The sequence below is a fragment of the Actinomycetota bacterium genome, assembly GCA_030774015.1.
Lineage (GTDB): Bacteria > Actinomycetota > UBA4738 > UBA4738 > JACQTL01 > JALYLZ01.
Genome location: JALYLZ010000031.1, coordinates 1 through 56,893, shown reverse-complemented (window position 1 = coordinate 56,893; position 56,893 = coordinate 1). Strand labels below are relative to the sequence as shown.

Genomic DNA, 56,893 nt, shown 5'->3' with positions numbered 1-56,893 from the left:
CCGGCGGCTCGGCGATCCGCTAGCTGGCCTGTCCCAGCTCGCCCTGGGCCTCTTCCCTCCGGCCGAGGGGCAGCACCAGGTCGATGTTCGCGTGCGGACGGGCGATGACGTGGCTGGCCACGATCTCGCCGACCTTCTCCGCGTTCTGGATCCCGGCCTGCACGGCCGCCTTCACCGCCGCGACGTCGCCGCGGACGATGGCCGTCACGTAGCCGCCGCCGGTCTCCTCGTAGCTCACCAGCTCGACCTTGGCCGCCTTCACCATCGCGTCGGCGGCCTCGACCACCGCGGCGAAGCTGCGGCCTTCGATCATGCCCAGGGCATCTGCCATCTCGCTCCTCCTCCTCTTCTGGCGTCCTCGCGCCTATGGCTTCGCGGCTCGACCTTCCAGCCCCTCGATGGCGGCGACCGCCGCCTGCCAACCCACGTCGATGTCCCGCTCCTCCCCCCCCAGGTAGATGCGGCCCATGGAGCCGAACGACCGCACCTCCAGGATGTTGATCTCGGCGGCCTTTTCCGCCTCGTTGGCGGCCAGCGCGGCGTAGGCAGCCGGCTCGCACTCGAGGACGTAGAGCGTCTGGCCTCCCAGGATCATCTGCCCGTGCCGCGTCCGGTTGATGAGCTGGGCGTGATGGTCGGTGATCCGGCGGACGATCTGGCTGGACAGGATGCGGGGCTTGATTCGGTCGCCCTCCTTGGCCCCGACCGCCTCCAGGATGGCCGCCCCGGCGGCCCGGGCGTCGGCCTGGTCCGGCGAGTGGACCTCGAGCATGCCGTAGTACCGCTCGATGATCTGCATCCCCGGCGTCACGTTGGTCTGCTTCAGCGCGACGTCCGTGAGCCGGTTGATCTCGATGCCGGGCGAGATCTCCACGTACAGCGATGCGTCGCCGGACAGGGGCAGGAACCCCTGCGCGACCGTCCCCAGGAACGCGGCGTACTGCGGCTGGAGGCTGTCCAGGAAGCAATACGCGCGGAGCTCAATACCGTTGGCCACCGGATGTCCCTCCCGTCAGGATCTGCACGCCCGCGGAGGCCCCGATGCGGGTGGCCCCCGCCGCGATCATGTCTCGCACGTCCTCGGCGGTCCGGATACCGCCCGCCGCCTTCACCCCGAGCCGGGGGCCCACGGTCTCCCGCATCAGCAGCACGTCGTGGACGGTCGCCCCGCCCGGCCCGTAGCCGGTGGACGTCTTCACGTAGTCGGCCCTGGCCTCCTTGGCCAGATGGGAGGCGATGACCTTCTCCTCGTCGGTCAGGTACGCCGCCTCGATGATGACCTTGTTCAATGCCCCCGCCTCGTGGCAGGCGTCGGACACCTTCTGGACGTCGGTGCGCACCAGGTCCAGGTCCCTGCTCTTCAGCGCGCCGATGTTGATGACCATGTCGATCTCGCGGGCGCCGTCGCGGATGGCCCGGCGCGCCTCCATGGCCTTGATCTCGGGCGTGCTGGCCCCGAACGGGAACGACGTCACCGACGCCACCCGGACGCTGGAGCCGCGCAGGTTCTCGGCGCACCGCCGGACCCACGTCGGGTTCACGCACACGGCGGCGAACCCGAACTCCCGGGCCTCGGCGCACAGCTTGTCGATGTCGGCGGCCGTGGCGTCCGGGCGGAGCAGCGTATGGTCGATGTAGCGCGCCAGGTCCGGGGGAACGTTCGCCCCGTCGCCCGAGTACGCGATGCGGCCCGCGCCGGTGGCCACCACGCTCCGCACCTTGTCCGAGCAGTGCGCCGCGCAGGACCCTCCGCAGTCGTGGCAGGCGTCCCCGCTCCCGGGAGTGAGCGCCGCCAGCACCTCCCTGGTCACCGCGTCGATGAGATCCGCTCTCGCCGCCATGGTCAGGTCCTCACGTAGTGGCGTTCGATCTCGGTGATCTTCGCCACGCGCCGGGCGTGGCGGTCGCCGCCCCACGGCGTGGACAGCCACGCCTGGACGATCTGCAGGGCCAGGGTGTCGCCGATCAGGCCCGCCCCCAAGGCCAGCACGTTGGCGTGGTTGTGCTCCCGGCTGTTCCGGGCCGAGGAGACGTCCCAGCACGTCGCGGCGCGGATCCCGGGGACCTTGTTTGCGGCCATGGCCGAGCCGATCCCGGCGCCGTCGACGACGATCCCCCACCGCGCGCCGCCCTGGGCCACCATCCGCGCCACGGCGTGCGCGAAGTCGGGGTAGTCCACGGAGTCGGTGCCGTCGGTGCCGCAGTCGTGGACCGTGAAGCCGTGCTCGCGGAGGTCCGCGGCGATCCGCTCCTTCAGCCGGAACCCTCCGTGGTCGGCACCGATGGCGATGTCGGCGAGCGGGACGGCCGATGGGACAGCGGCATCCGACGAGGGATCGTCGGCGCGCGACTCGTCCGGGGCGGACGGAGCCACCGCCGCCACGACGGCGGCGACCAGAGAGCGCACCTCCCCTTCCGTGGGGACGGCGGCGCTCACCTTCTTCCCTCCTGCGGCCGGAAAAGCTCCACCCGGTACTCGTACCGGTCCCCGGCGAACACCAGGTGCGTGGCCTCCACCGCCCGGTCCTCCGGGGTGAAGGTGACGCGGTTGATCAGCAGGACCGGGTTTCCCTCCGCGCATTCCAGCAGGCCCGCGGCCCTGGAGTCCGCGACCCCCGGCGAGATGCTCTCCATGGCCCGGTGGAGCTCCAGCCCGACGGGCGGGGCCTGGAGCACCGCGTACAGGGAACCCTGGTCCAGCCGGTCCCGCTCGAACAGCTCGTCGTGCGCTCCCACCAGGTCGTGGGGCAGCCATGTCTCGGCGAACCCGACGACCTTCCCGTCGGCCAGCATCAGGCGCCGGAGGAACCTGCATGTGGAGCCGGGCTCGACTCCCAGGTCGGCCGCCACGTCCGGCGGCGCCCCCACCATCACGGACTCCAGCACCCGGTGGGACGGTTCGAACCCCTGGCTGCTGACGAGCTCGGTGAACGAGGTCAGCAGGGGCACGTGCCGGATCTTCGGCTCGGCCACGAAGGTGCCGACGCCGTGCGCCGTCCGGATCACCCCCTCGATCGCCAGGTCCGCCAGCGCCTGCCGGATGGTCGAGCGCGACACCCCGTACCTGTGCTGGAGGACCGCCTCCGTGGGAAGCCGGTCGCCGGGCTTCAGCCCGCGGTCCTCGATGTCGTGGAGGATGGCCTCGCGGAGCTGGAAGTACAGGGGCCGGGGGTCCGCCCGGTCCAGGGCCCCCGAGGCCGACGAACGCCCGAGCACGGCGTGGTTCATGCCCATGGGCGTGCAGAGTTCATGTCGTCCGGACGACCGTACATTCGGACGTCATCCTCACTCTTCGGACGTGCCCTGTCAAGGGTGGAAGGAGTCCCAATGTCACTGGCCGGCGACCGTCGGGATTGCTACGCTCCGCCAGTCTCGTTCACCTACAGGGGGGTTCCGGATGAGGATGAGAAGGTCGCTGCTCGTGCCGTTGGCCGTGGTCACGCTGGCCGTGGCTGGTTGCAGCAAGTCCAGCTCCAGCACGTCCGCCGGCGGTCCGACGGGGAGCACCGGCGGCCCCACGGGGGCGTCCGGCACGCCGGCCAACTGCACCGACCTGTCGCAGGGGTCGGTGTTCAAGCTGACGCAGCAGAACTTCGCCTTCCACCCCGCGTGCGTGATCGCCCGCTCCGAGCAGAGCATCCTGATCGCGAACCAGGACAGCGTGCTCCACAACTTCACGATCACCGGCACACAGGTGGACGTGGACATCCAGCCGGGGACCACGTTCAACGGGGAATCGGCGGGGCTGGCCCCGGGGAGCTACGTGTTCTTCTGCAAGTACCACCAGTCGAGGGGGATGGTCGGGGCCATCGTCGTCAAGTGACGCCGCCCGCCGGCCGTCACCTGACGCCGGCCCGGCCGGCCACCCTCAGCTCACCCTGACGCTGCCCCGCATCCCGTAGGCGTAGTGCCCGAAGATGTGGCAGCCCAGCAGCACCGTGCCGGGTTGCCCGAACGTGTACGTCGTCTCCACGGTGGCCCCGGCCGGCACGGAGACCTGTCCGGGGACCGAGCCGTCGTGGTCCGGGTGCGAGGTCCGCTCGACGTAGTCCTGGACCGCCCGGCTGCCCAGGATGAACTCGTGGTCGATGGGATCGGTGTTGTGGACCACGAACCGCACCGTCGTCCCCGCCGCGTAGACGAAGTTGGCGGGATGGAACCTCGACCAGTGGATGGTCACGTGCTGCACGAGGACGTTCGGCGGTCCGGCCTCAGCCCGCGCCCCGCACCCCGCAAGCGCCAGCGGCAGCAGGGCCAGGAGCAGGAACGGCGCCAGCAATCGAATTCGCTTCATCTCGGCACGCGCCCTCTTCACGCGACCGGGCGCACCCGGCGGCGCTGGACCCACGCCAGGTCCAGCAGCGCCGCCATCAGCCCGATGGCCAGCCACAGGCCGAACAGCGACCCGCCCGGCGTCGGCAGCACGCGGTCCGTCGCGGTGAGCCCGGCGTCGATCGGAGAGGGCCGGTTCCGGCCGGAGGGGTCGATGGCCAGGTCGTAGCGGAGGTCGTGGGCCTTCGCGTCGAGCTGGAGGAAGGTCAGCCACATGTCCGAGCGGGGCAGCCAGTCCATGCCCCGGTCCGACCGCAGGTCCGTGAGCAGCTGGAGCGACGCGGGCTCGCTGCGCTCCAGCCGGAGCCCGGTGGCGATCGGCGAGAGGTCGCCGGAGCCCTCGGGTGCCGGCAGCAGGTCGGGCCTGCGGTCCGTGAGCAGGAACACGTCCGCCTCGATGGGCTGTAGGCCCTTCGCCCCCAACGCCAGGATCCGCAGGGGCACCCAGGGCCGCTTGGTCGGGATGACCAGGTGGATGGGGATGGCGTCTCCGATCGACTCGCCGCGAGCCTGGGCCCGCTTCGCGTTGAACTGCACCGCCATGAAGATGGGGCTCCGGGAGGCGTAGAAGTCGAGGACCTCGGGCGCGTCGGGGGTGAGCTGGAAGCCGTGGTCCTTGGCCCACGTCCCCACCGCGTAGCCGCCGCCCTTCAGGATGGTGATGTCGAGGGAGTCGATGGACTTCTGGAGGAGGACCTGCGCGCTTGGCGAGGGGGCCGGGGCGCTCGCGGCATCGAGGGCCACGCCCTTGGCCGGCGGGGCCACCTCCCGCTCCAGCCGCTGGAGGGTCCAGTCGCCTCCCCGGATCACCCGGGAGGGAACGCCCGGGAGCGGCACGATCGAGCCGAACTCCGCTCCCCCACCCACGAACTCGAACCCCGTGACGTAGTGCTCCACACCGTCGTGGTAGGCGGCCAGGGTGGTGGTGCGGACGAGCGCGATGGTGCCGTTCGGCGACACCAGCCCTCCACACGCGAGGGCCGGCCCGGCGGCCAGCACGACGACCAGGAGCGAAGCGGCGGCGACGACGAGCAGCCTGCGAGCCATCGAGAGTCCCCCTCTCGGGTCGAAGGGTCTGTGTCGAGGTCTGTGTCGACCTGCGAATGGGGGTTGGACGGCTCGCCGCGAGCGAGAGGTTCCCGGCCTCTGGCGGTGCTCAGAACCCCAGGCGGTCGAGCGCCCTCGGGTCGCGCTGCCATTCCTTCAGGACCTTGACCCGGAGGCCCAGGAACACCTTCGTCCCGAGGAGCAGCTCCAGCTCCGGGCGGGCCCTCGAGCCGATGGCCTTGAGCATCTGTCCTCCCCGTCCGATCACGATGCCCTTCTGCGAGTCCCGCTCCACCAGCACGATGGCCTCGATCCGGGTCAGGTCGCCCTCGCCCTCCATCTCCTCGACCTCGACGGCGATGGAATGCGGGACCTCCTCGCGGGTCAGCTCCAGGGCCTTCTCCCGCACGATCTCGGCGACGCGGAGCTCGATCGGCTGGTCGGTGGCCTCCCCTGGAGGGAACAGCGGCTCGCTCTCGGGAAGCCGGGCCACCAGGAGGTCCCGGAGCTCGTCAACGCCCTGACCGGTCCGTGCCGAGATGGGGACGATCTCGTCGAACTCCCCGAGCTCGGCGGCCGCGGCCAGTTGGGGGACCGCGTCGCGGTGTCCGATCGCGTCCACTTTGTTGACCGCGCAGAGCTTTGGCCCCTGGAACGGCGCCACCTGGCGCTCGTGCACGAACCGGTCGCCCCGCCCCACGCCCGACGCTGCGTCCACGACCTGGAGCACCACGTCCACCCCCTCCACGGACACCGCCACGGTGCGGTTCAGGCGGTGGCCGAGCTGCGTCCGGGGCTTGTGGAAGCCCGGCGTGTCCGTCAGCACCAGCTGGAAGTTCTCCGTCGTCAGGACGCCCCGGATGCCGTGGCGGGTGGTCTGGGGCTTGTCCGACACGATGGCCACCTTCTGGCCGACCAGCGCGTTGACCAGGGTGGACTTGCCGACGTTGGGGCGCCCCACCACGGCGACGAACCCGGCGCGGAACGAGCGCTTGGCTTCGCTCACTCCAGGAACGCCGGCCCGAACGCGTCGGGGAGGAGGTCGGCGATGCCCCATTCGGAGCGCCGGCCGTCATCGGCCTCCGCCACGACCAGGACGTCGGGCCCGAACTCGGAGATGAACTGGCGGCACCCGCCGCAGGGTGGCGTGGGCCGGTCGGCCGAGCCGACCACGGCGACCACCGAGATGTCCCGCTCCCCCGCCGTGACCGCGGCGCCGACGGCGATGCGTTCTGCGCACACGCCGATCGGGTACGCGGCGTTCTCCACGTTCACGCCGGTGAACACCCTGCCGCCGGCCAGGACCGCGGCTCCCACCCGGAAGTGGCTGTACGGCGCGTAGGCGTTGGCCCGCGCGGCGCGGGCCGCCGCCACGAGGTCCTCGATCGACGGGCTACCGTTCGCCAGCGCCGGCCTCCGTGTCGACGGTCTCGGGCTCCGGGGGAATCCGGCTGATCAGGACCTTGGCGATGCGCCGTCCCTGCACCTTCTCGGCCTTGAAGCTGAGGTTGTCGAACCGGACCTCCTGGCCCTCGGTGGGGATCGCGCCCAGGAGCCCCAGCATGAGCCCGGCCACGGTGTCCCATTCCTCGTGGGGAAGGTCCACCTCGAGCAGCTCGTTCAGCTCGTCGATCGGGAGGCGGCCGTTGACCCGGTAGATGTCGTCGCCGACCGGCTCCATCTGCGGCTCCTCGCGGTCGTACTCGTCGGTGATCTCGCCGACCAGCTCCTCCAGCAGGTCCTCCAGGGTCACCAGCCCCGACACGGAGCCGTGCTCGTCGGCGACCATCGCGATGTGGAACTTCTGCTGCTGCATCTCCCGCAGCAGCTCGGCGACTTTCTTCGACTCCGGGACGAAATGAGCCGGGCGGACGATCTGGGTGAGCGGCATGTCCTGCTTGGACTGGTGCATGGCCTTCAGGACGTCCTTCGCGTAGGCGATGCCCACGATGTCATCGAGGGCGTCACGGAACACCGGGATCCGCGAGTACCCGTGCTTCAGGACCAGGTCCTGGACGTCGCGCAGCGTCTTGTCCACCTCGATGGCCACGATGTCCGGACGCGGCACCATCACCTCACGGACGATGGTGTCCCCGAACTCGAAGATGGAATGGATGAGGTCGGCTTCCTCCTCCTCGATCTCGGATTCCTCCGACGCCACCTCGGCCATGGTGCGGATCTCCTGCTCGGTCACGTAGGGGCCCTGCGCGAGTCCCCGGCCCGGCATGACCACGTTCGCCACGCGCAGCAGGGTCTTCGCGACGGGCCCGAACAGCCGCGTCAGCCACACGACCAGCGGAGCCACCCGCAGGGCCACCCGGTCGGTCTGCTGGATGGCGAACGTCTTCGGCGTGACCTCGGCGAACACGAACAGCAGCAGCGTCATGGCCACGGTGGCGATGATCTCGCCGAGGCGGTGGATGCGACGCACCGCGAGCTGGGTCGCGAGCGTCGTCCCGCCAACCGTCGCCAGCATGGTCAGCAGGAGGACGACGTTCAGGAACGGCGGCGGGTTCTCCACGATCCGTTGGAGCGACGGCGCACCCCGGCGCTTCTCCTCGACCAGGCGGTAGGCCCGGACGCGGTTGGTCCTCGTGATGGCCGTCTCCGAGGCGGCCATCAGGGCGACCACTCCGATCAGCACGAACACCGCGCCCAGCTCCAGCCAGTCCGCGGAGGTCACGCCTTCACCCCGGAGTAGCGCTCCTGGCGGGCCCACATCTCCGCCCGCTCGGCGTCCTCCTCGTGGTCGTACCCCAGCAGGTGCAGGATCCCGTGGACCAGCAACAGGCGAAGCTCGGCCTCCAGATCCGGATTGTTCCGCGCCGCGTACTCCGGGCAGATCACCACGTCGCCGAGGATCCGCCGGCCGTCCAGCTCGTCGTCCAGTGGGAACGAGAGCACGTCGGTCGGCCCGTCCTCTTCCATGTATCGCACGTGGAGGTCGGTCATCTCATCGAGCCCCACGAACGACACCGACAGCTCGGCGTCGCCGACGCCCTCCGCGGTGAGCGTTCGAACGGCCAGCGCGCCGAGCGCCTCCTCGTCCACCGGCACGTCCTGCCGGTTGGAGAAGGCGACGTCGGGTTTGGCGGGGTCTGAGCCGGTCACGGAAATCACTCGCCCGCGCGGGCGCGGCCCTCGGAGAACAGGCGGTAGGCCTCCACGATGTCCTGGACGATCTTGTGCCGGACGACGTCGCGAGCCCCCAGGTGGATGAACTCGATGCCCTCGATGCCCTGGAGGATCTCCTCGACCACCGCGAGGCCGGAGCGCTGCCCCGCCGGGAGGTCCGTCTGGGTGACGTCGCCGTTCACGACGGCTTTCGACCCGAACCCGAGCCGAGTCAGGAACATCTTCATCTGCTCCGGCGAGGTGTTCTGCGCCTCGTCGAGGATGATGAACGAGTCGTTCAAAGTTCTGCCGCGCATGTACGCCAGCGGCGCCACCTCGATGGTTCCGCGCTCCATGAGGCGCTGGAGGGCGTCGGCGTCGAGCATCTCGTACAGCGCGTCGTACAGCGGCTTCATGTACGGGTCGATCTTCTCGTAGAGGGTTCCGGGCAGGAATCCCAGCCGCTCGCCGGCCTCTACGGCCGGCCGGGTCAGGATGATGCGGCGGACGTCCTGGTCCTGGAGCGCCTTCACGGCGGTGGCCACCGCCAGGTAGGTCTTCCCCGTGCCGGCCGGGCCGATGGCGAAGGTCACGGTGGACCGACGCAGCCCATCGACGTACCGCTTCTGCCCGAGGGTCTTCGGTCCGATGGAACGCCCCCGGCTGGTCAGCACGCGGTCGCCCAGCACCTCAGACGGGCGCTCGGAGGGGCGTTCGCCGTCCTCGCCCTTCATCAGCTGGATGGTCTGTCCCACCGACGACTCGGTGAGCACGTGGCCCCGCTCGAGCAGCATGAGGAGCTCCTCGAACAGCTGACCGACCACCTCGGCTTCGCCCTCCGGACCGGTCACCGTGATCTCGTTGCCACGAACGAGGATCTGCGAGTCGAACGCGGACTCCACCAGCTTGAGGAGCTCGTCGCGTTGGCCGAGGAGGGCGACCATCGGCTGGCTGCCCGGGACCAGGATCTTTACTTGCGTGGAGGCTTTCGCCAAGTTTCGTTCGTCGGAGCCTTCGCTCCGTCCCCTCCTGTTGCAACAAAGGGTCGCGCCATCGCGACCCCGAACATCCGCTGGATTATAGCCGCAGGATGTGGCCGCTCCCCTGCAAGGGCGGGTCTCCGGTTCATCCGGGGGGCCACCCCAGACGCCGTCCTCCCAGCAGGTGGAAGTGCAGATGGGGAACCGACTGGCCGGCGTACGCGCCGACGTTCGTGACCAGACGCCAGCCCTGCTGGTCGATTCCCTCGGCCCTGGCCAGGTGGGTGGCGGCCCGCATCAGCTCGAGCAGCATGGGGGCCTGGCGGTCGCCCAGCTCACGGACCGACGTCACGTGCTCCTTCGGGATCAGCAGGATGTGCACCGGAGCCTGCGGGTTGGTGTCCCGGAACGCCAGGACGTGGTCGGAGGAGTGCACGACGTCCGCGGAGGCCTCGCCTTCGACGATCAGACAGAAGGGGCAGTGGCCGGGCACCGTCAGGGCCTCTCCAATACAAGCACGGAGCGGATCGTACCCGCGCGCCGGCTTCCCTAGGCCTGGGCCTGTGGACGGCGCAACCGGGCCGTCGCCGGTCCCCGGCCGAGATCCTCACCGCGCAGCTCGGCCAGGCGCTCCAGCATCTCGCGCTCGGAGCGCTTCAGGTGCTCGGGGGTCTCCACCTGCACCGAGAGGAACAGGTCCCCCCGTCCCCGCCGGCCGAGGTGCGGGACGCCGTGGCCCTTCAGCCGGATCTCGGTTCCGGCCTGGGTGCCCGGATGCACGCGGACCCGCTCCGTTCCGTCGAGGGTGGGGACCTCGAACTCCGCGCCGAGCGCGGCCTGGGTCATGGCCACCTCGAGGATGGCGTGGAGGTCGTGGCCCCGGCGCTCGAACATCCCGTGCGGGGCCACGTGCACCGCGACGTACAGGTCGCCCGTGCCTCCGCCCAGGCGCCCGCTGTCGCCCGCCCCCGACACCCGGAGCTCCATGCCGTCGGAAACGCCCGCGGGGACGTCCGCCACGACCACCTGCCGCCGCGAGACCAATCCGTCGCCGTCGCAGTCCGTGCAGCGTTCGAGGATCTCCTGTCCCGTCCCCTCGCACGTGGCGCAGGTGCGGGCGGTCATGATCGTGCCGAAGATGCTCCGCTGGACGTCCTGGACCTCGCCGGCACCGCCGCACCGCGAGCACCGGGTGGGGTGCGTCCCCGGCTCGCACCCGGTGCCCTGGCATCGCGAGCACGTTTCCAGGGACGCGATGGAGAGCTCGCGCTGCACCCCGAACGCGGCCTCCTCCAGGGTGAGCGAGACCTCCGCGAAGACGTCGCCGCCCCGGCGAGCCCGGGTCCGGCGGGGACGAGCTCGTTGCCGGCCGCCGAAGCCGCCGCCGAAGAACACGTCGAAGATGTCCCCGAACGGGAACAGGTCGGGCGTCCCGCCGCTGCCGTACGTATCGTACTGGCGCCGCTTGGTGGGGTCGGACAGCACCTCGTAGGCCGCCGCCACCTGCTTGAAGCGCTCGGCGGCGTCGGGGTTCCGGTTCACGTCAGGATGGAGCTCGCGGGCGAGCTTACGGTACGCCCGCTTGATCTCTTCCTCCGACGCCTCCCGGGACACCCCGAGGACGCCGTACAGGTCCTGAACGTCCGCCATGTCCAAAAGTGTAGTGGCCGCGGTTCGGCTTCCCCGTCAGGCCGGGTGTCAGGCCGGGCGACGGATCAGGAGATGGGGCGCTCCAGGGCGGTGGCCAGCTCCGACAGGCGGCGGGCCACCGCGCGGACCGCCGACATCGTGCTCAGGTAGTCCATCCGGGTCGGCCCCATCACGCCGATCGTGCCGAGCGACGCGCCCTCCACGCCGTAGGGAGCGGCGACCACGGCCGCCTCCAGCATCTGCGTGGCCGGGTGCTCGGCGCCGATGGTGACGGCCACCTCCTCGGCCGGCGAGACCTCCAGGAGGAGCCGCAGCACGCGGGACTCCTGCTCCACGGCCTCGAACAGCCGCTGAAGCGTGTCGCGCCGCCACATGGCCACCTCGGCGGCCAGGTTCCCCATGCCGCCGACCACGATCTCCTCGGATTCCGAACGATGGGCCAGCTCCTCGAACGCCCCGGCCACCGCCGCGATCAGCCCACGGTGGTGCGCCGAGGCCTCCCGGGAGGCCAGGCTCCGGAGGCGCTCCGCGGCCTGGGCCAGGGTGAGGTCGTGGAGACCCGACAGCCGGTCCCCCGCCGCGGAGATCGTGTCCTCGGCCAGGTCGCCGCGGTCCAGCACCGCCTTGTACACGCGGCCGTGATGGCCCACCACCAGGATCAGCATCACCGAACCGAGCTGGATGAGCTCGGCCCGGGCGATGCGGTCCTCGAACGACGACGGCGGCACGGCCAGCCCGGCGTACTGCGTGAGCTGGGACAGCAGCCTGGTCGCGCCGATCAGGACCTCCTCCATGTCGTGCGCCGTCCGTTCGAAGAACTGGGCGATGGCCCGGCGCTGGGTTTCCCGAAGGCGAACCCGCGACCGCAGGGAGTCGACGTAGTGGCGGTAGCCGAGATCGGTGGGGGTCCGCCCGGCCGAGGTGTGCGGGTGGTGGAGATACCCGAGCTCCTCGAGCGCGGACATCTCGTTGCGGATGGTGGCCGGTGAGACGTTCAGGCTGTAGCGCTCGACGACCGTCTCGCTGCCGACCGGCTCCCCGGTGCGGATGTACTCCTCGACGACGGCCCGCAGCACCGCGGCCTTCCGGGCTCCCAGCTCGCTCGGCTGCGCCCTCGCCATGTCCACCTCATTTGTAGCACGTTTAGCACTCGCTGGGCGAGAGTGCTAGAAGGATTCGGCCAGCGCTCCGCGTTCCGGCTGCTGTGCCGGCGTGTCGGCCAGGGCCAGCGCGACGTCGTTGGCCAGGAACATGCCCCGGTCGGTCAGGACCAGATGGCCGTTCCGGCGGGTGAGGAGCCCCTCTTCCAGGAACGGGGCCGCGGCTGCCGGGGCGACCTCGCCGGCGGGGAGCCCTTCGGTGGTGCGGAGCCTCAGGAAGGTCGCCTCGAGGCGCACCTCCTCGGGGGTGAGGACCTCGTCGCCGCCCACCGGATGCTCGCCCCGCTCTACGGCCCCGATGTAGCCCGCCGGCGGGCGGAGGTTCCACCACCGGCGTCCCTCCCGATAGGAATGTGCCCCCGCCCCCAGCCCCAGGTAGGGACGGCCCTGCCAGTACCCCAGGTTGTGACGGCACTCGAACCCGGGCCGGGCCCAGTTGGACACCTCGTAGTGCCGGTAGCCGGTGGTGTTGAGCGCCTCGCAGGCCGCGTCGTACATCTCGGCCTGGAGATCGGCGTCGGGGGGCGGGACCGTGCCGGCCTTCACCTTCCATCCGAGCGGCGTGGCGGGCTCGATGGTCAGGGCGTAGCAGGACAGATGCTCGGGGCGCATGGCGACCGCCTCGTCCAACGTTCGCCGCCACGAGCCGAGCGTCTCGCCGTGGGCCCCGTAGATCAGATCGAGGTTGACGTTGGCGAACCCGGCCGCGCGGGCCGCCGCGTACGCCCGCCGGGCGGACTGGGGGCCGTGCACCCGCTCCAGCGCCGCGAGCACCGCGGGATCGAACGACTGCACCCCCATCGACAGCCGCGTGAACCCGGCCCCGAGCAACCCCTCCAACACGCGTTCGTCGACCGTGTCCGGGTTCGCCTCGGTGGTGATCTCCGCGTCCGGCGCCACGTCGAACACGCGTCGCAGATGCGCCAGCAGCGCCGCCAGGGCCTCAGGCCCAAGGGTGGTCGGCGTACCGCCGCCGAAGAAGACCGAGCCGATGCGGTGCGTCGACCACGCGGGCGCCGCCAGCTCCGCTTCCCGCTTCAACGCTTCCGCATACCGGGTCGCCAGGTGCCCGAGCCCCGCGTACGCGTTGAAGTCGCAGTACCCGCACCGGGTCAGGCAGAACGGAACGTGGACGTAGATCCCGGCGCATGTCGAAGGGCCGCCGGTCATGAGCGGCTGCTCCCTCGCTGGTCGACCCGGAGCGCGGCGATGAACGCCTCCTGCGGCACGTCCACTCGCCCGACCCGCCGCATGCGAGCCTTACCGGCCTTTTGCTTCTCGAGCAGCTTCCGCTTGCGCGTGATGTCGCCCCCGTAGCACTTCGCCAGGACGTCCTTCCGCTTCGCCTTCACCGTCTCCCGGGCGATGATCCGGCTCCCGATGGCGGCCTGGATGGCCACGTCGAACAGCTGCCGCGGGATCAGCTCGCGGAGCCGGTCCACCATGGCCTTGCCGTATGAGTACGACTTCTCCCGGTGGACCACCGAGGAGAACGCGTCCACCGGCTCGCCGTGCAGCAGGATGTCCACACGGACGAGGTCCGAGGGCTCGTAGCCCCAGTGCTCGTAGTCGAGCGATGCGTAGCCGCGTGTCCGCGATTTCAGCTGGTCGAAGAAGTCGAAGATGATCTCGGCGAGCGGGAGCAGGTAGTGCACCTCGACCCGCTCGGGCGACAGGTAGCGCATGTCGAGCAGGTTGCCCCGCCGGGCCTGGCAGAGATCCAGCACGGGCCCCAGGTACTCCGCGGGCGTCACCACCGTGGCGAACACGTACGGCTCCTCCACGCGGTCGTAGGTGCCGGGCGCGGGCATCTCGGACGGGTTGTGCACCGTCCACACCTCGTCCCCCTTGACCAGCCGGAACTCCACGTTGGGGGCCGTGGCGATGAGCTCGAGGCCGAACTCCCGCTCCAGGCGCTCCTTCACGATGTCCATGTGCAGCAGACCGAGGAAGCCGCACCGGAACCCGAACCCGAGCGCTTGCGACGACTCCGGCTCGAACACGAGCGCGGCGTCGGAGAGCTGGAGGCGCTCAAGCGCATCACGGAGCGCCGGATAGTCGCCTCCCTCGGCCGGGTACAGGCCGCTCCACACCATGGGCTTGGGCTCGCGGTAGCCGGGGAGGGCCTCCGGCGCGGGCCGCGCGGCCAGCGTGATGGTGTCGCCCACCTTGGCCTGGTGGACGTCCTTCAGACCGAGCACGACGTAGCCGACGTCGCCCGGCCCGAGCTCCTTCACGGGGGTGGGCCCGGGGGCGAACACACCGCATTCCTCGGTTTCCGTCTCCGCCCGCGTGGCCATCAGCCGGACCCGGGCCCGGGTTGGCAGTGTTCCGTCCTTGACCCGCACGTACGCGAGCACGCCGCGATAAGGGTCGTAGATGGAGTCGAAGATGAGAGCCCGCAGCGGATCGCCCGCCTCGCCCGCCGGGGGAGGAACCCGCTCGATCACCACCCGCATCAGCTCCTCCACTCCCTGGCCGGTCTTGGCGGAGACCCGGACCACGTCCTCCGGCGCCACCCCAACCAGCTCGGCCACCACCGCTGCCGTCCCCTCGGGATCGGCCTGGGGGAGGTCGACTTTGTTCAGGGCGGGGATCACCACGAGCCCGGCCTCCTGGGCCAGATGGAAGTTCGCCAGCGTCTGGGCCTCGACGCCCTGGGCCGCGTCCACCAGCAGCACCGCCCCCTCGCACGCGGCCAGGGACCGGGAGACCTCGTAGGTGAAATCGACGTGGCCGGGCGTGTCGATGAGGTTCATCACGTGGCTGGTGCCGTCGTGCTCGTACAACAGACGCACCGCGGCGGCCTTGATGGTGATGCCACGCTCGCGCTCGAGGTCCATCCGGTCCAGGAACTGCTCCCGCATCTCGCGGGCCGACACCGCGTGCGTGAGCTCGAGCAGCCGGTCGGCCAGCGTCGACTTGCCGTGGTCGATGTGGGCCACGATGCAGAAGTTCCGGATGTGGTCGGTCTCGGTCACTCGGTCTCCGGGACTGGGGCGCCGCCTGGGGCGACGACGGTCGGGGTCGGCCCCTATGGTACGGGCGCGAGCGCGTCGGAACGCCGCTGGTACACTGGCCCGCCGTGGCGAACATCAAGTCCCAGATCAAGCGGAACCGCCAGAACGAGCGCCGGCGCATGCGCAACAAGTCGGTTCGCACTGCGCTGAAGACCGCCGCCAAGAAGGTCCGCTCAGCCGCGGACGGCGGCGAGTTCGATGCCGCCCGTGATGGCGCGCGGGCGGCCAGCCAGGCCCTCGACAAGGCGGCCTCCAAGGGCGCGATCCACAAGCGCACCGCCGCCCGCCGGAAGTCCCGCCTGGCCCGCCTCGTGGCCCGCTCCGAGCCGGCCGAGAGCTAGCGCCGCCCCGCCCGACCCGATCCCGGGTCGGCTTCCTCAGTCCCCCGCCACCTTCTCAGTCCCCGGCCACCGACGAGACCAGCGCCGCCAGCACCACGTCGCCCTGGCCGCCGCTTTTCAGGTCACGATCCGCGTCCACCACCCGGCCGTGGAAGCGCAGCAGCTCGTCGAAGCTGAACCGCCGGGCCTGGTCCCGGTACCGGCGGACCTGCCAGTCGAATCGGAGCCCGGCCGCCTTGGCCATGTCGGCCGGCGGCATGCGCTCCGGAAGCGACTTCACGCGAAGGAGGTCCCTCAGGCGCGAGGCGATCCCGCCCAGGACCACGAGCGCGTCCTCCCGGCCGTCCAGCAGTGACCGCAGGGACCGGATCGATCCCGGCACGTCCCGGGCGAACATCCGGTCGCACAGGTCCCACACGCGTTGGTCCCCGAGCCCCTGGAACTGTGACTGGACCTGCTGGCGCGTGATCCGCTCGGCGGGGAACGCGCCCCGCAACTGCTCCAGGGCCGAGTCGAGGGCGGCGGGCGACTCCCCCAGCGCGTCGACCAGCGAGCGAGCGCCCTCCGGTGCCACCGTGAGCCCGTGCTTTCGGCCCCGTTCGACCACCCACCCCGGCAGGTCCCTCCGGCCCATGTTGACCTCGACCACCTCGCCCCGCCCTTTCATCAGCTTGGTCAATGCGGCGGGCGCCTTCCCTCGCTCGGCGACGTCGGCAACGAGCACCAGCTGGGCATCCGGAGCCGGCGCGCCCAGATAGGCGGCCAGCTCCGAGAGGGCGTGCTCGGGAAGCGCGCGACACCCGGTGACGAGCAGCGCTCGGCGCTCGCCGAACAGCGAGGGCGTGGCCAGGTCGGCCGTCTCGCCGCCTTGCCAGTCCCTCGCGTCGATCTCGACCGGCTGGACGCCGGCCAGGCGCTCCAGGGCGGCCTCCCGGAGGAGGAACACGTCCTCCCCCCACAGCAGCACCGGGCCGGGAGCGTCGCTCACGGCCGTCCTCTTCGAGTCACGCCGCGGATTGTAGGAGAAGCGCCCGGCCCCTCCCCGCATGGACCAGGATGCCGGCCTCCGTGAACGAGACCTCCACGTCGCCGGAGTGGTCGGTTCGCATCACCCTCGCGCCGGACTGGCGGAGCTCGTCGAGCGTCTGCGGAACGGGATGCCCGTAGGTGTTCGGGCCCACGCTCACGACCGCCAGCTGTTCGTGGACGGCCTGGAAGAAGGGCAGGATCGACGTTCCCGCTCCATGGTGCGGCACGTTGAGGACCTCGGCCGTGAGCGGCTCGTGCGCATCGAGCATGGCCTGCTGCGCCGCCGCCTCCGGCTCGTTGGAGAAGAGGACCGTGTCCTCGAGATACGAGAGCAGGATCACGATCGAGTCGTTGTTCGGATCCGAGTTGCTGCCGTGCCAGCAGCGATCCGGGTTCAGGATGTCCAGCCGAAGATCGCCCACCCGGATCACGTCGCCCGCGCGCGGGTGCTCCTCGCGGATGCCCTCCTGCTGCACCGCTCGGAGGAACTGTTCGTACCAGGCTGTGCGGGACTCCGGGGGATGGCACCCGGTGTCCAGGACCAGCCCGACCGGGAAACGAGCCAGCACCGCCGGCAGCCCCATGTAGTGGTCGAGATGCGGATGGGTGGCCACCACGGCGTCCAGGCGCCGGACGCCCAGCGCGGCCAGCTTGGTGGCCACCTGCTGGGGGTCGGGGCCGCCGTCGATGAGCACGGAGGCTCCTCCCGGCGAGGTGACCAGCGCGGCGTCGCCCTCCCCCACGTCGAAGAAGTGCACCACAAGACCGCCGGGTGGCCCGGCGCGCAGGGCCGTGGACCACACGAACAGCGGCAGGACCATGGCCCCTGCGACCAGCGCGGGCCGCGGGAGCCGCCGGCCCGAGCGCAGGAACCAGGCCAGGACCAGGACCACCAGGAGCCCCACCACGAGGACCGCCACCCCACCCCCGGAGGTCATGGACGGGATCGGCGCGCTGGCCAGCCGGTCGGCCAGACCCTCCAGATACCTGATCGGGATCGAGGCGAGCGCGGCGAGGAGTTGTCCGAGCGGGTGCACCACCAGAGCCGCGGCGGCCGCGGCCAGGCCGAGCAGCAGGGCCGGCGCCACCGCCGGGAAGGCCAGGAGGTTGGCCGGCAGCGTCACCCCCGGCACCTGGTGGAACTGGTACAGCAGGAGCGGAGACACGCCGGCCTGGGCGGCCAGGGTGGTCGCCGCCGCGATCGCCAGGGGGCGCGGGAGGAGGCGCATCCTGGCGGCGATGGGCGACGCCAGGGCGACCATTCCCGCCGTGGCCGCCACGGAGAGCTGGAAGCCGAGCGAGCTCACCAGGGTGGGGTCCGACACCAGCAGGACGAGCACGGCCCCGCCCAGGATGGTGGCGGTGCTTCTGGGCCTCCCCAGCAGCACGCCGAGCAGCGCCAGCCACGCCATCACCCCGGCGCGCATCACCGACGGCTCTCCGCCCGTCAGCACCACGAAGAAGAGCACCGTCGAGATGCCCAGCAGGAACCGTCCCCAGCGGCTCAGCCGCAGCAGCAGGGCGAGGCCCAGGACCGGGGCGAGCACCATCGCCACGTTCTCCCCGGACACCGCGAGCAGGTGCCCGAGGCCGGTCGCCCGAAAATGCTCCTCGTCCCCGGGGTCGAGCATGGACGTGTCGCCCAGGGCCAGGCCCATGAGCAGCCCGGCTTCGCGCCGTCCGAACAGCGACCGGACCTCGCGCAGCAGCGTCCCGCGGACGACCTGCGCCGCGCGGACCAACGGATTGCTTGACGGGCCCAAGCGGACGGTCCGGTCGGCCTGCATGACGGCCGCGATGCTCCGGCTCGCCAGGAATGAGGCGAACGATCCCACGCCCGGGCGTTCGAGCTTCCCCTCCGCCCGGAGACGGTCCCCTCGGCGCGCCGGGGGCAGCGATCCCGAGCCCTCCAGCCATACCGATCCGTGAACGGGGACGACCGTGTCGGCTTGGCCGTCACCGTTCCCAGTGACCCGGACCTCGGACACCCCGATGATGGCGGACCACCCGAACCGGCCGGCCGAGGGGTCGTCCTGAAGCGAGCCGATCACCGTGACGGTGGCCGGGGCCAGCCTCGCCAGGGGCGACGACCTCACCCGATCCTCGTGCAGCCCCGTCCACCCCGCGCCGAGCAGGAAGAAGGTGGCGGCTGCCGCGATGGCGGGGAGGACGGGCGGGGCTCTGGCCAGCCGGCCCGGCCCCGCTGGCAGCGCGGCCAGCGCGGGCGGCTCCGAGTGGTCCCCGGTTGGCTCCCCACCAGCGCTCAGATTCGAGTCGGCCCGATTGGGCGCCGCCAGCACCCCGATCGCCAGCACCACGACGCCCCACGCCAGCAACGCCCACGGCGGCGCGGCGCCTCGCAGGGCGGGCCAGGCGAGGATGCCGGCCCAGAACGAGCCGGCCAGGACCGGGAGGAGCCAGCCGATCAGCGGGCGGCCCCTCTCACACCGTCACCTGATCCCGGAACTCGTCCAGCGTGGCGGGCCCAATGCCGCTCACGTCCAGGAGTCCGTCCACGGACGCGAAGGGACCATGCTCCGTCCGGTAGTCGACGATGCGCTGGCCGAGCACCGGCCCGATGCCCGAAAGCTCCTCCAGGTCGCTCTCGGACGCCGTGTTCACGTTGAGCAGTCCCGGAGTCGCCGGTGGCGCGGACCCGCCGCCGGGCGCGGCCGGGGGGCCTTGAGCGGGAACCAGCACCTGTTCGCCGTCGGTGAGCGGAGCCGCGAGGTTCAGCGCATCGAGATCGGCCCCCTTGCGAGGACCACCGGCAGCCTGCACCGCGTCGACCACCCGGTCGCCGGCCTGGAACTCGTACACACCAGGCCTTCGGACCCGGCCGGCCACGTGCACCAGGAGCACGGAGGGGCTGGGCGACGCCACCGCGGCGGGCGGCCCTGGCCGCACGTCGCTGCGGATCGCCACCGGCCGCGGCAGCGAGCGCGCGTACCACAGACCCGCCCCCGCGAGGACCACGGCGACCATCGCGACCAGCCCGACCAGCTCACGGCGCGACAGCGCGGCGAGACGGTCGCGAATCGGACCCTCCACCCCTGGCGGACCTCCGGCGTGCGTCTCCGGCCCTCGGGGGAGGTGGAACCCAACCTACGCCGGGCGTTGGGGAAATGCAGTGAACTGGATCACAGCCGGCCCAACTTCTTTCGGGAGAAGCGTCCGGCGCGCTCGTCGCCCCGGACGCGGTTCTCAGGCGTCAGCATCATCGGGGCCAGAGCACGACCGAACGGCGGGTCTCAGACCGATTCGGTGACCACGTTGACCAGCTTCGGCTCACGGACGATGACCCGGGCCACCGTGCGGCCGTCGACGGCCCGCTGCACCCGCGGCGATGCCAGCGCCGCCTCGCGGCAGGTGTCGCCGTCCGCGTCGGCGGCCACCTCCAGCCGGTCGCGGACCTTGCCGTCCACCTGAACCACAAGGGTCACGCGCTCCTCCGTGGCGAGCGCCGGGTCGAACGCCGGCCACGACGAGGCGTGCACGCTCGCCGGCTCCCCCAGCACCTCGAGCCACAGCTCCTCCGAGATGAACGGCGCCAAGGGGGCCAGCATCTGGACCAGCGCCCGCGCGGCCTGTGCAGCCCGTTGCCCCGAGTCGACCGTCCGGCGGATCTCGTTCGTGAGCGTCATCAGCTTCGCCACCGCCGTGTTGAACCGATGACGCTCCAGGTCCTCGGTCACGTCCCGGATGATTCGATGCGTCAGCCGCCGCAGCTCCTCGGGGTCTTCGCGCCCCACCGGCGCCCCCGCGGGCGCCCCCGCGGGCGTCTCCGCAGACTCCCCCTCCCGCGCGCCCTTCGCCGAACCCGCCGACACCGTGTCGTTGACCGAACGCCACACCCGCCCCAGCCAGTGGTGGACGCCCTCCGGCGAGACGTACATCCAGTCGACGTCGTCCTCGAACGCGTTCGCGAACAGCATGGTGACGCGGAGGGTGTCCGCGCCCCACTGCTCGACGAGCGGCATCGGCTCCACCAGGTTGCCCCGGCTCTTGCTCATGGAAGCCCCACCGAAGATGACCTGCCCCTGGTTCAGCAGGTTCAGGAACGGCTCCGTGAACGGCACGAACCCGAGGTCGTGCATGGCCTTCGTGACGAACCGGCAATACAGGAGGTGGAGGATGGCGTGCTCGACCCCGCCCGTGTACTGCTGGGCGGGCATCCATCGCGCCACGGCCTCGGTGTCGAACGCCCGGTCGGGCACCAAGTTGCAGTACCGCAGGAAGTACCAGGACGAATCGACGAACGTGTCCATGGTGTCCGTCTCCCGACGGGCAGGCTTCCCGCATCGGGGGCAGGGAACGTTCACGAACCCCTCGTGGCGGGCCAGCGGGGACACGCCCCGGGGGGAGAAATCGACGTCCGGCGGCAGCAGCACGGGGAGGTCCTCCTCCGGCACCGCGACCTCGCCGTGGTACGGACAGTGGATGATCGGGATGGGCGCGCCCCAGTACCGCTGCCGCGAGATCAACCAGTCCCGCAGCCGGTACGAGACCGCGCGCTTGCCCTTTTCCTCCCGCTCCAGCCACTCGATGACCGCCTGGATGCTCTCGGGCGACCGCACCCCGGTGAACGGGCCCGAGTTGACCATGACCCCGTCGTGGTCCATGGCCTTGCCCATTCGCTCGGGGTTCAGGATCTCGCCCTCGGGCTGGATCACGATCCGGATCTCCAGACCCTGCTCCGTGGCGAACTCGAAGTCGCGCTGGTCGTGCGCGGGCACCCCCATCACGGCGCCGGTCCCGTACTCCAGCAGCACGTACGGGGCCACGTAGCACGGGACCCGCTCCCCGTTGACCGGGTTCACGGCGTCCACGCCGAGCGGCACGCCCTCCCGGCTCTCGGCCTGCTCCCGGTTGGTCAGCGGCCTGGCCTGAAGCCGGTCCAGCAGCGCACGCGCCGCGTCACTCGTGCCGCCGGCCTCAGCCAGCCGGAGCACCAGGGGGTGCTCCGGCGCGAACACGAAGAAGGTGACGCCCCACAGCGTGTCCGGGCGAGTGGTGAACACCTCCACGCGGTCGCCGGTCTCCGCGATCTGGAACTCGACGGTCGCACCCTCGGAGCGGCCGATCCAGTTGCGCTGCATCGTCAATACACGCTCTGGCCAGCCGGCCAGCTGCTGCTCCGCGTCCTCCAGCAGCCGCTCCGCGTAGTCGGTGATCTTGAAGAACCACTGCGTGAGGTCGCGGCGGACCACGGGCGTCGAGCATCGCTCGCACAGCCCGTTGATGACCTGCTCGTTGGCCAGCACGGTCTGGTCGTTCGGGCACCAGTTCACGGGCGCCAGCCGCCGCGTGGCCAGCCCCGCCTCGAACAGCTTTAGGAAGATCCACTGCGTCCACCGGTAGTAGTCCGGGTCGCACGTGTTGAACTGGCGGGACCAGTCGAACGACATCCCGAGCCGCTTGAACGACGCCCGCTGCTGGTCGATGTTGCGGTACGTCCACTCCGCCGGGTCGATGCCGCGCTTGATGGCCGCGTTCTCGGCGGGCAGCCCGAACGCGTCCCACCCGATCGGGTGCAGCACGTTGTGGCCGCGCATCCAGGCGAACCGAGCGATGACGTCGCCGCCGGAGAAGGCCTCCACGTGTCCCATGTGCAGGTCGCCGGAGGGGTAGGGGAACATGTCGAGCGCGAAGAACCGGGGGCGGCCGTCGTCCTCGTCGACCGCCCGGTACAGGCCCTCCTGCTCCCACCTGGCCTGCCACTTGGGCTCGATCTCGCCCGGCTGGTATGTGCGCATCGCCACGTCCGCACCGGCTCCCTGGTCCGCGAGGGTACGTCTGAACGACCGGCGACCACCTGAGCGATGTCCCGGTCGGGACCCGCCCGTATCGTACCGCGCGGTTCCATTCCTCCTGAGCGCGCGGATGTCGCCGGGAACGCCGGCCCGAGCGAGGGGCCGGGGCGGGCGCCCGGACATGCGGTCGTACGGGGACGGCCGGGGCAGGTTTTCGCCCTCCGCGCCCGTGTGCTTGAATGCCCCCATGAAACGGTGCCCCTACTGCGCGGAAGAGATCCAGGACGCGGCCATCAAGTGCCGCTATTGCCTGAGCGACCTGACCCTGAGCGCCGACAAGGTCGTGGCCCACCCGCCGGCCTCGCTCCTGGAGCATGGAGACGGCTCGGAACCGATGTCCGCGGAAGCGGCGGCAGGCGAGGCCTTCCCGGAAGACGCCGCGGAGGCCGTGACCGGGCCCGAGCCGGAGGCCGAACCCGACCCGGGGGCCCGGACCAAGATCGTCTCCATGCCGAGCTTCCCTTCGTCGGAGCCCGCGGCATCGGAGGCGGCCTCGTCGGGACCGTCCGCCCCCGAGTCCATCTCGCCGCCCGTCGGCCTCGGCCCCAGCGCCGCCACTCCCGCCGAGGGTGCGCCCCGGCCCACGCTGGAGCCATCCGTGCCCCCGCCCTCCATCGAGCCTCCCCGGCCGGTCATCGAGCCGCCCCAGCCCGCCGCACCGGCCGCCTCGACTCCCGGACCGGGAGCGACCCAGGTGGCCGAGTCCTCTCCGGCCGCCGCCCCTGCCGCGGGCCCGGCCGTCCCCCAGATCCTGTCGCCGGCCCAGACGCCTTCCCCCTCACCGGCCCTGACCTTCTCGCACGAGGGTCCCCGCTACATCCTCGGCTACAGCGCCGAGTACTTTGGGCTGTGGGACAAGGCCGCGCCGGGGCCTCCCGTGCAGCGGTTCCCCCGCACCGAACAGGGCTGGCAGATGGCCTGGGAAGCGTTCATGCGAGCGGAGATGGGCTCGCCGGGGGCCTGAGCGGCCAGTAGCTGCGTTCAGCCGCGGGCGATCGGCCGGTCCGGGTCTCGCCCCCACTCCTCCCACGAGGCGTCGTACAGCGAGACCCGCTTCACTCCCGCCAACTTCAGCGCGAACGCGAGCGCCGACGCGGAGATCCCCACGCCGCAGTAGGTGATGGCGCGCGCCTCGGGCCTGACGCCCGCCCCACCGAGCAGCTCCCGGAGCTCCTGAGGGCTCTTCAGCGTGTCGTCCTCCCGGTACAGCGACGCCGCCGGGAGGCTGGCCGCCCACGGGACCCGGCCGGCCCGGATCCTCCCCCTGGGCGTCCGGGCGAAACCGTCCGGGTCGGCCGCCACCGGACCGGTCTCGAACCACACCGCCTCGCCCCGGAACTGCTCGGGCGGCCGCGAGTCCAGCACCATCACGTCCTCCCGCCCGGCTGCCCCCGCCACGTCGGCGGACCCGGCCTGCCATCCAGGCTCGAACCGCGGGGTCCACCGGACCGGACGGGGCCGGGGTGACTCCGTCGACAGGGGTCTTCCCTCCGCGATCCATTTCCGCAGTCCCCCGTCCAGGACCCGGACGTTGTCGTGGCCGTACACGCGGCAGGCCCACCACAGGCGGAACGGCCCCGAGCCGTGGGCGTCCGCATAGGCCACCACCAGGCTGCCGTCGCCGATGCCGCGGCGCTCCATGACCCGGGCGAACCGGTCGGGCGGCGCCAGCATGAACGCGACCGGATGGTCGGGGTCCACCAGGTCGATGGACCAGTCCAGGAACACCGCCCCCGGGATGTGCCCCCGCTCGTAGCGGGCGTGACCCGACCCGTCCTCTCGCCACCGCATGTCGACCAACACCACGTCGGGGTCGTCGAGGCGATCCGCCAGCCAGCCCGTCTCCACCAGCACGGGCCAAGCCTACCGGGAGGCCGCCGGGCGACCTCCTGTTACAGGCATTGATCCGCTGTAACACCAAGTTCCGGATGGCGGGATTAGGGACGCCCCCCACCGGGAATCAATGAGGCCGATTTTGGGCCCGCGTCGGAGAGGAAGGCCAATGGCGGAGGGTGAGGCCCCCGAGGCCGAGATCTCGGTCCGGGGATTGACCAAGGCGTTCGGGGCGCAGACGGTCCTCGAGGACATCACGTGCGACATCCCGAAAGGGAAGATCACCCTCATGCTCGGCCCCTCCGGGACGGGCAAGAGCGTCTTCCTGAAGTGCCTCATGGGTCTCCTCCGCCTGGAACGCGGGGAGATCTGGATCTCCGGCCAGAACCTGCCGGCCCTGTCCTCCCGAGACCTGTACAAGATCCGCCGCCGGTTTGGCGTGCTGTTCCAGGACGGCGCCCTGTTCGGATCCATCTCCATCTACGACAACATCGCCTTCCCCCTCCGCGAGCACACCCGGAAGAGCGAGTCGGAGATCCGGCAGATCGTGAACGAGAAGCTGGAGATGGTCGGGCTGGGCGGCGCGGAGAAGAAGCTCCCTGGCGAGATCTCGGGCGGCATGCGAAAGCGAGCGGGCCTGGCCCGGGGGCTGGTCCTCGATCCGGAGATCGTGATGTTCGACGAGCCCGACTCCGGCCTGGACCCGGTTCGCACGGCCTTCCTGAACGAGCTGATCCTGGACCTGAACCGGCAGCTCAAGGCCACCTTCATCGTGGTGACGCACGACATCGCCACCGCCCGCCGGGTGGCCGACTACATCGGGATGCTGTACCTGCGGAACCTGGTGCAGTTCGACACCAAGGACGCCATGTTCAACTCGGACCTCGACGTGGTCCGGCAGTTCCTGGCCGGCAGCACCCGGGGACCCATCGGGATGTCCGAGGAGGCCGACCAGACCAAGCCGACGTCCACGTCCGGGATGTCGTACGAGGAGACGGAGGAGCTCGAGCGCGTGGCCGGCGCCCCCGAGGGGAACGGGCACGCCGACGGAAACGGGCACGCCGAGAAGTACGAGCTCAAACGGGGAGCCTAGCGCGTGGCCACCCGCCTAGCCCGCGGCCCCCTCGGCAAGCCGCTTCGCATGGTCGACGAGGCGGGAAGGATGTTCGCCATCGGGCTGGAGGCCGTCCGCTCCATCCCCAGCCGGCCGTGGCCCCTGGAGGAGTTCCTGTCCCAGGTGTGGTTCCTGGCCAAGGTCTGCACCGTGCCGGTGATCCTGATCTCGATCCCGTTCGGGATGGTCATCTCGCTGCACGTGGGGTCGTTCCTGACCCAGCTGGGGGCGCAGGCCCACATGGGGGCGGCCATGGTCCTGGCGGTGGTGCGGGAGGAGGCGCCGGTGGCGACAGCCCTGCTGATCGCCGGGGCCGGCGGCTCGGCCATGTGCGCGGACCTGGGCTCGCGGCGGATCCGGGAGGAGATCGACGCCATGGAGGTCCTCGGCATCGACCCGGTGCAGCGGCTGATCATGCCGCGGATCCTCGCGGCGATGCTGGTGGCGATCCTGCTCGACGCCATCGTGTCCGTGGCCGGGATCGCCGGCGGGTGGTTCTTCGCCGTCGTCGTCCAGCACGGCACCACCTCCAGCTACTTCCAGTCGTTCAACGAGCTGTCCCAGCTCCCCGACCTGTTCATGGCCCTGACCAAGGCGGCCATCTTCGGCTTCGTGGGAGGGATGGTGGCCTGCTACAAGGGCTTCTACGCGAAGGGCGGCCCGAAGGGCGTGGGTGACGCGGTGAACCAGGCCGTGGTCATCACGTTCCTGCTCCTGTTCTTCCTGAACTTCATCCTCACGGCCGTCTACTTCAACTTCGTCCCCCAGAAGTTCTCGTGAGGCGGGTGGACTGATGGCGACGCGAGCGGTGGGGGCGGGAGAGCCGGGGGTGGCCGTCCGAAGCTACAAGGCGCTGACCCGGCCCCTGGACGGCCTCATGGACCAGCTCCGGTTCTACGGGCGGGCCATCCGGGCCATGCCGCTGGCCCTCCAGTACCGGGCCATGATCCTGGGCGTCGTCTCGGACATCACGATCGGGGTCGGGGCCCTGATCGTCGGCGCCGGGACGTTCTTCGTGATCTTCGCCATGTCGTTCTTCACCGGCACCCAAGTGGGGCTGGAGGGGTTCCAGGGACTGTCCCAGATCGGGGCCCAGGCCTTCACCGGGCTGGTGTCCTCGTGGGCCAACACCCGCGAGATCACGCCGCTGGTGGCGGGGGTGGCCCTGGCCGCCCAGGTGGGGACGTCGTTCACCGCGGAGCTCGGCGCAGCCCGGATCTCCGACGAGATCGACGCGCTGGAGGTCATGGCGGTGGACTCGCTGGTGTACATGGTGGGCACCCGGATCTGGGCCGCCATCATCACCATCGTCCCGCTGTACCTGGCCGCGCTGTTCTCCTCGTACCTGGCCACGGAAGCCATCGTGACCAGGCTTTTCTCGCTGTCGAGCGGCGTGTACACCCACTACTTCCACCTGTTCCTGCCGCCCATCGACATCTTCTACAGCCTGTTCAAGGCCGTGATCTTCGCCATCATGGTCACGCTGATCCACTGCTACTACGGCTACAACGCCTCGGGCGGGCCGGCCGGCGTGGGGGTGGCGTCCGGTCGGGCCATCCGGAGCTCCATCGTGGCCGTCGTGATCGTGAACCTGTTCCTGTCGATCATCTTCTGGGGCGGCGGCGACACCGTGAGGATCGCGGGATGATCAGCCTTCGCCCGCGCCGATCGCAGACCCAGACGGAGCCGAAGCCGAAGCCGGCCACGGCCCCCAAGCCCGAGCCGCCCCGAGACCTGGCCCCGGTCCCCCGGAAGCGCCACATCCCGGCCATCATCACCGATCCCCTGGTGATCGCCCTGGTGGCGGCGATCCTGTTCCTGGGGATCAAGTGGGCGTACGGAGGCTTCCGGCCCTACTACTCGCTGTCGCTCGACCTGCCCAAGGCCAGCCAGCTGCTCACGCCGGGCTCGGACGTGCGGATGCGTGGGGTGGTGGTGGGGAAGATCCAGAGCATCAAGCTGGGGCAGCGCACCGTCCACCTCACCCTCCAGATGGACAAGCAGTACAAGGTGACCTCCTCGGCGGTGGCCTACGTCGACCTGAAGACGCTCCTCGGCGCCAAGTACGTCGACCTCCGGTTCGACCACTACTCGCCTCCGTTCCTCACCGACGGCGCGAGGATCCAGGCCACCCACGTGGGGCCGGAGCTCGAGGACGTGCTGGCCGACGGCGTGTCGGTGCTGGACGCCATCCGGCCGAGCGACCTGGCCACGGTGGTGGGGACCCTGGCCCACGCGTCGGCCGGGCACGGAGAGGACGTGGCCCGGAGCCTCCGGGTGAACGCGCAGCTATCCACGATCTTCGCGGGGACGCTCGACTCGCAGCTTCGCGCCCTGCACGACTTCAAGGTCATCTTCGGGGCCCTGCGCAACAGCGGGGTGGACCTGAACAACCTGGCCGACGCCATCAACCAGGGCGTCCCCGTGTACGCGTCGCCGCAGGCGCAGAAGGACCTGGACCGGGCCCTTCGTGCATTGGTCCCCTTCTCGAACAACCTGGCCGACCTGTTCATCCTGAACCGGGCGGACTGGGACCGGCTGATCGACTCCGGTGACACCGTGCTGGGGGCCATCGCGGCGAGGCCGGATGGCCTGCGCAGCCTGATCACGGGCCTGTACCACTACGTGCTGAAGCTGGGCGGCGACCCCATCCAGGTGGGCGACGGCAGCGGCGCGGCCGGGTTCACGAACTTCATCGGCGGCGACAGCAACGCGGAGGGCCAGGCCCAGCTGTGCGAGGCCCTGCCCCTGGACATCCGGGGCCAGGTCCCGATCTGCAACGGGGGCGCGTGATGGCCCGCGTCATCCGCTTCAAGAAGGCCACGCTGCTGAAGGTCCTGGCGTTCATGGCCATGTCGGCGGTGTTCACGGTGTGGCTGGCCGTGAAGATCGGGAACCTCCAGCTCTTCCAGCACACCTACACGTTGAGCGCGGAGTTCTCCAACGCCGCCGGGGTGTTCAAGGGCGACGCGGTGAAGCTGGCCGGCGTCGACGTGGGACGCGTGTCCAGCGCCTCGATCGACAGCGGGCACGCCGTGGTCCAGTTCAACGTGGACGACTCCGTGAAGCTGACCCAGGACACGGTCGCCGCCATCCGGTGGCGAAACGTGCTGGGCCAGCGGTACCTGTACCTGTATCCGGGGAGCGGCCAGGGCGCTCCGCTTCGGGACGGGGACACCATCCCCCTGTCGCACACCGAGAACGCCGGCGACCTGGACCAGCTCCTGAACGAGCTGGGGCCGATCCTGCGAGCCATCGACCCGGCCAAGGCCAACGCGTTCGTGGACGCCGTGAACACGGCGCTGGCCGGCAACGAGGGAAACGTACGAGCCCTTCTGGACAACGGCGCGGTGCTGGCCAGCCGCCTGGCGGGGATGGACAAGCAGATCCAGACGCTGGTCGGCTCCTCCGACACCGTCATCTCGACCTACGCGCACCAGGGCAAGGCCCTCCGCGGGATCCTGGACAACCTCAACCACCTCGGCGGCCGCCTGGACACCATGACCGGCGACATCGACTCGCTGATCACCAACTTCACCGACGTCCAGCAGCAGCTTGACCGGCTCCTGCGGGAGAACAAGGGGAACATCGACACCGACCTGGCCGACCTCAACGTGGTGACGTCGTTCCTGGCGAAGAACAAGGACCAGCTGGCCACCACGCTCTGCTCGCTGCCGGCCGGCATGGCGCCGTACTTCCAGACCACCAGCTGGGGGCAATGGTTCAACGTCCGGGTGGTCGAGTTCATGCTGAAGGACAACAACGGGAACACGATTGCCAGCCTCGCCGAGACGCCCAACGAGCGGAACCAGAAGCCCATTCCGCCGTTCACGTGCGGGACGCCCGGGAACAACGGCACCCACGGGATCGGCAGCCAGATCGGGCCCCTGGCCCTCCCCACGGTCGGGTTCGGCGACCTGGGGAGCCTGATCGCCTCGGCCCTGAGCGGGCTGGGCCTGGGCTCCGGCCCGGTGGGTGTGCCGAGCGGGCTGCCCAGCGGACTCCCCAGCGGGCTGCCGAGCCTCCCACCGGTCCCGGGAACGGGAGGCTCCGGTGGCTAGCATCCGCGGCTTCCTCACGAAGTCGTTCCTGGAACGCAGCCAACGCATCATCGGCATCCTGGGGCTGTCGGCCCTGTTCGGCGGCTCCGCGTTCGCGCTGCTGTTGACCGGCGGCGTGTTCGCGCACACCTACCACGTGAAGGCGTACTTCTCCGACGCGGCCGGCATCACCCCCGGCGACAAGGTGACGGTGGCCGGGCTCCCGGCGGGGACCGTCAAGGGCCTGGAGATCCAGGGCGGCCGGGTGGCCATGGACCTCGCCGTCAACAACGGCATCGAGCTTCCGTCCGACACCCGGGCCGAGGTGGTCATCGAGACACTGCTCGGGCGGGAATCGGTCAACCTCATCGCGGGACAGGGCGGCGGCGCGCTGAAGGACGGGTCCGTCATCCCCCAGTCCCGGACCACCACGCCGATCAGCATCAACGAGCTGAACGACATCTCCGTGAACCTGATGAACCGTTCCAACGCCAACGCGCTGAACGAGCTGATGCGCGAGGTCAGCAGCATCACCGCCGGCAAGACCACACAGGTCCGCCAGCTGGTGACGGGCCTGGCCAGCGTGGCGCAGGCGGTGGACGAGCGCCGGGCCCAGCTCTCCCACCTCATCGACTCGCTGCGGTCGCTGGCCACGACCCTCGGCGACAAGAGCGGGACCATCGTGTCGCTCATCGACAACCTGAACCTGGTCCTGACCAACCTGGCCCAGCGGCAGAAGGCCATCGCGACCCTGTTGAAGGTCACCGACGCCGCCTCCCACGACACCGCGGACCTGGTGAAGCGGAACCGGAAGGTGCTGGACTCCACCCTGCTCTCGCTGCACCAGGACCTCCAGGTGCTGGACCAGCACCAGGTGGACCTGGCCGCGACCATCGACTACCTGGACCAGTCGGTCCAGGGGTACTCCAGCGTGGGGTACTCGCAGAACGTGCCCAACCGGTGGGCGAACATCTTCGTGCAGTCCCTGGGCCCGCTCGGGGTTGACGCCCTGCTCGGGACGTGCGGCGCAGTGGACCAGCTCATCGACACCATCCTGGGCTCGAGCTGCCAGGGCACGCCGCCGCTCACGGCGATCCCGGGGCTGTCCGGGTTGCCGGGCCTCCCGGGGCTGCCCGGGCTGCCGGGCCTCCCGGGGCTCGGGAACGGCAACGGGCTTCCGCTGCCGAGCCCCTCCGTCCCGCCGTTGCCCATCCCGACGACGCTTCCGCCCCTTCCGATCCCCACGACCCTTCCTCCGCTGCCGAGCGTCCCGCCGCTTCCCACGCCCAGCCTGCCGGGGCTGAGCGCGCCGGACTCCTCCTCGTCGTCGTCGTCCTCGTCCTCGTCCTCGTCGTCGCTCGGCGGCAACGTCGGCGACATGGTCGTCTCGGCCCTGGCCGGGTCGAGCTCCAGCAGCGGCAGCTCCCAGCCGTCGAAGGCAGGGCCGCAGCAATGAGGGCCCCGAGGACGCTCGCCCGGCTGGTGGCCCTGACGGTGATCGGCGGCTTCCTGCTCGCGGGCTGCTCCGGGAGCAGCGGCGGCCGGCGGGTGTACAAGGCCGAGTTCAGCCGAACCATCCAGCTGTTCCCGGCCGCCAACGTCCGGGTGCTCGGCGTGAACGTGGGCGAGGTCCTGAGCACCAAGGTCGTGAACGACGGCGTCCTGGTGACGTTCCGGGTGGACGACCCGAGCGTCCAGATCCCCTCGAACGTGGATGCCGCCATCGTCCCGATGTCGCTGCTGGGCGAGCGCTACATCCAGCTGTTCCCCGCCTACACCAACGGGCCGACGCTGCCGTCGGGATCCACCATTCCGCTCTCCCGGACCGCCGTCCCATCCGAGCCGGACGAGCTCCTCCAATCGCTTCAGGACTACATGGGAGCGCTCGATCCGCAGACGGTGACGACGTTCGTTGAGAACGCGTCGAAGGTCCTCCAGGGGAACGGAACCCGCCTGAACAGCCTGATCCGGTTCGGATCGGAGCTCATGCAGACCCTCTCGGCCAAGCGCAACGACCTGGCCGCGTTGTTCGTCCAGCTGGACAAGCTGACCGACGCCCTGGCCACCCGGCAGAAGGCCATCGGCACGCTCATCCAGTCCTACAACGCGGTGACCGGGACGCTGAACGCGAACCGGGCCGCCCTGGAGGGCACCATCCAGGGCCTGAACGACGCGGCGGTGCAGCTGGCCTCGCTGCTGGTGGCGCACCGCAAGACCCTGAACCAGGACATCGAGTCGCTGACCCGGACCGGACGGACCCTGTCCAAGAACGTCGGCCAGCTGGCCGAGACCGGCCACTGGGCGGTGCTGCTGTTCCAGGCCGCCACCCGGGCCGTCGACTACGATCACGCCTGGCTCCGCCTGGGGAACCAGGGGCAGGAGCTGGGGGCGCTGATCCTGCTGCGGCTCCAGGAGCGGCTGGCGGAGCTCTGCCTGGCCAACGGCGACCAGCAGTGCGGGACCATGGACTACTGGTCGCAGTCCGTCCCCGCGCTGTTCTGCTTCCAGCCCACCGGATGCGGGGGCGGCGCGGGCCAGCCGTCGGGCGGCTCCGGCTCCTCGGGTCCCACCGTGGCCAGGGCGCCCCAGAGCGGGAGTTCCTCCTACCAGGCGTCGGTGGCGAGGGCCCTGACCAGAGCCGTGAACTCCTCTCCGAAGGTCCACAAGGCCGTGAAGGCGCAGGCCACGTCGAGCGGGACGACCGTGTACCACCTGATGGACAGGTTGCTGAAGGAGACGGTGGGCAACCCGGACGCCGCGCAGGGGGCATTGTGAACCTGGGCCCGGTGAAGCGGGGCACGGTGACTCGTCTGGCCGGCGTCGTGGTGGTCGCCGTGCTGGCCCTGTCCCTGGCGGCGTGCGGCGGATCGAGCCGGATGCTCAGCGCGTCGGCCGAGTTCAGCGACGTGGGAAGCCTGGTCACCGGGGCCCCCGTGATGATGGCCGACGTCCCTGTGGGCAAGGTCACCGGGATCACCCTCTCCCACGACAACCAGGCCCTGGTGACCATGTCCATCGACCCGAAGGCACACGTCCCCCGTGACGTCACGGCGCGGGTCCGGAGCACCAGCCTGCTGGGCGAGCGGATCGTCGACCTGGTCCCGGCGTCGGGCCTTTCCGCGAGCGCCCCGATGCTCCGAAACGGTGACCGCATCCAGAACACGTCCGTCCGTCCGGACCTCGAGGACCTGGTGTCGTCCGGATCGGGACTGCTCGCCCCCATCGCCGCCAGCCAGATCGCCACGTTGGTGGATGAGGGCTACAAGGGGTTCGGCCACAGCGGCGGCGACCTGCGCACGCTCCTCGGCAACTTCAACCAGATCGTGGGCGCCTACGCCAAGGAGACCGGCACCATCCAGTCCGTGGTGGATTCGGTCAACCAGCTGAACCTGTCGCTGGTTCCCCACATGGGCGCGCAGGCCAAGTCGCTGGTGAACAGCGAGCGGGCCCTCCGCGTGCTGCGGGAGGAGAGCGGGCGGCTGCGGGCGGCCATCAAGGCGCTGAACCGGCTGTCCATCGGGGCCAGCGGCATCATGCACGCCCACTTCGACCAGATGAGCCGGTTCTTCGCGCAGATGCGGGTGATCCTGGGCGTGCTGAAGGACCAGCAGGGAGCGATCGAGGGGCTTCTGCGGTGGGCGCCCTTCCACAACCGCAACACCCAGCTGGTCAACTACTACGACTTCAACCAGGTCCTCCAGGACTTCGTGATCTGCGGCCTGAACGACGACCCGTCGGACCCCGCCCGGACCTGCAACCCCTCCACCGCCCCGTCGTCCACGACCACGCCCCAGCCGTCGCCATGATCACCAAGCGGATCCTCCTCAACCTGGGCATGTTCCTGGCGCTCGCGGCGGTGCTGGTGTGGATGGGGACGGGCCTGGTCATCCAGAAGGGGGGCGGCCGGTCGCTGGTGCTGGACTTCGAGAACGCCTCCGGGATCGCGGCGCGCAACGACGTCACCATGCGCGGCGTGCCGGTCGGCGCCGTCTCCAACGTTGTGCTGACCGGCAAGGGCATCGCGCAGGTCACCGTGAACCTGGAACCCGGGATCACCGTTCCGCAGGGAACCACCGCGCAGATCGACCGGCGAAGCCCCATCGGGGACCTCACGCTCAACCTGACCCCGGGGTCCGGCCCCGCGCTTCCCGACGGCGCCCATCTGGGGCTTGGCGACACCCGGGGGCCGCCCGACGCCGAGCGCACCATCGCCATCCTGGCACGGGTCCTGCACGCCATCCCCTCGCACGACATCGGGTCCCTGGTGCACCAGCTGGCCCTGACGGTGCGCGGCCGGGCCGACGACCTGGCCTCGTTGTCGGAGACCACCGGCCACCTGCCGGCCCGCCTGCTCCAGATCCGTTCGCAGCTCGTGGACCTGATCCGCCAGGGTCCCAAGGTCACCGGGGTGTTCGCCGCCAACGCCAAGACCTTCGCCGACGACCTCCACCAGACCGCACTGCTGGCGGACCTGCTGCGCGACAACCGCTACGCGCTGGTGAAGCTATCTCAGAACGGCGCCCGGTTCGCCGAGGTGGCCAACGCCCTGGTCTCCGGGCAGAAGCCCAACCTGGCCTGCCTGATCTCCGACTTCGGGCACGTCAACGAGGTGCTGGCCCAGCCCGACAACCTCCAGAACCTCATCGGAACGCTCGACCTCAACCACTTCTTCTTCGACGCCGTGTGGATGGCCGTGCAGACGGGCAAGGACGGCATCGACTGGTTCCGGGTGCAGCTCCTGCCTCACACGGAGCCCCCCGCCGACGCCTACAACCCGAAGCGGCCGCCGCCCGACGTCTACGCGGCGGACAGCTGTAGCAACCGCTACGGGAAGGGCGTCGGGCCCGGGACGCAGCCGCAGCCCGTGTACCTGGCGCCCGGGTCTACACTCCACCCCGGCAAGTAGCCCTGGCCATGGAATCGCGGACCGTGGAGCCCCGGATCGCCGACGACGAGCCACCCATCGCCGAGGACGAGCTCGCGCCCCCAGGTGGCGCCGCCCCCGGGGAACTCGCGCCTCCGGACGCCGAGACGCCCCCCGACGCCGAGACGCCCTCCGACGCCGCGCCTACCAAGCCGGCCAAGAGAACGCTGCGCAAGCGGTTCCTGTCCGTGCTGCCCTGGGTCCTGGTGGTCGCCCTGGCCGCGTCCACGATCGTGTTCGTGCTGGCCTGGCGAGGAGCCCAGCAACGGGAGCGGGCCAGGACCGAGGTGGCGGCGGTGGCCACCCAGTTCCTCCAGGCCCTGACGAACTTCGGTGGACCCACCATCGACCGCGACGTCGCCGACATCCGCTCCTTCGCCATCGGGGACTTCGCCAGCCAGGTCTCCCAGTTCTTCGACGCGGGAACCGTCGCCGCCCTCCGGGCGGCCAACGCCGTCTCGGTGGGGCACGTCCAGTCGGTGTTCCTAGAGTCGCTGTCCGGCGACACGGCGGAGGCGTTCGGCGTGGTCGACGAGACCCTGTCGAACGCAAAGACCTCGGCCCATCTGGAGATCCTCAGGATCGACGTGGAGATGGTCCACACGTCCTCCGGCTGGAAGGTGGACCGCGTCGACCTGCTCCAGTCTCCCAGCGGGTTCCCCGGCTCCGGCTAGGAGCCCGTACCCGGATCTCCCGGAAGACCGATCCCCCGCCCCGCCGGGGGCGAATGGATGGTGGACCACCGTGGGAGGTCCCGTTGTCCATCCTTCAATGGTTCCGTCGAAGGCGTCGCCGCATCCGGAGGCGGCGACTTGCCAAGCGGTATCCGTGGTGGACCGTTTAGGCCACCACGGCAGCTGAACGACCGGGGAACGGGAGGCCCGCTCCTCAGATGGCTTCCCGGCGGCGCTCCTTCTCCTCCTCGGTGTCGGCGGCCTGGTCGTTCACGCGGACGCGGTCGCCCAGGCTCTCCTTCAATCCCCAGAAGAAGGTGTCCCATTCGTCCTCGCTCATGGTGAGCGTGCCGCAGTAGGTCTCGTGGTTCTCGGTTCCGGCGAGCATGTTGATGGTCAGGGCGGGCTGGTTCCCCTTGATCCTGGCGGGATACCGCCCGACCACCACGAACGTGAACACGTACCTCGAGCCCATCGCACCTCCCTTCGGGAGCGGACCTACCCATCAGGGGGCCGGTCCAAGCATGGCGAGCTCCTGCCGGCGTGAAGGGCTCGGCCCGGTGGCGATCCGCGCGAACCTCGTGCGGATTGGTGAGCGCCTCTAGTCCGAAAGGCCAATTGCGCCATCCCCCGTCCAGGGAGTAGGAAGGGGCTGAACGGGGGGCACCGGCTGTAGGCCGGATGCCCCCACTCACCGCCGGGCGGAGGTGGATCCGTGGAGTTCCACACGATCAAGATGGACCGAGCGCAGGCTCGGCGGGCGTATCTCCAGTACCGGCTCGCCGTGAAGCAGGGCCGAACCCGGGAAGACCGGGAGGTCCTGCGGGGGTACCGGGCTCTGGCCCGGGGCCAGCAGGTCATCTCGCTCCAGGCCGCCATCACCGCCGGTGGGGTGGACGAGCGGGGGCTTCCCCGGTTGGCGGCGTGCCGCGCCGACGCCCGGTGGTGCTACACGGAGGGCGTGGCCTACGACGGCTCCATCACCTTCCGCATGGACCGGATCTCGCTGACCAGGGACGACCGGCGGCGGGTCCGTCTCCCCGCCGGAACGCTCCCCGCGCCCCGCCGGGTGCGGTGGCAGACGTTCGCGGGCATGGTGCCCATGGTCCCCCCTCCCCTGCGCCCGGCGGGCTCGCTGGCCGGCCACCACATCCTGTGGGACGTGACCTGGCAGGAGATGCCGCCCGAGGACCCCGCGCTGCTCAAACACGTCGGCGGCGACCTGTACGCCGTGGTCGCCGTGTGGAACCTCACCGAACTGGAACGGGCGGTGCTGTCCGGCCGCGGGCAGGCGCCGTAGCGCCCGCCCGCTCGACCGAACACGACCTCCGAAGTCAGCCGGTCGCGCCGCTACCCACTGGTCCTACCCGACCGGTATGTCGCAGGCCACCGGCGAGGCGATGGTGGTCCCGCCCGCCTGGCTCGCCACGCGCACGAACGTCTGGCCCTTCCGTTCCTGCGACCTCGTGTTCGAGCCATACGCCACGTGGGCCAGGCCGCTGCAGTCCACCCCAACGCTGATGAAGTCCAGCAGCGAGCGGTCGGACGAGCCACACACCAGCCCGTTCGTGCAGATCCGCCCGTAGTGGTTGATCGCCGTGTCCACCAGGCCCTGCCGGAAGGCCGGGGTGGCCGACAGCGCCGTCCGGGTCTGGGCCATGTACACGTGCCAGGCCGGCGCGCTGGGGTCGGTGTAGTCGGGGAAGCCGTCGGGACAGGGATGCTGGTTTCCGATGGTCCCGCACACACCGTTGGGCTCGCCGGTCGCCGTCGTCCCGTACCACACCACGTCCACGTTCCCGGGCCTCGTCACGACCATGTGCGCCAGCACGTGGGTTCCCGCTCCGTTCCGCTCGTGGTCCACCTGGATGGGCTGGCTCCACGTCTGGCCGTGGTCCTTCGACACCAGCAGGTACACGTGGTACGGGTTGGTGGCCACGTTCGGGTCGTCCGCCGTCCCGTCGATCAGCGTGTACAGGTTGCCGGCCGAGTCCGCGGCCAGGGTTCCGAAGATGTTCGCGTAGTTCGGCGCCTTCCCGTTGCTGGTGTCGGCGATGAACACCGGGTAGGAGGTCCAGGTCACGCCACCGTCGGTGGACTGGGCCAGGTAGTAGTCGTGCAGCGGTCCGTACGGCGGGTGCGCCGCGTTCTCGGCCGCAGTCGAGCACGAGTACAGGAAGTTCAGGTTGCCGTTGGCGGGGTCGATCACCAGCGGCCGGGCGGGGATGGTGTTCTCCGCGCAGTTGGACGGCGACCCCCCGGCACCGAACGCCTGGTTGCAGGTCGGGAAGGTGTTCCCGCCGTCGGTCGAGAAGCACACCACGGGGTCCTCGGCCACGAAGTCGTGGTAGGCCACGTAGACGTTCGAGCCGTTCGCGGTGAGCCACGGCCGGTCGTCCTCCGGCGCCGTGGTCGTCCCGTCGTTGAAGGTCTGGCCATGGTCGGTCGAGAGCTGGACCGACGCGTGGGTCACGTCCAGGTCGGTGGCGATCACGGTGCCGTCGGTGTTCACCACGATGTCCGAGTCCCCGCCGCGCAGCGGTCCGTTGAGGTCGAACGGCACCGGCTGCGAGAACGTGGCTCCGCCGTCGTACGAATGCCATTCCAGCGGTCCGTTGGCGTCACCGATCGCGGAGACGTAGATGTAGTTCCGGCCGCTGGTGGGCGAGGTGTCGATGGCGATCGAGGGCTCGCCCCCCTGGCCCCCCGGCAACACCACGGCCGGCGCGAACTGCGGGCCCGTGGTGGCCGCGTGGACGCCCGAGCCGGGCAGCGCCGCCGCCATCACCAACGCCAGGCCCGCCATCAGGCCCACGGTTCGGCTCCGGCGTGCCAGGCGTACCCGGCGCAGCGCGAGGCCGCGAATCGACTTTGCGGGCATCTGTTCCCCTCCTTCGCCCTCTCCGACGGCTCGACCGCCGCCCGCCGAGCTCTGACGGCCGGAAGACGAGCCGGACCTCGGCAGAGGTCCGGGCAACTGATACCCACGGGGGAACGACCGAAACGCTCGCCTACCTGCGGATTCTTGCCCGCACCGGGGACCGTTCGAGGCCTCCGGAGCCGGTGATGGGTGGCCGGATCGGGGACGGGGTCAGCGCCCGCAGGCGCACGCCCCGCCGCACCCGCACCCGCCGCCCGCAGCCGGGCCGGGGCTCGACGTCGCGCCGAGTCCGCCGATCAGCGAGATGAGCTTGGCGACCTGCCCTGAACCGCACCGCGGGCAGGCCGGCTGGACGGCGCCGGCGACGTTCTGAAGGCGTTCGAACTGCGTCCCGCACTCCGCACAGCGGTACTCGTAGATCGGCACGCCCGAAGTGTACGACTCGGCGACTGCATTTCGGACGAGCCACGGTACCGTAGTTGGGATGGCAGGAATGGGCGTGGATACGGAAATCGCCGACCCGGCTCCGACGGCCAGGAGCCGGCGATCTCCGTGCGGGGGCTGGCCAAGCGGTACGGCGACATCGTGGCCGTTGCGGGGGTGGACTTCGCGGTCCGGCGGGGCGAGCTGTTCGGGTTCCTGGGGCCGAACGGGGCGGGGAAGACCACCACCATCAACATGCTATGCACGCTGGCCCGGCCCACCGCCGGCCAGGCCTCGGTGGCCGGCTACGACGTGGTCACCCAGCGCGACGAGGTCCGGCAGATGATCGGCCTGGTGTTCCAGGACACCACCCTGGACGGCTACCTCAGCGCGGAGCAGAACCTCCGGTTCCACGCCGAGCTGTACGGGATGCCGCGATCGGAGTTCGGGCCCCGGATGCGCCAGGTCCTGGAGATGGTGGACCTGTGGGACCGCAAGGACAGCCGGGTCCAGACCTTCTCCGGCGGGATGATGCGGCGCCTGGAGATCGCCCGGGGGCTCCTCCACGCCCCCCACGTGCTGTTCCTGGACGAGCCCACCATCGGCCTCGACCCACAGACCCGGGCCTCGATCTGGGACTACATCCGCGAGCTCCGGACCCGCGAGGACGTCACCATCTTCTTCACCACGCACTACATGGACGAGGCGGAGTACTGCGACCGCATCGCCATCATCGACCACGGCTCGATCGTGGCGCTGGACACGCCGGAGGCGCTGAAGGCGAGCGTGGGGAAGGACCGCGTGCAGATCCAGACCGAGGACGACCAGGCCGCCATCGCCGCGCTCCGCGACCGGTTCGGGGTCGAGGCGGCGGTCCACGACGGGACGGTCACGTTCTCGGTCCCGGCCGGAGAGCAGTTCGTCCCGCGGCTGTTCGCCGAGCTGGGCGTGCCGATCCGGTCGGTCAGCGTGGCCCGGCCGACCCTGGACGACGTGTTCATGGCGTACACGGGCCGGACCATCCGCGACGCCGAGGCGGCGAACCCGCTCCGCCAGATGGTCGCGGCGTTCAGGAGGAGGAGGTGAGCCGCGAGGCGATGGCGACCGGCACCGGAACCCGCCCGCCCGTGGCCCAGGTCCGCCGGCCGGCGGGGACCGTCTCTCAGGACCTCCGGGCCGTCAAGATCGTGTGGCAGCGCGAGCTGATCCGGTTCTTCCAGGACCGGGCCCGGATCATCTCCTCGCTCCTCCAGCCCATCCTGTTCCTGTTCGTGCTGGGAGCGGGCCTGTCGACCCTGGTGACAGGGGGGACCGGCGGGCTGGACCTGCGCACGTTCATGTTCCCGGGCGTGGTGGCGATGTCGACCATGTTCACCGCCCTGTTCTCCGCCGGCTCGATCGTGTGGGACCGGGAGTTCGGGTTCCTGCGGGAGATGCTGGTGGCCCCGGTCCACCGGAGCGCGATCGTGCTCGGGAAATGCGTGGGAGGAGCGACGGTGGCCACGCTCCAGGGACTGATCGTCCTGGCCCTGGCTGGGTTCGTCGGCGTGCCCTACGACCCGGCGCTGCTGCTGACGCTGGTGGTCGAGCTGCTGCTGCTGTCGTTCACCCTCACCGCGCTCGGGGTGATGGTGGCCGCGCGGATCAAGAACATCCAGACGTTTTTCGCCCTGACCCAGGTGTTCCTGCTGCCGATGTTCTTCCTGTCCGGCTCGCTGTATCCGCTCACCGGCCTCCCCACGTGGCTGCACGTGCTGACCCGGATCGACCCGCTCACGTACGTCGTGGACCCCATGCGCCGGGCGGTGTTCGCACACCTCACCATCAGCCCGTTCGTGCGGGCCAAGCTCAGCCCGGGGGTGACCTGGGGAAGCTGGCGGGTGCCGACGCTGCTCGAGCTGGCCCTGGTCGCCGTGGTCGGCCTGGCCCTGCTCGGCGTGGGGATCCTCCAGTTCCGCCGGACGGAGTAGCTGGCGGCGTCCGCCCCACACCTCGTTTGGTGGTGGCGTCGGCGGGTAGTTCCCAAAGGATGCCCGCGAACGTCGGAGGGACGCCATGAAACGGATCCGAACCTTCATCGCCGGCACGGCGGCGGGTGCCGGCTTCGCCTACTTCTGGGACCCGGACCGCGGCAAGGTCCGCCGGGACACGGCCCTCGATCAGCTCCGAGCCGTCCTCGGCCGGTCCGGCCGCCGCATGCCGGACGAGGTGTACGTCGAGGACACCCGCCTCAAGGACCGCATCGAGAGCGGGGTGTTCTCGTCGCACGACCTCCCCAAGGGCCAGGTGAACGTCACGGTGGTGGACGGCGTGGCCGAGCTCCGCGGCCAGCTCCAGACCCCCGAGGACATCAACCGGCTGGTCCGGGGCGTGGAGCGCGTCCCGGGGGTCGTGGACGTCCGGAGCATGCTGCACCTGCCCGGGACGCCGGCGCCGAACAAGCGGGAAGCCCGAGAGGCCGCCGGCTAGGCGACACACACGGGAGCCAGGGATGTCCCAGGATCGCCCTTACATCGAGCAGAACACCCGGGAGCGGGAGCGCCTGCGGGCCCTGGTCGCGCGGCTGGGGGACGACGAGCTTCGCGGCGCGGTGAACGAGCACTGGACGGTGGCCGGCGTCCTCGCCCACGTCGCGTTCTGGGACGCGCGTGTCCTGGCCCTGGCCGACAAGCTGGAGCGAGGCGTGGCGTTCTCCCCGTCCGACGAGGAGCCCGAGGACGTGGACTGGATCAACGACGCAACGCGCCCGCTCATCGACGCCATCGCGCCGCGTGACGCGGCCCAGCTCGCGGTGCGCCTGGCAGAGGAGACCGATCAGCGCGTCGCCGCCATCGACCCCGACCGAATGTGGCCGAACGACCCCACCAGCCCGATCAACCCCCTGCGGGCGGCTCACCGCGGCGAGCACCTCGACGACATCGAAACCGCTCTGGCGAGCGGCTTCGGCCACTAGGAGCCCCGCGGCCAAACGCGACCGGCGGGCGTGGGCGCGCACCCCGCGCCGCCGATCGGTGGGTGCTACGGTTCGGCCATGAGGGTCACGGTGCTGGGAGCGGGATCGTGGGGCACGACCGTCGCGACCATCGCCAGCAAGCGGAACCCGACGACGCTGTGGGCGCGGAGCGAGGACCTCGCTCGGGAGATCAACGACAAGCACCGGAACTCGCGGTACCTCGACGGGTTCGACCTGCCCGAATCGCTCGGGGCCACCAGCGACCTGGAGGAGGCGGTGGCCGACGCCGACGTCCTGGTGGTGGGCATCCCCTCCCACGGCTTCCGCGAGGTGCTGGAGCAGGCCGCGCCACACATCCGCCCGTGGGTCCCCGTGGTCAGCCTGACCAAGGGATTCGAGCGCGGATCGCTCCTGCGGATGACCGAGATCATCAAGGACGTCCTCCCGGGGCGGCCCGCGGCCGCCCTGACGGGACCCAACATCGCCAAGGAGATCATGGCCGGGTACGCGGCGGCGAGCGTGGTCGCGACCGACGACCTGTCGGTGGCGGCGGCCCTCCAGGGCGTGCTGCGACGGGGCCTGTTCCGCATCTACACGCACCACGACGTGATCGGCTGTGAGGTCGGTGGGGCCCTGAAGAACGTGGTCGCCATCGCTGCCGGCATCGCCGAGGGCTTGGGGGTCGGCGACAACACCAGGGCCATGGTCATCACCCGGGGCCTGGCCGAGCTGACCCGGCTCGGCCTCGCCATGGGAGGCGAGCCGCAGACCTTCGCCGGCCTGGCCGGCATGGGCGACCTCATGGTGACCTGCATCAGCAAGCACAGCCGGAACCGCTTCGTGGGCGAGCAGCTGGGCAAGGGGCGCCCCCTCGACGAGATCCTGGGCGAGATGACCATGGTGGCCGAGGGCGTGAAGACCGCGTCCCTGGTCATGGAGCTGGCCGAGAGGCACGGCGGCGTTGAGCTGCCGATCTGTTCCCGGATCGAGGGCGTGGTGACCGGCCGCCTCAACGTGCTGTCCGCCTACGAGGGGCTGATGCGGTCGGCCCCGGGCCACGAGGCCGAGCCCGGCTAGGGCGAGGACTCGTCCGGCCGTTCCACCAGCGGGACCAGCTTCGGAACCGCCGCCAGCTCCAGCACCGCCCGCACCGGGCTCCCCGGCGGGGAGACCAGGGACATGTCCTGGCGGCGTCCCCGCAGGCGCTGGGCCAGCCGGAGGAACAGCGCGACCCCGGCGCTGTCCACGTAGGACACGTCGGTGAGGTCCACCACCAGGTTCCGCGCGGTGTTGGGCATGGCCGTCTCGATCGCGGCCAGCAGTTCCTGGGCGTTCGAGATGTCGATCTCCCCACCCACGCGGACCGCGAAGTCGCCGTCGCGGTGCTCGGTCTCGATACGGGCGAGGTCGGTCAGGGGCTCGCCATCGCTCCCGCTACCGATCCCGGTCCCGATGCTCCCGCCAGGCGCTTCCGGAGCCTGACCACCGTTCCCTCGGCGCCGGTGTCGACCTCCACGGCGTCCACGAACCCTCGCATCAACGCAAGCCCCCGTCCGCCCCCGGGCCCCCCGGAGGGCCTCCACCGTCCGTGGTCCCGCACCACGACCTCGACCGTGCCGGCGTCATGCCGGAGCTCGACCTCCACCATGCCCTCCCCGGCCCCGTAGGCATGCTGGATCGCGTTCGTGCACGCCTCCCCGCAGGCCACCAGGATGGCGTTGGTCTCCTCGGTCGATGCGTCCAGCTGGCGAAGCCACCGACGCAAGGTCCGCCGCAGCGGCGCCAGCACCTGCGGGTCGGCCGGAATGCTGAGGCGAACCTCGTCGCCCAGGGGAACCGTCCGCATCGCCACCAGCGCGATGTCGTCCTCGATGTGCCCCCCGACCATGATCCGCAGGAGGTGGTCGCACAGGGCCTCCAGGTCCTCCCCTCCCCCGGCAGCCTCCTCCTTCAGGCGAGCCAGCCCGTCGACGATGGAGCCGCCGCGCTTCTCGACCAGACCGTCGGTGAACAGCAGCACGGTCGAGCCGGGGGCCAGCTGGAAGCTTCCCTCCAGGAACCGTCCCGGGTACTCGGCCCCCAGGGGTGGCGCCAGGGCTTCCTCCAGGTACGTGGCCTCCCCGCCGCCACTCGGGATGAGGAGCGGCGGAGGGTGTCCCGCGTTCGCGAAGCGCACCACCCCGGACTCCGGGTCGAACACCAGATAGGCCAGCGTGGCCATGTGGGGAAGCGCGAGCCGGTGCACCAGCTGGTCCACGCGGCTGATCGCCCCGGCCGGCGAGTCCTCCTCCATGGCGTAGGCTCGGAGGGCCATCCGGAGCTGCCCCATGATCGAGGCGGCTCGCAGCCCGTGCCCGGCGACGTCGCCGATGGCCAGGCCCACGCTGCCGTTCGGCAGCTGCACGACGTCGTACCAGTCCCCGCCGATCTCCATCTCGGCGCTGGCCGGGGCGTACCGGGCCGCCAGCACCACTCCCGGGATGACCGGGAGTCGCTCCGGGAGCAGGCTTCGCTGGAGCGTCTCGGCGATGCGGTGCTCGGCCTCCGCGCGCTTGCTCTCCGTGACGTCCTGGACCGTCCCCACCATCCGGACCGGTTCGCCGGTGGACCCCAGGTAGACCTTCGACTTCGCCAGCAGGTCTCGCTCGACTCCGTCTGGCCGGACGATCCGGTACTCGATCCCCAGCCGGTCGCCCTTCCTGGCCTCTCGCAGCGTGGCCTCGGCGTTCGCCCGGATCCGGAGGGCGTCTTCCTCCAACACCTGGGCGATGGCCCGTTCGAACGTCACCGGAAAGGCCTGGGGACGGTGGCCGTGGATGCGGAACATCTCGTCGGACCAGAACACCCTGTTCTCCGGGATGAGCCACTCCCAGCTGCCGATCCGGGCCACGCGTTGCGCTTCGGCCAGCTGCCGCTCTCGCTGGCGGAGCCGGTCCTCCACCTCTCTGCGTTCGGCGATCTCCCGGGTCAGCTGGTCGTTCGCCGACGAGAGCTCGGCGGTGCGGGCCTCGACCCGGCCCTCCAGCTCGGCGGCGGAGCGCTCCAGGGCCTCTCGCGCCCGGAGCCGTTCGGTCACCACGGCGGCGAAGAACAGGGAGGTCAGGGCCGCGGTCCCGTTGAACGCCTGGAGGGGCAGCATCTTCGAGAACAGCGTCCCGTTGGTGAAGGGGCCGGAGCCGTGCGCGGCCGCCCACGCCGCCGCTCCCGCCGCGATCAGTGCCACGGGGGCCGCCCCCCGAAGCTGGAAGCGCCAGGCCATCCAGCCGAGGAGCGGGACGATGAGGAACAGCAGGTGGACGTGGGTGTTGGTGACCGCGACGGCTCCGCCGGCGACCAGCACCAGCAGGGTGGCGGCCTCGGCCCACTGGCGCCACGTCCACCCGCCGGGCGTGCGGAACTGGCCCAGGCTGAGCAGGAACGGGGCCACCGCCAGGACCCCCATGGCGTCTCCGGCCCACCACACCGCCCAGGCCGGCAGGAATCGACTCGCCGGGATGTCCCCAGACACCAGGAGCGTCGCCGTGCCGATCGAGGCGCTCACCAGCATGCTCAGGGCGCCGAGGAAGACGATGGCCAGCGCGTCGCGCTGCCGGTCCATCTGCCACCGGAACCCGACCCGGGCCAGCAACCATGCCGCCAGGAACGGAGCCAGCGTGTTGCCCACCGCGGTGGTCACGGCCGCCAGCGCGTTCGCGGAAATGGGAAGGTTGACCAGGAACGCTGCCACCAGGATCCCGGGCCACACCCGCCGCCCCAACACGAGCAGCGCGACGACGGCGATGCCCGTGGGGGGCCACAGCGGGGTCACGTTCCTCTGGATCAGGGCGAGCTTCAGGCCCAGGCGAGCGGCGACGTAGTAGGCCACGCCGACGAGCGCGACCTTGGCGGCGAGGATGGGAAACGGGTCGGCCGACCGGGAGCGTTCGGGGCTGGGCCCGGCGCGCAGGACGTCCCGCAGGCCCTCCGGCGTGACGGTTTGACCCACCCCGCCGGGACGCATGGGCGAGAGCGTAGCCCTCCCCGTGCGGACCCGCGACACCGCACGGTGACCCCGGTGTTCGCCGCTGTCAGGCGCGACCGGCCGCGAGCTGCTGCTCGACGCGACGGGTGATGCGGCGCTCGACGAGGAACGCCAGGAACGGCACGAGCCCGGCCAGGATGACGGCGGTGAGCTGCGAGACCGGCCACCGGCACCGGCGGACCAGGTCGGCGGCCGCCACCAGGTAGGCGATGTAGAGGAAGCCGTGGATGGGCCCAACGACCTGGACGACGCCCGGGCGGCCGGCCGCGAGCTGCAGCGGCATCCCCACCAGGACCAGCACGATGAGGCCGACGCCGACGGCATAGGCCATGACCCGGTACCGAACGAGTGCGCCCCGCAGCCCGGTCGTGTCGCCGGCCAGGCTCACGGGCGCGGCTGCCGGTGGGCCTCGCGGAGACCTGCCAGGTACTCGTTGTAGGCCGCCATCTCGCGATCCTGCGCTTCCTCCTCGGGGGAGGCTCCGACCGCGGCCGGGTCGCCGACCGCGCCGTCGCCCGAGCCGGAGGTCGGAGCCTCGGGCTCGGCGAAGCCGGGCTCGTCGCGCAGGAGCTTCCACCAGATCCACCCGCCGTACGCGGCGAACAGCGGCCACTCCACCGCGTACCCCCAGCTTCGGGTGTGGCCGCCGAGCGCCCGATCGAGCTGCCACCAGAAGGCCGCGAGGCACGTGCCGGCCACCACGAACAAGGCCACGTGCAGCTTGATCGCTCCCGGCGTCACCCACCTGTTGCGCACGTCCGCCGAAGCTATTGGCCGCCGCCCCGAACGTCAACCGTCCTACACTCTCGCGTCAGCCATGGTGACCTCGCAGCCCTTCCAGGTCCGCCTGGCCGAATTGGTGGCCACGCTGTCCCTGGGGACCGACCTCGGGCTCGGCCAGCCCATGGAGCACATCATCCGGCAGACCCTGATCGCGCTCCGGATGAGCGAGCTCCTGGGCCTCGACGAGTCCGAACGCGCGGTCGTCTACTACGCCGGCCTGCTCGCCTGGGTGGGATGCCACACGGACGCGTACGAACAGGCCAAGTGGTTCGGCGACGATCTCACCATCAAGGCCGACGGTTTCCTCGTCGACGACGCTGGGCCGCGGTGGCTGCTGAGCCACCTCGGCTCGGGAAGGCCGCTGCTGGAGCGGGCTCGGCTGGGGGTGGCATTCATCGGAGCCGCGCGCCGGAAAGCCATCGTCGACCTGGGGGCTCATTGGCTGGCGGCGGACGGACTGGCCCGGCACCTGGGCCTGAGCGACGACGTGCGGCAGAGCCTGCGGGAGAGCTACGAGCGCTGGGACGGGAAGGGCGCGGTCGGCGCGAAAGGCGAAGACATCCGGCTGACCTCTCGGTTGGTGTGCCTGGCCGACATCGTCGCGGTCTTCCATCGACACGGCGGCCTCGACGCAGCCGTGGAGGTGGCGAGGGAGCGCAGCGGCACCCATCTCGACCCCGCCCTGGTGGACCTGTTCTGCTCGCAGGCTCCCGTCCTGCTGAGCGACCTCGACTCCGCGTCCAGCTGGGAAACGGTGCTCGCCGCGGAGCCGCAGCTCGAGATGGTGATCTCGGAGGACAGGTTCGACGAGGTCCTGGAGGCGATCGGCGATTTCGTCGACCTGAAGTCGCCGTTCACCATCGGGCATTCCCGGGCGGTGGCCCATCTCGCGGCCGAGGCCGGACGGATCTACGGGCTCGGCGACGCCGAGGCGACGACCCTCCGTCGCGCCGGCTTGCTCCACGACATCGGCCGCCTGGGCGTCTCCAACGCCGTGTGGGACAAGCGAGGTGAGCTGACGCAGGCCGAGACCGAACGGGTCCGCCTGCACCCGTACCTGAGCGAGCGCATGCTGGCGTTCTCTCCCCCGCTCGCGACGCTTGGGGCGATCGCGGTGCAACACCACGAGCGGCTGGACGGGTCGGGCTACCCACGCGGGCTCTCGGGTGACGCCATCACCCCGGCGGGCAGGATCCTCGGCGCCGCCGACGCCTATCACGCGATGATCGAGCTGCGGCCCCACCGGGCGGCCCGCTCGCCCGACGAGGCCGCGTCGGAGCTCCGCGCCGAGGCCGTGGCGGGGCGACTCGACGGCGATGCGGTCGACACCGTGCTGCGCGCGGCCGGCCATCGGGTGAGGCGGCGCCGCGCCTTGCCGGCGGGCCTGACCACGCGCGAGGTGGAGGTGCTCCGGCTGCTGGCGTGCGGTTTCTCGAACAGGGAGATCGCCGACCGGCTGGTGATCTCGCGGAAGACCGCCGGCAACCACATCGAGCACATCTACGCAAAGATCGGCGCCTCGAACCGCGCGAGGGCGGGCCTGTTCGCGATGCAACATGGGCTGATGACCGACATCCCGCCGCTCGAGCACGAGTAGCCACGCCTCCGCGGCCTCGAAAGATGAGGCGAACGCCCCATGACCGCCGGCGCCGTCACGCATACCGTCGCCCCTAGTTCGAGCAAAGGGAGGGTCGCATGGGTCGTGCTTCGACCGGGCTTGGCCGTCGAGCGATCTGGCTGGCGTGGGGGGCGATCGGCGGCGTGGTAGTCCTCAACCTCGGATGGTTCCTGGCCGGCACGCTGCAAACCGGTGGCTACTCGGTCGCCTCGGACGACATCAGCGACCTCGGAGCGCTGACCGCGCAACATCCGTGGGTGATGCTGGTCGCAAGCGGTATCGGCGGAGCGCTGACCATCCTCTTCGCGCTCTTCGCGCTGCGCCCCGCCCTCGCCGTGCCGGGCCGGGGGACCGCGCTCGGCGCATGGCTCCTGGCCGGGTCCCTCATGGGTCTCGACAATCTCTCTGACGCCTTCTTCCGCCTCGACTGCCGGGCGGCTGACCCGGGCTGCTCCGCGGCGGCCGCATGGAGTTCGTGGCACGGCACGGTCCACATCGTCGTGGGCGTGGCCACCGCCATCGCCATGATCGCGGCTCCGTTCGTCCTCGCGCCCCGCATGCGCCGGTTGGCCGGCTGGCGCGACCTGGCTCGGCCGACGTTCCTGTTCGGTCTGCTGTTCCTCACCGTCGCGATCGGCTATGCGGCGCTCGAAGGGAAGACGGGTGGCGGATACCTTCAGCGCACGGCGATCGTTCTCGTGTCCGTCGGGGTCGCGACACTCGCGCTTCGCGTCCGTGCCCTGGCACGGACCCCCGGCGTCGCCGACCAGGACGCCGTCATCGGGTTGCCGAGCCCACTCGCCACGCCATGATGTTTCGATGGAGCGAGGTCTCCCCTCTCTCCCGATTCTGAACCCGACGTAGTACGGCTCGTCGGATCGGGTCGAGAGGATGGGACCGATGGGCGAAGGCGGGGGCGGCTCCTTCGCTATAGTGCCGGGGACGGCGCGATGAGGCCCGCTCCTCGAATTGCCCCGATCCCTGGGCTGATGGCCTCTACCAGGAACGATCGCTGGTAGAGGCATGCTCCGCCTCCACCAGCACCTGGAGGAGGTGGGAGCGGTGAACATCTACTGGGTTGCCTTCGTGTGGCTCGCGATGGCCCTGGCGGCGTCGATGATCAGCATCCGGGTCGGCGTCTCCGTAGCACTCGTCGAGATCCTGGTGGGCACCGTCGCTGGGAACCTCCCGCACGCATCGACCTACGTGCAGCAGACGGACTTCACCAACTTCCTGGCGAGCCTCGGCTCGGTGATGCTGACGTTCCTCGCGGGAGCTGAGATCGATCCGGTCTCGCTGCGCAAGCACTGGAAGGCGAGCATCGCGATCGGAGCGGTGTCGTTCGTGCTGCCCTTCCTGGGCGCGTTCGCGGTCGCCCGCTGGGCTCTCGGATGGGATGTGAAGGCGGCGCTGATCGCCGGCATCGCCCTCAGCACGACGTCCGTGGCCGTGGTCTACGCCGTTATGGTCGAGACCGGCCTCAATCGCCAGGAGATCGGCAAGCTGATCCTGGCCGCGTGCTTCGTGACGGACCTGGGGACCGTCCTTGCCCTCGGCGGGTTCTTCGCGAACTTCGGGGCTCTGCTGATCCTCTTCGTGGCGGTGAGCGCCGCGGTGCTCGCTCTCTTGCCGGTCACCCTGCGGTTCGTGATCCGGACCTTCGGCCATCGCGTGAGCGAGCCCGAGATCAAGTTCCTGCTCGTGGTGCTCCTCGGGTTGGGCGCCCTGGCCACGGCGGCGGGCAGCGAAGCGGTGCTACCGGCGTACGTCGGCGGTCTCGTCGTGGCCGGCCTGTTCCATACCGACCGGATCCTGATCGACCGAATCCGGTCGATCTCCTTCGCGTTGCTGACGCCGTTCTTCTTCCTCCGGGCTGGCGTACTCATCTCTGCACCCCAGCTCCTGTCCGGGGCGGGGATCATCGGCCTCCTGCTAGCGGTGAAGCTGATCTCGAAGGCAGTCGGCGTCTGGCCCACGGCGAAGGCTTTCCGGATCCCGCGGCAGGAACGGACGTACCTCACGCTATTGATGTCCACGGGGTTGACGTTCGGCTCCATCGCCGCCCTGTTCGGTCTGTCCCACGGCCTGATCGGTCAGCGGCAATATTCGGAACTCGTGACCGTGGTTCTCCTGTCCGCGTTCGTCCCAACCCTGATCGCCCAGCGGTTCTTCCAGCCGAAGGCCGTGGACGAGGAAGAGGAAGAGGCCCTGGGCGCCGAGGATGCGACGGTATTCGGCCGCAGGTCGCCTTCGAGCCCCTGATCCAGGAGGGCGCATTGCCTCGCGCCGGGCATCGACGAGAGCCGAGTTCAAAGCGCAGTCCGTACAACCGGACGACGGGATGGTTTGGAGGCATCGGATCGAGCGATTGGCGGCCCTGCTTGCTTGGGCGACGTTGCTCTGGTCCACGTCGGCCTGCCGAAGCGCAGGGGCGTCGCCCGTTTGCAGGTGGGTGGTGCAGCAGGCTCCGCAGGGCGTGCAGCTCTCCGATGTGTTCGCCGTCGCCAGGAACGACGTGTGGGCGGTGGGTCCAGACGAGGCCGCGCATCACACCACCGTGGTGCGATGGGACGGCGGGCGATGGGACCCGCTTCCGACACCGGCGTTGCCCGCGCAGCACAACTGGCTCACGAGCATTGGAGGCGTCGGGGCCGACGATCTGTGGGCCGCCGGGATCGCCTTTCCCGGACCGACGGACCGTCGCTCGTACCCCATCATGGAGCACTGGGACGGCTCGAGCTGGAAGGATGTGACGCTCCCCGATCTCGGCTCTTCCCAGGGCGGACTGGGCTCCATCACTCCGGTCTCATCCAACGACATGTGGGCCTTCGGCTGGTACGGGCAGCGCAACCTCCAGCATCCGCTCGCGGAGCACTGGGACGGACATCGGTGGGGGGTGTCTGCCCTGCCGGACACCGGCGCCGGGCTGGACGACTTGTGGGGAGCGTCCGCGAGCTCCGCCGACGACGTGTGGGCGGTGGGACGGGACTTCGAGAGCGACGACCCGATACTCGTGGTGCACTGGGACGGGCGGACGTGGCAGCGGGTTCACCCGTCAATCCGCCAGACGGCGGTTGAGAGGCGAGCCGGGGTGGGCACCGAGATCAGGGCCGTGCTCGCTCTGGACCGGAACGACGTCTGGCTGGCCGGGACTGGCCAGCGAGCACGGATGCGGGGCGGCCACGTGCAAATCCTGGGGGAAGAGCCGGCCTTCTGGCACTTCGACGGCCAAGCCTGGCAGTCGTTCCGAGCGCCGGCCGGCGGGCACGAACTGGATGACCTCGGGGGAAGCTCGAGCGCAGATGTGTGGGCGGTCGGCTTGAGTCAAACCGAATCGAAGACGAACCCGGTCGCGTACCACTGGGATGGCCACACGTGGTCGCTCGGCACCACGCCGGATGTCGGGACCAGGCCGAACCACATGGACGACTTCCGGATGAACGAGCTCTCCTCCATCTCCGTCCTTCCGAACGGAGACGCCTGGGCCGTGGGCGAGGACTTCACGGACTCGAGCGATGCCCAGCTGCCGCTCGTCGAGCGCTGCCTGGCCAGCGCATGAGCCCGTCCGACCAGACCGCCCGGAGTTCGACCGACCGGCCTCTCCGCTTCCTGAGAATGTCTGCGATCGCCATCATCATGATCGGCATCGCTCTCGCCCTGTTCTGGCCAGCGCGGGGCCAACCCCAGTGCGGGATCGGCCACGAGTTCAACCAGTGCGGAGGCACCGCCGACTATCGGCCTGGACTCAGGCTCGCCTTCGGATTGGGAGGTCTGCTTCTTGGGGCTGTCCTCTTGATGACGGCGCGCGTTCTCCGCTTCAGGGACTCGAGCGGGTCCTCGACCGAATCAAGCCGGCCACGGCCACGGCCGCGCCCAGGGCTCCCGCCAGCAAGGCCGTGAGCAAGGCGATCTGAGGACCGGGATGGCCAACCAGCCTTGAGTCGCAGATGACGTTCGGATGACAGCCATCTGAGCTCCAGGTCGGCCGTACCAGCAGGGCCGGAGCGACGAACGCCGCGATCGTGAGGATCCCACTGGCCAGCGCCCACCTGCTCACGCGCTGGTGGACCAGGAGGAGCAGGATCGCCGAAAGCGCTGTCCCGACGGCTGCATAGCCCCAAGCAGACGCGGCGAGCGAGACAGCCGCGCCGGCGGACATCACCAGGGCGGCAACGAAGTAAGCAGTCACCCGGAGGACCCAGAAAGCGCTCAGGTGAGAGGACGGTGAGTCTTGCACGCCGCCCATACGACGGGACGGCCAGGCCGACAGTATCCCTGGCAGAGCGATCGGACTTGGAATTGCACTTTGAGCAGGTGAGAATTGCCGCGAACATGGTTGTGCTGTGGCCGCCGACAGCGCACACACGACGATGGGACGCCCGGTAGGGTGCATCGGCTGCGCTCTGCGTGTCGTCGCAGACGGCCAGCGCCCCGGCAGCTGGGACCCCCGATGCCGACCCTCTCGTCTCGTACCCGTGGCGACCCGCCTGGGCGCGCGGAAGCTGCGGACCGGCCGGTGATTCGTGGAATCCTGCGCTCCAACGGCCAGCCGGCGTGGCCCAAGGAAGGCCCCTGGAATGCCTCGACCGGCCGAAGCTGAACAGAGCTCGCCTCGCCCGGGGGGAAAGGCGCCAGCGCTTGCGGCTTGGACAAGAGCGACCGGTCACGGCGACGCGGGTGTGGGCCCGGACCCTGGGAGCTGCGGCTCGTCAGCGAAGCTCACCGAGGCGCTCCGCAACCACATGAGCGTGCGGTAGGCGCGCCTCCTCGCCCTCATGCATGAGCGCGAGAACTGAGGCGGCGAGGGCTGCCCGGAGCGCCCCAGGTTCGACCGCGCCGACGTGGGCATCCTCGTATCGAGCAAGGGTCTCAGCGGGAAGGTCGTCGTAGCCGCGCGACTGCACGGGGGGCAGCCCCTGGCGGAGGCAGGCAAGCGAAAGCGCGTGATCGCGCGCGGCGCCGACGTAATGCTCGGCCTGCCAGACACGCCCGCGCCCGATGCACGCGCGCGCGTGGAGCGCGTAGATGACGCCCCACCCGAAGATGTCCCCCGCGACCGGCGGCGTGGGAATGAAGAGGCTCCCTGCGACCGGCGGCGTGGCGACCTCGGACTGCTCCGCAGCCGTCTCGCCGAACAGAAGCCGGAATCGTGGCCCGGCAGGACGAAACTGAGCCGCCGGCGTCATCGAGAGGTCGAGCTGCAGCGCGTCCGGTAGCAGGAACACGCGGTACGCGGTCGGCCCGCGCTCGAGGTCGGCAAGCTGCACCGCGCCGAGCTCGTCGATGAGCGTGCGCGTCCAGTCGTCGAGCACGTCGGCGACCTGAACATGGTCGGCGATGCCGAAGGTGAGGTCCACGTCGGAGAAGCGGTCGCCGCCGTCCACGGCGAGCGAGCCCACGAGGGCGCCGGCAACGACGCGCCCATCCTCCTCCGCGAGCCTTCGCAGGCGCTCGCGGAGCGCATCCCGCTGCTCAACGGTGAACACCGAAGTGCGATCCTAGCGCCGGGGACCCCTGGGTGGCGGGGTTCCTTAAATACACCTCTCCTTCGGTGGAGCGCACACGCGGAATTTGGCTTCTGACCGGCGATGCGACCGACGACGGATGGCAGGGACGGAGGGCGGACCTGGCGGGCGGAGGCCATAGACTCCACGCGTGCAATGCCCTTCGTGCGGTGCCCGGCTCCGGCAGGTCGCGAAGTTCTGCCCTGAGTGCGGCTCACCGCTCCCCCAGCCCGCCGCTCGCCCGCGCGAGATCAGGAAGGCCGTCTCGGTCGTCTTCTGTGACGTGACGGGTTCCACCTCGCTCGGGGAGCGTCTCGATCCCGAGTCCCTCCGGCAGGTGATGACCCGCTATTTCGAACGGATGCAAGCCGTCCTGGAGTCCCACGGAGGGACCGTGGAGAAGTTCATCGGCGACGCCGTGATGGCGGTGTTCGGCATCCCGGTCCTGCACGAGGACGACGCCCTCCGCGCCGTCCGGGCCGCCGCCGGCATGCGGGAAGCCATAACGGAGCTGAACGTCGAGCTGGCCCGGGAGTGGGGCGTCACGATCGACACACGGATCGGGGTCAACACCGGCGAGGTGGTGGCCGGAAACCGCTCGACCGGCCAGAACCTGGTCACCGGTGACACGGTGAACACAGCCGCTCGGCTGGAGCAGGTAGCGGAGCCCGGGGAGATCCTGATCGGCGAAGAGACGTACCGGCTGACCCGGGACGCGGTGGTGGTCGAGCCGGTCGACCCGCTCGCGCTGAAGGGCAAGGCCGGCCCGGTCGACGCGTATCGCCTCCTGGAGGTGCGACCCGGGGTCCTCGGCCACGAGCGACGGCTGGACTCGCCGATGGTAGGCCGGGAGCGTCCGCTCAAGCTGCTCACCGACGCGTTCGAGAGCGCGGGGGCTGACCACGCGTGTTATCTGTTCACGGTCCTCGGTGCCGCCGGCATCGGGAAGTCCCGATTGGCCCGGGAGTTCCTCGAACGTGCCCGGGCAGGCGCCACCGTCCTGAACGGGCGGTGCCTGTCCTATGGAGAGGGCATCACGTTCTGGCCGATCTCGGAGATGCTCACCGGGGCGGCCGGAATCGTCGAGGACGACGAGCCCGACCAGGCCCGGCAGCGCGTCCGCGAGTTGCTCGGCGATGCCCACGACGCGGAGCGGGTCAGCGAGCACCTCGCGGCGCTGATCGGGCTGTCCGACGGCGTCCAGGTCGAGGCCGGCTGGGCGGTCCGTCGCCTGTTCGAGATCCTGGCCCGATCGGGGCCCGTGGTGGCGGTGTTCGACGACATCCACTGGGCCGAGGCGACGATGCTGGACGTCATCGAACACATCGCCGACTGGTCCCGCGAAGCGCCGATCTTCCTGCTCTGCATGGCCCGGCCCGAGTTCCTGGACGGCAGGCCCGGCTGGGGCGGCGGGAAGGCCCGAGCCACGTCGGTGCAGCTCGAGCCGCTGGACGAGCAGGAGTCCGACGTTCTGATCCACAACCTCCTGGGGAACCCGGCCCTCACACCCGAGATCCGCCAGCGCATCCGGGCCTCCGCGCAGGGCAACCCGCTGTTCGTCGAGGAGATGCTGTCCACGCTCCTCGACGATGGGATCCTGGTCGAGAAGGACGGGGAGTGGGTGGCCACGGTCGACCTCGCGACCGTCCACGTGCCCGGCGCAATCTCGGCGCTCCTGGCGGCCAGGCTGGACCGTCTCTCGGCGGAGGAGCGGGCGGTCCTGGAATCTGCCGCGGTGGCCGGGGAGGTCTTCGACCGCGCGGCCGTGGTGGCGCTCCTGGCGGACGCTCCTGGAGATCCGGCGCAGGCGGACCTCCACCTGGGGGCGCTCCTCCGGAAGGACCTCATCCGGCCCACCGCATCCGACATCGGCGGGGCGGAGGGCTTCCGGTTCCGGCACATCCTCATCCGGGACGCGGCGTACGAAGCGCTGCCCAAGCAGGACCGGGCGGACCTGCACGAGCGGTTTGGCGTGTGGCTGGCCTCCTCGGTCGGGGAGCGGGCTGCGGAGTACGAGGAGTTCATCGGCTACCACCTGGAACAGGCACATCGGTACCGCGTCGAACTGGCGCCAGAGGACAACCGGGCCCGGGCGCTGGCCCGTGGTGCGTTCGAGCGCCTGGCCGCAGCCGGCCGGCGGGCTCGGGCCCGGAGCGACATCGGCGCGGCGGTGAACCTGCTCTCCCGTGCCGCCGACCTTCTACCGCCCGCCGATCCGGCCCGGCTCCGCGTCGTCGCGGACCTCGGCGATGTCCTGTTCGAGGCGGGGGACCTGTCCCGGACGGACGAGGTCCTGGACGAGGCGGTGAGAGCGGCGGTCGCGGCCGGCGACGACCTCGGGGCCGGTCACGCCAGGCTGGTCCAGCTGAGCGCGCTCATCCTCAGTGAGCCCGAGCGCGGGATGCAGCAGGCGGAGGCCGAGGCGAACGGGCTGATCCCGGTGTTCGAGGCTGCCGGCGACGAGCTCGGCCTGGCTCGGGCCTGGCGGACGCTGAGCTACGCCGCGTGGATGCGGATGAACCTCGCGGAGCACCGCCGGACGTCGCTGGAGGCGATCGAGCACGCCAAAAGGGCCACCGACCTCCGGGAGGAGACCGAACTCGTGACGAACCTGCTCGCCGGGCTTATCTTCGGGCCGGTCCCCGTGGAGGCTCTCCTGGCCCAGACCGAGGGGATGGAGCAGGAGTACGCGGGCGACCGCAAGGTGGAAGCCGCGGCCCTCACCACGAAGGCCGTCGGCAAGGCCATGCTGGGCCACTTCGACGAGGCTCGTGCGCTGGCCGCGCGGGCCCGGGCCATCAAGGTCGACCTCGGCATGACCCTATGGGAGGCGGGCTCGGCCATGACGGACGCACGCATCGAGACGCGTGCAGGCCGGCTCGACATCGCCGAGCGCGTGCTCCGCGACGGCTTCGACCGGCTTCGGGCCATGGACGACCGCGGGTTCGCGTCCACGGTCGCGTCGATGCTCGGGCTGCTCCTGGCGAGCCAGAGGCGAGACGGCGAGGCGGAGCAGTTCTGCCTGGTGAGCCGGGAGCTGGCCGCCGAGGAGGACGTGGTGTCGCAATCCGAGTGGCGGACCGGGCTGGCGCCGGTGCTGGTTCGCCGAGGGGAGCTCGATCGGGCCGAAGCCCTGGCACGAGAGGCACTGGCCCGTGTCGAAGCCACCGACATGCTGACTGCGCAGGGCGACGCGTGGGCCTGCCTGGCCGACGTGCTGGAAGCAAGAGGGCGCCGCCAGGACTGGATCGATGCCCTCCGGGAGGCCCTGGCTCGCTACGAGCAAAAGGGCGACGTCGTGCGCGCCGGCCCCATCCGCGAGCGCCTCCGAGCTCGTGGAGTCGAGGGCTAGTGCGGCGGCGGAGAACGTTTGAGGGCAAATAGATCCGTCCACGCGGAGACATCCTCCAGATAGAGGCCGCAGGCGGTGTCGAGGGCGTGCTCGGGCAGCCCAGCGAACCGTCCGGTTGGCAGGACCGAGTTCTCGTAGCCGTCCTTGCTGGCCAGGTAGGTGGCGAACCCCCATGTGTCGGCGGACCCGCCGTAGGTGAGCCGGCACAGCTGGATCTTCTCTCCGTCGGGGAGCACCCCTTCTACGTAGGCGAACTGGGCGCGGAACCTGACTCGGACCTCTGCGAA

At 70.5% G+C, this 56,893-nt stretch carries 55 protein-coding genes and 1 pseudogene; 24 read left to right on the top strand and 32 right to left on the bottom strand.

Translation table 11 applies throughout. From position 1 onward, the window contains the following. Window positions 1-19 precede the first annotated feature (19 nt). The 5 genes from M3Q23_02905 to M3Q23_02885 form a co-directional block, all read right to left on the bottom strand. Window positions 20-331 (bottom strand): BMC domain-containing protein, encoded by a 312-nt coding sequence (locus M3Q23_02905; protein MDP9341061.1) that lies wholly within the window; start codon window positions 329-331, stop codon window positions 20-22. A gap of 33 nt (window positions 332-364) precedes the next feature. Then, entirely contained in the window at window positions 365-997 is a 633-nt protein-coding gene (locus M3Q23_02900; GenBank protein ID MDP9341060.1) for a hypothetical protein, read from the bottom strand. Beyond that, on the bottom strand, window positions 981-1,685 hold the full coding sequence (gene deoC, locus M3Q23_02895) for a deoxyribose-phosphate aldolase (protein ID MDP9341059.1): 705 nt from the start codon (window positions 1,683-1,685) through the stop codon (window positions 981-983). Before deoC ends, M3Q23_02900 begins: the two co-directional genes overlap by 17 nt. A 158-nt stretch (window positions 1,686-1,843) precedes the next feature. Then, a complete protein-coding gene (gene rpiB, locus M3Q23_02890) occupies window positions 1,844-2,290 on the bottom strand; it encodes a ribose 5-phosphate isomerase B (GenBank protein ID MDP9341058.1) in 447 nt (148 codons plus the stop codon). A gap of 143 nt (window positions 2,291-2,433) precedes the next feature. Continuing rightward, window positions 2,434-3,234: a GntR family transcriptional regulator gene (locus M3Q23_02885; GenBank protein ID MDP9341057.1), complete on the bottom strand. Its 801-nt coding sequence runs from the start codon at window positions 3,232-3,234 to the stop codon at window positions 2,434-2,436. 163 nt (window positions 3,235-3,397) lie between these two features. Between M3Q23_02885 and M3Q23_02880 the strand changes: the two genes are divergently transcribed. Further along, complete coding sequence (locus M3Q23_02880) at window positions 3,398-3,823, top strand: cupredoxin domain-containing protein (GenBank protein MDP9341056.1); 426 nt, start codon at window positions 3,398-3,400, stop codon at window positions 3,821-3,823. A 45-nt stretch (window positions 3,824-3,868) separates the two neighbouring features. On the opposite strand, the gene M3Q23_02875 is transcribed toward M3Q23_02880, so the two are convergent. The 12 genes from M3Q23_02875 to lepA form a co-directional block, all read right to left on the bottom strand. Further along, the gene (locus tag M3Q23_02875) at window positions 3,869-4,294 is read right to left on the bottom strand and encodes a hypothetical protein (protein MDP9341055.1); all 426 of its coding nucleotides are present in this window, start codon (window positions 4,292-4,294) and stop codon (window positions 3,869-3,871) included. A 17-nt stretch (window positions 4,295-4,311) separates the two neighbouring features. Further along, a complete protein-coding gene (locus tag M3Q23_02870; protein MDP9341054.1) occupies window positions 4,312-5,379 on the bottom strand; it encodes a DUF2330 domain-containing protein in 1,068 nt (355 codons plus the stop codon). A 109-nt stretch (window positions 5,380-5,488) separates the two neighbouring features. After that, window positions 5,489-6,385, bottom strand: a complete 897-nt coding sequence (gene era, locus M3Q23_02865) for a GTPase Era (GenBank protein ID MDP9341053.1) — start codon at window positions 6,383-6,385, stop codon at window positions 5,489-5,491. Beyond that, window positions 6,382-6,753: a cytidine deaminase gene (locus M3Q23_02860; protein ID MDP9341052.1), complete on the bottom strand. Its 372-nt coding sequence runs from the start codon at window positions 6,751-6,753 to the stop codon at window positions 6,382-6,384. The genes era and M3Q23_02860 overlap by 4 nt, the downstream gene beginning before the upstream one ends. 19 nt (window positions 6,754-6,772) lie before the next feature. Next, on the bottom strand, window positions 6,773-8,062 hold the full coding sequence (locus tag M3Q23_02855; GenBank protein ID MDP9341051.1) for a hemolysin family protein: 1,290 nt from the start codon (window positions 8,060-8,062) through the stop codon (window positions 6,773-6,775). Next, the gene (ybeY, locus tag M3Q23_02850) at window positions 8,059-8,406 is read right to left on the bottom strand and encodes an rRNA maturation RNase YbeY (protein MDP9341050.1); all 348 of its coding nucleotides are present in this window, start codon (window positions 8,404-8,406) and stop codon (window positions 8,059-8,061) included. Before ybeY ends, M3Q23_02855 begins: the two co-directional genes overlap by 4 nt. Before the next feature lie 89 nt (window positions 8,407-8,495). Next, window positions 8,496-9,437, bottom strand: coding sequence for a PhoH family protein (locus M3Q23_02845; GenBank protein ID MDP9341049.1), 942 nt, complete (start codon window positions 9,435-9,437; stop codon window positions 8,496-8,498). Window positions 9,438-9,618: 181 nt separating this feature from the next. Further along, complete coding sequence (locus M3Q23_02840; protein MDP9341048.1) at window positions 9,619-9,966, bottom strand: histidine triad nucleotide-binding protein; 348 nt, start codon at window positions 9,964-9,966, stop codon at window positions 9,619-9,621. A 56-nt stretch (window positions 9,967-10,022) separates the two neighbouring features. After that, window positions 10,023-11,123, bottom strand: a complete 1,101-nt coding sequence (gene dnaJ, locus M3Q23_02835; protein ID MDP9341047.1) for a molecular chaperone DnaJ — start codon at window positions 11,121-11,123, stop codon at window positions 10,023-10,025. 65 nt (window positions 11,124-11,188) lie between these two features. Next, window positions 11,189-12,244 (bottom strand): heat-inducible transcriptional repressor HrcA, encoded by a 1,056-nt coding sequence (gene hrcA, locus M3Q23_02830; GenBank protein ID MDP9341046.1) that lies wholly within the window; start codon window positions 12,242-12,244, stop codon window positions 11,189-11,191. Window positions 12,245-12,289: 45 nt separating this feature from the next. Beyond that, window positions 12,290-13,453, bottom strand: coding sequence for a radical SAM family heme chaperone HemW (hemW, locus tag M3Q23_02825; GenBank protein ID MDP9341045.1), 1,164 nt, complete (start codon window positions 13,451-13,453; stop codon window positions 12,290-12,292). Then, window positions 13,450-15,264 carry a translation elongation factor 4 gene (gene lepA / locus M3Q23_02820; protein ID MDP9341044.1) on the bottom strand — a complete coding sequence of 605 codons (1,815 nt, stop codon included), beginning with the start codon at window positions 15,262-15,264 and terminating at the stop codon, window positions 13,450-13,452. The genes hemW and lepA overlap by 4 nt, the downstream gene beginning before the upstream one ends. A 104-nt stretch (window positions 15,265-15,368) precedes the next feature. On the opposite strand from lepA, the gene rpsT reads away from it, so the two are divergent. After that, on the top strand, window positions 15,369-15,644 hold the full coding sequence (gene rpsT, locus M3Q23_02815) for a 30S ribosomal protein S20 (protein MDP9341043.1): 276 nt from the start codon (window positions 15,369-15,371) through the stop codon (window positions 15,642-15,644). 55 nt (window positions 15,645-15,699) lie between these two features. Here the strand turns inward: rpsT and holA are convergent, their stop codons facing one another. The 4 genes from holA to leuS form a co-directional block, all read right to left on the bottom strand. Then, on the bottom strand, window positions 15,700-16,632 hold the full coding sequence (gene holA / locus M3Q23_02810) for a DNA polymerase III subunit delta (protein ID MDP9341042.1): 933 nt from the start codon (window positions 16,630-16,632) through the stop codon (window positions 15,700-15,702). A 16-nt stretch (window positions 16,633-16,648) separates the two neighbouring features. Further along, a complete protein-coding gene (locus M3Q23_02805; GenBank protein MDP9341041.1) occupies window positions 16,649-18,991 on the bottom strand; it encodes a DNA internalization-related competence protein ComEC/Rec2 in 2,343 nt (780 codons plus the stop codon). Between the two features lie 124 nt (window positions 18,992-19,115). Beyond that, the gene (locus M3Q23_02800; protein ID MDP9341040.1) at window positions 19,116-19,724 is read right to left on the bottom strand and encodes a helix-hairpin-helix domain-containing protein; all 609 of its coding nucleotides are present in this window, start codon (window positions 19,722-19,724) and stop codon (window positions 19,116-19,118) included. Window positions 19,725-19,924: 200 nt separating this feature from the next. Then, window positions 19,925-22,429, bottom strand: a complete 2,505-nt coding sequence (gene leuS, locus M3Q23_02795) for a leucine--tRNA ligase (protein ID MDP9341039.1) — start codon at window positions 22,427-22,429, stop codon at window positions 19,925-19,927. Between the two features lie 244 nt (window positions 22,430-22,673). Between leuS and M3Q23_02790 the strand changes: the two genes are divergently transcribed. Continuing rightward, window positions 22,674-23,450 (top strand): hypothetical protein, encoded by a 777-nt coding sequence (locus M3Q23_02790; protein MDP9341038.1) that lies wholly within the window; start codon window positions 22,674-22,676, stop codon window positions 23,448-23,450. A gap of 17 nt (window positions 23,451-23,467) precedes the next feature. Here the strand turns inward: M3Q23_02790 and M3Q23_02785 are convergent, their stop codons facing one another. Continuing rightward, window positions 23,468-24,340 carry a sulfurtransferase gene (locus tag M3Q23_02785; protein MDP9341037.1) on the bottom strand — a complete coding sequence of 291 codons (873 nt, stop codon included), beginning with the start codon at window positions 24,338-24,340 and terminating at the stop codon, window positions 23,468-23,470. A 148-nt stretch (window positions 24,341-24,488) separates the two neighbouring features. On the opposite strand from M3Q23_02785, the gene M3Q23_02780 reads away from it, so the two are divergent. From M3Q23_02780 to M3Q23_02735, 10 genes are read left to right on the top strand one after another with little or no spacing between them, the layout of a single operon-like run. After that, window positions 24,489-25,412, top strand: a complete 924-nt coding sequence (locus M3Q23_02780; protein ID MDP9341036.1) for an ABC transporter ATP-binding protein — start codon at window positions 24,489-24,491, stop codon at window positions 25,410-25,412. 48 nt (window positions 25,413-25,460) lie between these two features. Continuing rightward, window positions 25,461-26,213, top strand: a complete 753-nt coding sequence (locus tag M3Q23_02775; GenBank protein MDP9341035.1) for an ABC transporter permease — start codon at window positions 25,461-25,463, stop codon at window positions 26,211-26,213. Window positions 26,214-26,226: 13 nt separating this feature from the next. Further along, window positions 26,227-27,081, top strand: a complete 855-nt coding sequence (locus M3Q23_02770) for an ABC transporter permease (protein ID MDP9341034.1) — start codon at window positions 26,227-26,229, stop codon at window positions 27,079-27,081. After that, window positions 27,078-28,226, top strand: a complete 1,149-nt coding sequence (locus tag M3Q23_02765) for an MlaD family protein (GenBank protein ID MDP9341033.1) — start codon at window positions 27,078-27,080, stop codon at window positions 28,224-28,226. The genes M3Q23_02770 and M3Q23_02765 overlap by 4 nt, the downstream gene beginning before the upstream one ends. Next, window positions 28,226-29,494, top strand: coding sequence for an MCE family protein (locus tag M3Q23_02760; GenBank protein ID MDP9341032.1), 1,269 nt, complete (start codon window positions 28,226-28,228; stop codon window positions 29,492-29,494). The genes M3Q23_02765 and M3Q23_02760 overlap by 1 nt, the downstream gene beginning before the upstream one ends. Continuing rightward, window positions 29,487-30,929, top strand: a complete 1,443-nt coding sequence (locus M3Q23_02755) for an MCE family protein (protein MDP9341031.1) — start codon at window positions 29,487-29,489, stop codon at window positions 30,927-30,929. The genes M3Q23_02760 and M3Q23_02755 overlap by 8 nt, the downstream gene beginning before the upstream one ends. Then, complete coding sequence (locus tag M3Q23_02750; protein ID MDP9341030.1) at window positions 30,926-32,248, top strand: MCE family protein; 1,323 nt, start codon at window positions 30,926-30,928, stop codon at window positions 32,246-32,248. The genes M3Q23_02755 and M3Q23_02750 overlap by 4 nt, the downstream gene beginning before the upstream one ends. Beyond that, window positions 32,245-33,279 (top strand): MCE family protein, encoded by a 1,035-nt coding sequence (locus M3Q23_02745; protein MDP9341029.1) that lies wholly within the window; start codon window positions 32,245-32,247, stop codon window positions 33,277-33,279. Before M3Q23_02750 ends, M3Q23_02745 begins: the two co-directional genes overlap by 4 nt. Further along, window positions 33,276-34,379: an MlaD family protein gene (locus M3Q23_02740; GenBank protein MDP9341028.1), complete on the top strand. Its 1,104-nt coding sequence runs from the start codon at window positions 33,276-33,278 to the stop codon at window positions 34,377-34,379. The genes M3Q23_02745 and M3Q23_02740 overlap by 4 nt, the downstream gene beginning before the upstream one ends. An 8-nt stretch (window positions 34,380-34,387) precedes the next feature. Then, complete coding sequence (locus tag M3Q23_02735) at window positions 34,388-35,071, top strand: hypothetical protein (protein ID MDP9341027.1); 684 nt, start codon at window positions 34,388-34,390, stop codon at window positions 35,069-35,071. 214 nt (window positions 35,072-35,285) lie between these two features. On the opposite strand, the gene M3Q23_02730 is transcribed toward M3Q23_02735, so the two are convergent. Next, on the bottom strand, window positions 35,286-35,546 hold the full coding sequence (locus M3Q23_02730) for a hypothetical protein (GenBank protein MDP9341026.1): 261 nt from the start codon (window positions 35,544-35,546) through the stop codon (window positions 35,286-35,288). Window positions 35,547-35,786: 240 nt separating this feature from the next. On the opposite strand from M3Q23_02730, the gene M3Q23_02725 reads away from it, so the two are divergent. Next, the gene (locus M3Q23_02725; protein ID MDP9341025.1) at window positions 35,787-36,371 is read left to right on the top strand and encodes a hypothetical protein; all 585 of its coding nucleotides are present in this window, start codon (window positions 35,787-35,789) and stop codon (window positions 36,369-36,371) included. A 63-nt stretch (window positions 36,372-36,434) separates the two neighbouring features. Here the strand turns inward: M3Q23_02725 and M3Q23_02720 are convergent, their stop codons facing one another. Both M3Q23_02720 and M3Q23_02715 read right to left on the bottom strand, forming a co-directional pair. Then, on the bottom strand, window positions 36,435-37,952 hold the full coding sequence (locus M3Q23_02720) for a glycoside hydrolase (GenBank protein ID MDP9341024.1): 1,518 nt from the start codon (window positions 37,950-37,952) through the stop codon (window positions 36,435-36,437). A gap of 210 nt (window positions 37,953-38,162) precedes the next feature. Next, on the bottom strand, window positions 38,163-38,378 hold the full coding sequence (locus tag M3Q23_02715; GenBank protein MDP9341023.1) for a zinc ribbon domain-containing protein: 216 nt from the start codon (window positions 38,376-38,378) through the stop codon (window positions 38,163-38,165). 126 nt (window positions 38,379-38,504) lie between these two features. On the opposite strand from M3Q23_02715, the gene M3Q23_02710 reads away from it, so the two are divergent. The 5 genes from M3Q23_02710 (at window position 38,505) to M3Q23_02690 (ending at window position 42,405) form a co-directional block, all read left to right on the top strand. Further along, window positions 38,505-39,461, top strand: a complete 957-nt coding sequence (locus M3Q23_02710; GenBank protein ID MDP9341022.1) for an ATP-binding cassette domain-containing protein — start codon at window positions 38,505-38,507, stop codon at window positions 39,459-39,461. Further along, the gene (locus tag M3Q23_02705) at window positions 39,458-40,345 is read left to right on the top strand and encodes an ABC transporter permease (GenBank protein ID MDP9341021.1); all 888 of its coding nucleotides are present in this window, start codon (window positions 39,458-39,460) and stop codon (window positions 40,343-40,345) included. Before M3Q23_02710 ends, M3Q23_02705 begins: the two co-directional genes overlap by 4 nt. An 85-nt stretch (window positions 40,346-40,430) precedes the next feature. Continuing rightward, window positions 40,431-40,844: a BON domain-containing protein gene (locus M3Q23_02700; GenBank protein ID MDP9341020.1), complete on the top strand. Its 414-nt coding sequence runs from the start codon at window positions 40,431-40,433 to the stop codon at window positions 40,842-40,844. A 22-nt stretch (window positions 40,845-40,866) separates the two neighbouring features. Beyond that, window positions 40,867-41,328: a maleylpyruvate isomerase N-terminal domain-containing protein gene (locus M3Q23_02695; protein ID MDP9341019.1), complete on the top strand. Its 462-nt coding sequence runs from the start codon at window positions 40,867-40,869 to the stop codon at window positions 41,326-41,328. Between the two features lie 78 nt (window positions 41,329-41,406). Further along, window positions 41,407-42,405: an NAD(P)H-dependent glycerol-3-phosphate dehydrogenase gene (locus tag M3Q23_02690; GenBank protein MDP9341018.1), complete on the top strand. Its 999-nt coding sequence runs from the start codon at window positions 41,407-41,409 to the stop codon at window positions 42,403-42,405. 80 nt (window positions 42,406-42,485) lie between these two features. Here the strand turns inward: M3Q23_02690 and M3Q23_02685 are convergent. The 4 genes and pseudogenes from M3Q23_02685 to M3Q23_02670 form a co-directional block, all read right to left on the bottom strand. Then, window positions 42,486-42,686, bottom strand: a pseudogene (locus tag M3Q23_02685) (STAS domain-containing protein). A gap of 53 nt (window positions 42,687-42,739) precedes the next feature. Further along, entirely contained in the window at window positions 42,740-45,328 is a 2,589-nt protein-coding gene (locus M3Q23_02680) for a SpoIIE family protein phosphatase (GenBank protein MDP9341017.1), read from the bottom strand. A gap of 67 nt (window positions 45,329-45,395) precedes the next feature. Then, window positions 45,396-45,737 (bottom strand): DUF3817 domain-containing protein, encoded by a 342-nt coding sequence (locus M3Q23_02675; protein ID MDP9341016.1) that lies wholly within the window; start codon window positions 45,735-45,737, stop codon window positions 45,396-45,398. Continuing rightward, window positions 45,734-46,105 (bottom strand): hypothetical protein, encoded by a 372-nt coding sequence (locus M3Q23_02670; GenBank protein MDP9341015.1) that lies wholly within the window; start codon window positions 46,103-46,105, stop codon window positions 45,734-45,736. The genes M3Q23_02675 and M3Q23_02670 overlap by 4 nt, the downstream gene beginning before the upstream one ends. 61 nt (window positions 46,106-46,166) lie before the next feature. Here M3Q23_02670 and M3Q23_02665 point away from each other — a divergent pair, with 61 nt between their 5' ends. From M3Q23_02665 to M3Q23_02650, 4 genes are all read left to right on the top strand, one after another. After that, window positions 46,167-47,729 carry a LuxR C-terminal-related transcriptional regulator gene (locus M3Q23_02665; GenBank protein ID MDP9341014.1) on the top strand — a complete coding sequence of 521 codons (1,563 nt, stop codon included), beginning with the start codon at window positions 46,167-46,169 and terminating at the stop codon, window positions 47,727-47,729. A 98-nt stretch (window positions 47,730-47,827) separates the two neighbouring features. Beyond that, window positions 47,828-48,562 (top strand): DUF998 domain-containing protein, encoded by a 735-nt coding sequence (locus M3Q23_02660; GenBank protein ID MDP9341013.1) that lies wholly within the window; start codon window positions 47,828-47,830, stop codon window positions 48,560-48,562. A 211-nt stretch (window positions 48,563-48,773) separates the two neighbouring features. After that, window positions 48,774-50,012, top strand: coding sequence for a cation:proton antiporter (locus M3Q23_02655; protein MDP9341012.1), 1,239 nt, complete (start codon window positions 48,774-48,776; stop codon window positions 50,010-50,012). 214 nt (window positions 50,013-50,226) lie between these two features. Then, the gene (locus M3Q23_02650; protein MDP9341011.1) at window positions 50,227-51,309 is read left to right on the top strand and encodes a hypothetical protein; all 1,083 of its coding nucleotides are present in this window, start codon (window positions 50,227-50,229) and stop codon (window positions 51,307-51,309) included. Between the two features lie 258 nt (window positions 51,310-51,567). On the opposite strand, the gene M3Q23_02645 is transcribed toward M3Q23_02650, so the two are convergent. Next, window positions 51,568-51,939 (bottom strand): hypothetical protein, encoded by a 372-nt coding sequence (locus M3Q23_02645; GenBank protein ID MDP9341010.1) that lies wholly within the window; start codon window positions 51,937-51,939, stop codon window positions 51,568-51,570. Window positions 51,940-52,459: 520 nt separating this feature from the next. Beyond that, window positions 52,460-53,236 carry a nucleotidyltransferase domain-containing protein gene (locus M3Q23_02640; GenBank protein ID MDP9341009.1) on the bottom strand — a complete coding sequence of 259 codons (777 nt, stop codon included), beginning with the start codon at window positions 53,234-53,236 and terminating at the stop codon, window positions 52,460-52,462. 301 nt (window positions 53,237-53,537) lie between these two features. On the opposite strand from M3Q23_02640, the gene M3Q23_02635 reads away from it, so the two are divergent. Continuing rightward, window positions 53,538-56,606 carry an AAA family ATPase gene (locus tag M3Q23_02635; GenBank protein ID MDP9341008.1) on the top strand — a complete coding sequence of 1,023 codons (3,069 nt, stop codon included), beginning with the start codon at window positions 53,538-53,540 and terminating at the stop codon, window positions 56,604-56,606. Here M3Q23_02635 and M3Q23_02630 read toward each other — a convergent pair. Beyond that, on the bottom strand, window positions 56,603-56,893 hold a 291-nt coding region (locus M3Q23_02630; protein ID MDP9341007.1), incomplete at its 5' end, for a hypothetical protein. The genes M3Q23_02635 and M3Q23_02630 overlap by 4 nt on opposite strands.

Bases quoted from the DNA above. Each gene is read 5' to 3' on its own strand.
- M3Q23_02905 (MDP9341061.1), bottom strand. From the start codon at position 331: ATGGCAGATGCCCTGGGCATGATCGAAGGCCGCAGCTTCGCCGCGGTG.
- M3Q23_02885 (MDP9341057.1), bottom strand. From the start codon at position 3,234: ATGGGCATGAACCACGCCGTGCTCGGGCGTTCGTCGGCCTCGGGGGCC.
- M3Q23_02880 (MDP9341056.1), top strand. From the start codon at position 3,398: ATGAGGATGAGAAGGTCGCTGCTCGTGCCGTTGGCCGTGGTCACGCTG.
- M3Q23_02875 (MDP9341055.1), bottom strand. From the start codon at position 4,294: ATGAAGCGAATTCGATTGCTGGCGCCGTTCCTGCTCCTGGCCCTGCTG.
- M3Q23_02870 (MDP9341054.1), bottom strand. From the start codon at position 5,379: ATGGCTCGCAGGCTGCTCGTCGTCGCCGCCGCTTCGCTCCTGGTCGTC.
- M3Q23_02845 (MDP9341049.1), bottom strand. From the start codon at position 9,437: ATGGTCGCCCTCCTCGGCCAACGCGACGAGCTCCTCAAGCTGGTGGAG.
- dnaJ (MDP9341047.1), bottom strand. From the start codon at position 11,123: ATGGCGGACGTTCAGGACCTGTACGGCGTCCTCGGGGTGTCCCGGGAG.
- hrcA (MDP9341046.1), bottom strand. From the start codon at position 12,244: ATGGCGAGGGCGCAGCCGAGCGAGCTGGGAGCCCGGAAGGCCGCGGTG.
- hemW (MDP9341045.1), bottom strand. From the start codon at position 13,453: ATGACCGGCGGCCCTTCGACATGCGCCGGGATCTACGTCCACGTTCCG.
- leuS (MDP9341039.1), bottom strand. From the start codon at position 22,429: ATGCGCACATACCAGCCGGGCGAGATCGAGCCCAAGTGGCAGGCCAGG.
- M3Q23_02790 (MDP9341038.1), top strand. From the start codon at position 22,674: ATGAAACGGTGCCCCTACTGCGCGGAAGAGATCCAGGACGCGGCCATC.
- M3Q23_02780 (MDP9341036.1), top strand. From the start codon at position 24,489: ATGGCGGAGGGTGAGGCCCCCGAGGCCGAGATCTCGGTCCGGGGATTG.
- M3Q23_02775 (MDP9341035.1), top strand. From the start codon at position 25,461: ATGGTCGACGAGGCGGGAAGGATGTTCGCCATCGGGCTGGAGGCCGTC.
- M3Q23_02770 (MDP9341034.1), top strand. From the start codon at position 26,227: ATGGCGACGCGAGCGGTGGGGGCGGGAGAGCCGGGGGTGGCCGTCCGA.
- M3Q23_02765 (MDP9341033.1), top strand. From the start codon at position 27,078: ATGATCAGCCTTCGCCCGCGCCGATCGCAGACCCAGACGGAGCCGAAG.
- M3Q23_02760 (MDP9341032.1), top strand. From the start codon at position 28,226: ATGGCCCGCGTCATCCGCTTCAAGAAGGCCACGCTGCTGAAGGTCCTG.
- M3Q23_02750 (MDP9341030.1), top strand. From the start codon at position 30,926: ATGAGGGCCCCGAGGACGCTCGCCCGGCTGGTGGCCCTGACGGTGATC.
- M3Q23_02740 (MDP9341028.1), top strand. From the start codon at position 33,276: ATGATCACCAAGCGGATCCTCCTCAACCTGGGCATGTTCCTGGCGCTC.
- M3Q23_02735 (MDP9341027.1), top strand. From the start codon at position 34,388: ATGGAATCGCGGACCGTGGAGCCCCGGATCGCCGACGACGAGCCACCC.
- M3Q23_02730 (MDP9341026.1), bottom strand. From the start codon at position 35,546: ATGGGCTCGAGGTACGTGTTCACGTTCGTGGTGGTCGGGCGGTATCCC.
- M3Q23_02720 (MDP9341024.1), bottom strand. From the start codon at position 37,952: ATGCCCGCAAAGTCGATTCGCGGCCTCGCGCTGCGCCGGGTACGCCTG.
- M3Q23_02700 (MDP9341020.1), top strand. From the start codon at position 40,431: ATGAAACGGATCCGAACCTTCATCGCCGGCACGGCGGCGGGTGCCGGC.
- M3Q23_02695 (MDP9341019.1), top strand. From the start codon at position 40,867: ATGTCCCAGGATCGCCCTTACATCGAGCAGAACACCCGGGAGCGGGAG.
- M3Q23_02690 (MDP9341018.1), top strand. From the start codon at position 41,407: ATGAGGGTCACGGTGCTGGGAGCGGGATCGTGGGGCACGACCGTCGCG.
- M3Q23_02680 (MDP9341017.1), bottom strand. From the start codon at position 45,328: ATGCGTCCCGGCGGGGTGGGTCAAACCGTCACGCCGGAGGGCCTGCGG.
- M3Q23_02665 (MDP9341014.1), top strand. From the start codon at position 46,167: ATGGTGACCTCGCAGCCCTTCCAGGTCCGCCTGGCCGAATTGGTGGCC.
- M3Q23_02660 (MDP9341013.1), top strand. From the start codon at position 47,828: ATGGGTCGTGCTTCGACCGGGCTTGGCCGTCGAGCGATCTGGCTGGCG.
- M3Q23_02655 (MDP9341012.1), top strand. From the start codon at position 48,774: ATGCTCCGCCTCCACCAGCACCTGGAGGAGGTGGGAGCGGTGAACATC.